The 54855-nt window shown below is 66.8% G+C and carries 55 protein-coding genes and 3 tRNA genes (2 of these 58 only partly in view); 28 read left to right on the forward strand and 30 right to left on the reverse strand.

Annotated features, from left to right (window positions below):
* Nucleotides 1-63 carry the final stretch of a hypothetical protein gene (locus QOL57_RS13310; RefSeq protein WP_244900641.1) on the forward strand. Its footprint begins 306 nt before the window's first position, so only the last 63 of its 369 coding nucleotides appear in the window; its start codon lies off the left edge, out of view; it ends in the stop codon at nt 61-63.
* A gap of 21 nt (nt 64-84) precedes the next feature.
* Here QOL57_RS13310 and QOL57_RS13315 read toward each other — a convergent pair whose 3' ends face one another.
* Nucleotides 85-777, reverse strand: a complete 693-nt coding sequence (locus tag QOL57_RS13315) for an aspartate/glutamate racemase family protein (protein WP_089236275.1) — start codon at nt 775-777, stop codon at nt 85-87.
* 160 nt (nt 778-937) lie between these two features.
* On the opposite strand from QOL57_RS13315, the gene QOL57_RS13320 reads away from it, so the two are divergent.
* The 3 genes from QOL57_RS13320 to QOL57_RS13330 all read left to right on the forward strand — a co-directional run bounded on the left by QOL57_RS13320 (nt 938) and on the right by QOL57_RS13330 (nt 2586).
* On the forward strand, nt 938-1570 hold the full coding sequence (locus QOL57_RS13320) for a cation transporter (RefSeq protein WP_089236274.1): 633 nt from the start codon (nt 938-940) through the stop codon (nt 1568-1570).
* A 99-nt stretch (nt 1571-1669) separates the two neighbouring features.
* The gene (locus QOL57_RS13325; RefSeq protein WP_089238023.1) at nt 1670-2308 is read left to right on the forward strand and encodes a LysE family translocator; all 639 of its coding nucleotides are present in this window, start codon (nt 1670-1672) and stop codon (nt 2306-2308) included.
* Between the two features lie 104 nt (nt 2309-2412).
* Entirely contained in the window at nt 2413-2586 is a 174-nt protein-coding gene (locus tag QOL57_RS13330) for a DUF1328 domain-containing protein (protein ID WP_025876319.1), read from the forward strand.
* Nucleotides 2587-2617: 31 nt separating this feature from the next.
* Here the strand turns inward: QOL57_RS13330 and QOL57_RS13335 are convergent, their stop codons facing one another.
* The 5 genes from QOL57_RS13335 to QOL57_RS13355 form a co-directional block, all read right to left on the reverse strand.
* On the reverse strand, nt 2618-2950 hold the full coding sequence (locus QOL57_RS13335) for an SMR family transporter (RefSeq protein WP_089236273.1): 333 nt from the start codon (nt 2948-2950) through the stop codon (nt 2618-2620).
* A 13-nt stretch (nt 2951-2963) separates the two neighbouring features.
* Entirely contained in the window at nt 2964-3536 is a 573-nt protein-coding gene (locus QOL57_RS13340; protein WP_089236272.1) for a TetR/AcrR family transcriptional regulator, read from the reverse strand.
* Between the two features lie 76 nt (nt 3537-3612).
* Nucleotides 3613-4368: a transporter gene (locus QOL57_RS13345; protein WP_089236271.1), complete on the reverse strand. Its 756-nt coding sequence runs from the start codon at nt 4366-4368 to the stop codon at nt 3613-3615.
* A 70-nt stretch (nt 4369-4438) separates the two neighbouring features.
* Nucleotides 4439-4672 carry a DUF1653 domain-containing protein gene (locus tag QOL57_RS13350; RefSeq protein ID WP_089236270.1) on the reverse strand — a complete coding sequence of 78 codons (234 nt, stop codon included), beginning with the start codon at nt 4670-4672 and terminating at the stop codon, nt 4439-4441.
* A gap of 12 nt (nt 4673-4684) precedes the next feature.
* Nucleotides 4685-4948 carry a hypothetical protein gene (locus QOL57_RS13355; RefSeq protein ID WP_089236269.1) on the reverse strand — a complete coding sequence of 88 codons (264 nt, stop codon included), beginning with the start codon at nt 4946-4948 and terminating at the stop codon, nt 4685-4687.
* A gap of 416 nt (nt 4949-5364) precedes the next feature.
* Between QOL57_RS13355 and QOL57_RS13360 the strand changes: the two genes are divergently transcribed.
* The 3 genes from QOL57_RS13360 (at nt 5365) to QOL57_RS13370 (ending at nt 6649) form a co-directional block, all read left to right on the forward strand.
* Nucleotides 5365-5571: a hypothetical protein gene (locus QOL57_RS13360; protein WP_089236267.1), complete on the forward strand. Its 207-nt coding sequence runs from the start codon at nt 5365-5367 to the stop codon at nt 5569-5571.
* 136 nt (nt 5572-5707) lie between these two features.
* On the forward strand, nt 5708-6271 hold the full coding sequence (locus tag QOL57_RS13365; protein ID WP_089236266.1) for a DUF3011 domain-containing protein: 564 nt from the start codon (nt 5708-5710) through the stop codon (nt 6269-6271).
* 174 nt (nt 6272-6445) lie between these two features.
* Nucleotides 6446-6649, forward strand: a complete 204-nt coding sequence (locus QOL57_RS13370; protein WP_032978640.1) for a hypothetical protein — start codon at nt 6446-6448, stop codon at nt 6647-6649.
* A 230-nt stretch (nt 6650-6879) separates the two neighbouring features.
* On the opposite strand, the gene dxs is transcribed toward QOL57_RS13370, so the two are convergent.
* The 8 genes from dxs to QOL57_RS13410 all read right to left on the reverse strand — a co-directional run bounded on the left by dxs (nt 6880) and on the right by QOL57_RS13410 (nt 14003).
* Nucleotides 6880-8787 (reverse strand): 1-deoxy-D-xylulose-5-phosphate synthase, encoded by a 1908-nt coding sequence (dxs, locus tag QOL57_RS13375; RefSeq protein ID WP_089238021.1) that lies wholly within the window; start codon nt 8785-8787, stop codon nt 6880-6882.
* A gap of 105 nt (nt 8788-8892) precedes the next feature.
* Nucleotides 8893-9558 (reverse strand): HNH endonuclease, encoded by a 666-nt coding sequence (locus QOL57_RS13380; RefSeq protein WP_025876340.1) that lies wholly within the window; start codon nt 9556-9558, stop codon nt 8893-8895.
* 431 nt (nt 9559-9989) lie between these two features.
* Nucleotides 9990-11780: an acyl-CoA dehydrogenase C-terminal domain-containing protein gene (locus QOL57_RS13385; protein WP_089236265.1), complete on the reverse strand. Its 1791-nt coding sequence runs from the start codon at nt 11778-11780 to the stop codon at nt 9990-9992.
* A 65-nt stretch (nt 11781-11845) separates the two neighbouring features.
* Nucleotides 11846-12322 carry an LEA type 2 family protein gene (locus QOL57_RS13390; RefSeq protein ID WP_089236264.1) on the reverse strand — a complete coding sequence of 159 codons (477 nt, stop codon included), beginning with the start codon at nt 12320-12322 and terminating at the stop codon, nt 11846-11848.
* A gap of 163 nt (nt 12323-12485) precedes the next feature.
* The gene (locus QOL57_RS13395; protein ID WP_089236263.1) at nt 12486-13037 is read right to left on the reverse strand and encodes a lipocalin family protein; all 552 of its coding nucleotides are present in this window, start codon (nt 13035-13037) and stop codon (nt 12486-12488) included.
* Nucleotides 13038-13137: 100 nt separating this feature from the next.
* Entirely contained in the window at nt 13138-13710 is a 573-nt protein-coding gene (locus QOL57_RS13400) for a hypothetical protein (RefSeq protein WP_089236262.1), read from the reverse strand.
* 99 nt (nt 13711-13809) lie between these two features.
* Nucleotides 13810-13885 (reverse strand) — tRNA-Phe (locus QOL57_RS13405).
* A 42-nt stretch (nt 13886-13927) separates the two neighbouring features.
* Nucleotides 13928-14003, reverse strand: a tRNA-Phe gene (locus tag QOL57_RS13410).
* A gap of 337 nt (nt 14004-14340) precedes the next feature.
* Between QOL57_RS13410 and QOL57_RS13415 the strand changes: the two genes are divergently transcribed.
* Complete coding sequence (locus QOL57_RS13415; RefSeq protein ID WP_089236261.1) at nt 14341-15360, forward strand: NADP-dependent oxidoreductase; 1020 nt, start codon at nt 14341-14343, stop codon at nt 15358-15360.
* 70 nt (nt 15361-15430) lie between these two features.
* On the opposite strand, the gene QOL57_RS13420 is transcribed toward QOL57_RS13415, so the two are convergent.
* A complete protein-coding gene (locus QOL57_RS13420) occupies nt 15431-15895 on the reverse strand; it encodes a hypothetical protein (RefSeq protein ID WP_089236260.1) in 465 nt (154 codons plus the stop codon).
* A 180-nt stretch (nt 15896-16075) separates the two neighbouring features.
* Here QOL57_RS13420 and QOL57_RS13425 point away from each other — a divergent pair, with 180 nt between their 5' ends.
* Nucleotides 16076-16249: a hypothetical protein gene (locus tag QOL57_RS13425; RefSeq protein ID WP_176429826.1), complete on the forward strand. Its 174-nt coding sequence runs from the start codon at nt 16076-16078 to the stop codon at nt 16247-16249.
* 54 nt (nt 16250-16303) lie between these two features.
* On the opposite strand, the gene QOL57_RS13430 is transcribed toward QOL57_RS13425, so the two are convergent.
* The 4 genes from QOL57_RS13430 to QOL57_RS13445 all read right to left on the reverse strand — a co-directional run bounded on the left by QOL57_RS13430 (nt 16304) and on the right by QOL57_RS13445 (nt 19391).
* Nucleotides 16304-16379: transfer RNA gene (locus QOL57_RS13430), tRNA-Ala, on the reverse strand.
* 138 nt (nt 16380-16517) lie between these two features.
* The gene (locus QOL57_RS13435) at nt 16518-17432 is read right to left on the reverse strand and encodes an alpha/beta hydrolase (RefSeq protein ID WP_089236259.1); all 915 of its coding nucleotides are present in this window, start codon (nt 17430-17432) and stop codon (nt 16518-16520) included.
* The gene (locus QOL57_RS13440) at nt 17422-18315 is read right to left on the reverse strand and encodes an alpha/beta hydrolase (protein ID WP_089236258.1); all 894 of its coding nucleotides are present in this window, start codon (nt 18313-18315) and stop codon (nt 17422-17424) included. Before QOL57_RS13440 ends, QOL57_RS13435 begins: the two co-directional genes overlap by 11 nt.
* A gap of 20 nt (nt 18316-18335) precedes the next feature.
* A complete protein-coding gene (locus QOL57_RS13445; protein WP_059064684.1) occupies nt 18336-19391 on the reverse strand; it encodes a sugar phosphate isomerase/epimerase family protein in 1056 nt (351 codons plus the stop codon).
* Between the two features lie 101 nt (nt 19392-19492).
* Here QOL57_RS13445 and QOL57_RS13450 point away from each other — a divergent pair, with 101 nt between their 5' ends.
* Together QOL57_RS13450 and QOL57_RS13455 are read left to right on the forward strand one after the other, a co-directional pair.
* Nucleotides 19493-20083, forward strand: a complete 591-nt coding sequence (locus QOL57_RS13450; RefSeq protein WP_089236257.1) for a TetR/AcrR family transcriptional regulator — start codon at nt 19493-19495, stop codon at nt 20081-20083.
* Nucleotides 20084-20236: 153 nt separating this feature from the next.
* Complete coding sequence (locus QOL57_RS13455; protein WP_089236256.1) at nt 20237-22567, forward strand: TonB-dependent receptor; 2331 nt, start codon at nt 20237-20239, stop codon at nt 22565-22567.
* Nucleotides 22568-22705: 138 nt separating this feature from the next.
* On the opposite strand, the gene QOL57_RS13460 is transcribed toward QOL57_RS13455, so the two are convergent.
* Together QOL57_RS13460 and rnd are read right to left on the reverse strand one after the other, a co-directional pair.
* Nucleotides 22706-23833 carry a serine hydrolase domain-containing protein gene (locus tag QOL57_RS13460; RefSeq protein ID WP_157803064.1) on the reverse strand — a complete coding sequence of 376 codons (1128 nt, stop codon included), beginning with the start codon at nt 23831-23833 and terminating at the stop codon, nt 22706-22708.
* 400 nt (nt 23834-24233) lie between these two features.
* A complete protein-coding gene (gene rnd, locus QOL57_RS13465) occupies nt 24234-25313 on the reverse strand; it encodes a ribonuclease D (protein ID WP_089236254.1) in 1080 nt (359 codons plus the stop codon).
* Between the two features lie 84 nt (nt 25314-25397).
* Between rnd and QOL57_RS13470 the strand changes: the two genes are divergently transcribed.
* Together QOL57_RS13470 and QOL57_RS13475 are read left to right on the forward strand one after the other, a co-directional pair.
* The gene (locus tag QOL57_RS13470; protein ID WP_089236253.1) at nt 25398-27281 is read left to right on the forward strand and encodes an SUMF1/EgtB/PvdO family nonheme iron enzyme; all 1884 of its coding nucleotides are present in this window, start codon (nt 25398-25400) and stop codon (nt 27279-27281) included.
* Between the two features lie 102 nt (nt 27282-27383).
* A complete protein-coding gene (locus tag QOL57_RS13475; protein WP_089236252.1) occupies nt 27384-28274 on the forward strand; it encodes a M48 family metallopeptidase in 891 nt (296 codons plus the stop codon).
* Nucleotides 28275-28880: 606 nt separating this feature from the next.
* On the opposite strand, the gene xseA is transcribed toward QOL57_RS13475, so the two are convergent.
* Together xseA and queG are read right to left on the reverse strand one after the other, a co-directional pair.
* The gene (xseA, locus tag QOL57_RS13480) at nt 28881-30221 is read right to left on the reverse strand and encodes an exodeoxyribonuclease VII large subunit (protein WP_089236251.1); all 1341 of its coding nucleotides are present in this window, start codon (nt 30219-30221) and stop codon (nt 28881-28883) included.
* 45 nt (nt 30222-30266) lie between these two features.
* The gene (gene queG / locus QOL57_RS13485) at nt 30267-31337 is read right to left on the reverse strand and encodes a tRNA epoxyqueuosine(34) reductase QueG (RefSeq protein ID WP_089236250.1); all 1071 of its coding nucleotides are present in this window, start codon (nt 31335-31337) and stop codon (nt 30267-30269) included.
* 23 nt (nt 31338-31360) lie between these two features.
* Here queG and QOL57_RS13490 point away from each other — a divergent pair, with 23 nt between their 5' ends.
* The 6 genes from QOL57_RS13490 (at nt 31361) to QOL57_RS13515 (ending at nt 38905) form a co-directional block, all read left to right on the forward strand.
* Nucleotides 31361-32845: an NAD(P)H-hydrate dehydratase gene (locus QOL57_RS13490; RefSeq protein WP_089236249.1), complete on the forward strand. Its 1485-nt coding sequence runs from the start codon at nt 31361-31363 to the stop codon at nt 32843-32845.
* The gene (tsaE, locus tag QOL57_RS13495; RefSeq protein ID WP_089236248.1) at nt 32842-33324 is read left to right on the forward strand and encodes a tRNA (adenosine(37)-N6)-threonylcarbamoyltransferase complex ATPase subunit type 1 TsaE; all 483 of its coding nucleotides are present in this window, start codon (nt 32842-32844) and stop codon (nt 33322-33324) included. Before QOL57_RS13490 ends, tsaE begins: the two co-directional genes overlap by 4 nt.
* 82 nt (nt 33325-33406) lie before the next feature.
* Nucleotides 33407-34984 (forward strand): N-acetylmuramoyl-L-alanine amidase, encoded by a 1578-nt coding sequence (locus tag QOL57_RS13500; RefSeq protein ID WP_089236247.1) that lies wholly within the window; start codon nt 33407-33409, stop codon nt 34982-34984.
* Nucleotides 34985-35112: 128 nt separating this feature from the next.
* Nucleotides 35113-37014, forward strand: a complete 1902-nt coding sequence (gene mutL, locus QOL57_RS13505; protein ID WP_089236246.1) for a DNA mismatch repair endonuclease MutL — start codon at nt 35113-35115, stop codon at nt 37012-37014.
* Nucleotides 37015-37025: 11 nt separating this feature from the next.
* The gene (locus QOL57_RS13510) at nt 37026-37955 is read left to right on the forward strand and encodes a DUF1684 domain-containing protein (protein WP_089236245.1); all 930 of its coding nucleotides are present in this window, start codon (nt 37026-37028) and stop codon (nt 37953-37955) included.
* A gap of 2 nt (nt 37956-37957) precedes the next feature.
* Nucleotides 37958-38905: a TraB/GumN family protein gene (locus QOL57_RS13515; protein ID WP_089236244.1), complete on the forward strand. Its 948-nt coding sequence runs from the start codon at nt 37958-37960 to the stop codon at nt 38903-38905.
* Between the two features lie 81 nt (nt 38906-38986).
* On the opposite strand, the gene phaR is transcribed toward QOL57_RS13515, so the two are convergent.
* The 3 genes from phaR to gluQRS form a co-directional block, all read right to left on the reverse strand.
* Entirely contained in the window at nt 38987-39526 is a 540-nt protein-coding gene (gene phaR, locus QOL57_RS13520; protein ID WP_089238019.1) for a polyhydroxyalkanoate synthesis repressor PhaR, read from the reverse strand.
* A gap of 179 nt (nt 39527-39705) precedes the next feature.
* Complete coding sequence (gene phbB / locus QOL57_RS13525) at nt 39706-40446, reverse strand: acetoacetyl-CoA reductase (RefSeq protein WP_089236243.1); 741 nt, start codon at nt 40444-40446, stop codon at nt 39706-39708.
* A gap of 17 nt (nt 40447-40463) precedes the next feature.
* Nucleotides 40464-41384, reverse strand: a complete 921-nt coding sequence (gene gluQRS, locus QOL57_RS13530; RefSeq protein WP_089236242.1) for a tRNA glutamyl-Q(34) synthetase GluQRS — start codon at nt 41382-41384, stop codon at nt 40464-40466.
* 93 nt (nt 41385-41477) lie between these two features.
* On the opposite strand from gluQRS, the gene htpX reads away from it, so the two are divergent.
* The gene (gene htpX, locus QOL57_RS13535; protein WP_089236241.1) at nt 41478-42344 is read left to right on the forward strand and encodes a protease HtpX; all 867 of its coding nucleotides are present in this window, start codon (nt 41478-41480) and stop codon (nt 42342-42344) included.
* A 670-nt stretch (nt 42345-43014) separates the two neighbouring features.
* Here htpX and QOL57_RS13540 read toward each other — a convergent pair.
* Complete coding sequence (locus tag QOL57_RS13540; protein WP_089236240.1) at nt 43015-43842, reverse strand: inositol monophosphatase family protein; 828 nt, start codon at nt 43840-43842, stop codon at nt 43015-43017.
* Between the two features lie 120 nt (nt 43843-43962).
* Here QOL57_RS13540 and QOL57_RS13545 point away from each other — a divergent pair, with 120 nt between their 5' ends.
* The 3 genes from QOL57_RS13545 to QOL57_RS13555 all read left to right on the forward strand — a co-directional run bounded on the left by QOL57_RS13545 (nt 43963) and on the right by QOL57_RS13555 (nt 47273).
* On the forward strand, nt 43963-44733 hold the full coding sequence (locus tag QOL57_RS13545) for an RNA methyltransferase (RefSeq protein ID WP_089236239.1): 771 nt from the start codon (nt 43963-43965) through the stop codon (nt 44731-44733).
* A 147-nt stretch (nt 44734-44880) separates the two neighbouring features.
* Nucleotides 44881-45150, forward strand: a complete 270-nt coding sequence (locus tag QOL57_RS13550; RefSeq protein ID WP_283401534.1) for a hypothetical protein — start codon at nt 44881-44883, stop codon at nt 45148-45150.
* Nucleotides 45147-47273, forward strand: coding sequence for a GGDEF domain-containing protein (locus tag QOL57_RS13555; RefSeq protein WP_089236237.1), 2127 nt, complete (start codon nt 45147-45149; stop codon nt 47271-47273). The genes QOL57_RS13550 and QOL57_RS13555 overlap by 4 nt, the downstream gene beginning before the upstream one ends.
* Before the next feature lie 69 nt (nt 47274-47342).
* Here QOL57_RS13555 and epmB read toward each other — a convergent pair whose 3' ends face one another.
* Entirely contained in the window at nt 47343-48383 is a 1041-nt protein-coding gene (epmB, locus tag QOL57_RS13560) for an EF-P beta-lysylation protein EpmB (protein ID WP_089236236.1), read from the reverse strand.
* Nucleotides 48384-48480: 97 nt separating this feature from the next.
* Here epmB and efp point away from each other — a divergent pair, with 97 nt between their 5' ends.
* The 5 genes from efp to QOL57_RS13585 all read left to right on the forward strand — a co-directional run bounded on the left by efp (nt 48481) and on the right by QOL57_RS13585 (nt 52761).
* Nucleotides 48481-49047: an elongation factor P gene (gene efp / locus QOL57_RS13565; RefSeq protein ID WP_089236235.1), complete on the forward strand. Its 567-nt coding sequence runs from the start codon at nt 48481-48483 to the stop codon at nt 49045-49047.
* 219 nt (nt 49048-49266) lie between these two features.
* Nucleotides 49267-50610: a TRZ/ATZ family hydrolase gene (locus tag QOL57_RS13570; RefSeq protein WP_089236234.1), complete on the forward strand. Its 1344-nt coding sequence runs from the start codon at nt 49267-49269 to the stop codon at nt 50608-50610.
* A 26-nt stretch (nt 50611-50636) separates the two neighbouring features.
* On the forward strand, nt 50637-51353 hold the full coding sequence (ubiG, locus tag QOL57_RS13575; protein ID WP_033831579.1) for a bifunctional 2-polyprenyl-6-hydroxyphenol methylase/3-demethylubiquinol 3-O-methyltransferase UbiG: 717 nt from the start codon (nt 50637-50639) through the stop codon (nt 51351-51353).
* Nucleotides 51350-52045 carry a phosphoglycolate phosphatase gene (locus tag QOL57_RS13580; protein ID WP_089236233.1) on the forward strand — a complete coding sequence of 232 codons (696 nt, stop codon included), beginning with the start codon at nt 51350-51352 and terminating at the stop codon, nt 52043-52045. The genes ubiG and QOL57_RS13580 overlap by 4 nt, the downstream gene beginning before the upstream one ends.
* A gap of 11 nt (nt 52046-52056) precedes the next feature.
* Nucleotides 52057-52761 (forward strand): squalene/phytoene synthase family protein, encoded by a 705-nt coding sequence (locus QOL57_RS13585; protein WP_089236232.1) that lies wholly within the window; start codon nt 52057-52059, stop codon nt 52759-52761.
* Nucleotides 52762-52926: 165 nt separating this feature from the next.
* Here QOL57_RS13585 and QOL57_RS13590 read toward each other — a convergent pair whose 3' ends face one another.
* Nucleotides 52927-53775: a M23 family metallopeptidase gene (locus tag QOL57_RS13590; protein WP_176429825.1), complete on the reverse strand. Its 849-nt coding sequence runs from the start codon at nt 53773-53775 to the stop codon at nt 52927-52929.
* Nucleotides 53775-54855, reverse strand: partial view of a dihydroorotase gene (locus QOL57_RS13595; RefSeq protein ID WP_089236231.1) — the 3' portion only. It continues 266 nt past the right edge of the window; the window shows 1081 of its 1347 coding nt (coding positions 267-1347); the start codon falls outside the window, past its right edge; the stop codon is at nt 53775-53777. Before QOL57_RS13595 ends, QOL57_RS13590 begins: the two co-directional genes overlap by 1 nt.

Below are 54855 nucleotides of genomic sequence, written 5' to 3' on the forward strand. Positions count from 1 at the left end.
TCGCCACCGGTGGTGGAATGGCTGGTCACCTCGCTGGAAGTGCAGCCCGAACCGACCGCGTGACCGGGTGCAGGGCGATGTGCGTCATGCCAACGCCGCGTCTACCGCCGCGCGCGCATGCAGGGTCGTGGTGTCGAACAGCGGCACCGGGCTGTCTTCGGCACGTACCAGCAGCATGATCTCGGTACAACCCAGGATGATCGCTTCTGCACCGCGGGCAACCAGGCGTTCGATCACCTCGACGTACACCTGCCGTGATCGTTCGTTGACCACGCCGGCGATCAACTCCTGGTAGATGATCGCGTGTACATCGCGGCGGTCGTCGGCCTCCGGAACCAATACGTCCAGGCCGAAGCGCTCGCTCAGCCGCCCACGGTAGAAGTCTTCCTCCATGGTGAAGGCCGTGCCGAGCAGGCCCACACGCTGCAGACCGGCCTGCACGATCGCCGTGACGGTCGGGTCGGCGATGTGCAGCAGGGGCAGCGGGCAGGCCGCCTCGATCTCACCAACGAGCTTGTGCATGGTGTTGGTACAGATCAGCAGCAGTTCGGCGCCTCCGGCCTGCAGCCGCTGGGCCGCATCGACCATCTCGTTGCCCAGGGCATCCCAGTCGCCGTCGTGCTGAAGCTGCTTGATGCGGGCGAAATCCAGCGACCACATCAGCAACTGCGCCGAGTGCGCGCCGCCCAGCCGCGCGCGTACCTCTTCGTTGATGAGGCGGTAGTACTGCGCCGAACTTTCCCAGCTCATGCCACCGATCAGGCCAAGCGTCTTCATGTGTGTCTCCATGCCGGGGAGTGCCATTGCAGCACAACCGGGGCCAGGCTGCTGCGCGCGAGCTTGGCCGGGGCGCACAATTGCAGATGGGCCCGTCGCGAACGCTGCCGACACGCCTGATCGGCGCGATAATGGGCCACGACAGGCAGAGGGCAGGGCGATGGGCGAATGCTGTGGCTGCGGCAAGACGCTGGATGTGGCGGCCATGCAGGCGCGCCACCGGCGTGTGCTGTGGATCGTGCTGCTGATCAACCTGGCAACCTTCCTGATGATGGTCGGCGCGTCGTGGTACAGCCACTCGTCCGCGCTGCTGTCCGGTGCGCTGGACAACCTGGGTGACGCCGCCACCTACCTGCTGAGCCTGCTGGTGGTGGGTGCCGGCGTGGCGGCCAAGGCGCGGGTTGCGCTGTTCAAGGGCGTGCTGATCCTGGCGGCGGCGGTGGCAGTGGCGGTACAGATCGGATGGCGGCTGGCGCATCCGCAGGTTCCCCTGTTCGAAAGCATGGGCCTGGCCGCGCTGCTGAATCTTGCCGCGAACGGTTTCTGCCTGTGGCTGCTGACGCCGTATCGCAATGACGACGTGAACCTGGCATCGGCCTGGGAATGCGCGCGCAACGACATCTTCGAGGGCGTTGCGGTGGTGCTGGCCGCGGGTCTGGTGGCGCTGTTTGGTGCCGGTTGGCCGGACCTGCTGGTCGCGGTCGCGCTGCTGGTCGTGTTCCTGCGCTCGGCGCTGCGGGTGCTGCGCATCGCGATGGCCGAACTGCGCGCGTCGCGTGTTGCCAGCGGCTGAGCCGCAGCCGCTGTAACCGTCGAATCGACCCTGGACTGTGCATGGTGGTGACAGCCGCTGCGCACTATCCTTGCAGGGAATATTCCGGTGGACGAAGTGATGGCCCTGCATACCTGGTGGTGGTTCCTGGCGACGGTGTTCGTGCTGTGTGGCACGCCGGGTCCGAACATGCTGCACATCCTGGGACGCAGTGTCGGCCTGGGCTTCCGTCGCAGCGTGCCCGCCATGGCCGGTTGCCTGCTGGCGATGCTGCTGGTGCTTGCGGCGTCCGCGGCCGGCCTGAGCGCGGTGTTGCGCTCGTCGCCGATGCTGTTCGATGTGCTGCGCTATCTGGGTGTGGCCTACCTGGCCTGGTTGGGCATCAAGGCCTGGCGGGACAGCTACCGGCAGGCGCCGGTGGCGACAGACGTCGATGCAGCGCTGGCACCGGTGCATGGTGCCTGGGCAGTGTTCCGTGGTGGTCTGCTGGTGGGGTTGAGCAATCCCAAGCTGCTGCTGTTCGCCGCCGCGTTCCTGCCGCAGTTCGTCGACCCCGCGCGTGGCCAGGCCATGCAGTACACGGTGCTGGTGGCTACCTTCGCCACCTGCGAACTGTTCTGGTACGTGATGTACGCGGCGGGTGGACATGGGCTGCGCCGTTGGCTGGCAAAGCCCTTTGCGCAACGCTGGTTCGAACGCCTGGTCGGCAGCGTGTTTCTCGCCTTCGCAGTGGCGCTGCTGCGCTTCCGGCCGCGTTGAGCCGCATCGTTTCACGCCGCGCCTGCGACCTGTTCACGCGTGTGGCATCGCGGCCTGCCTAACCTGATCGCACCTTCAGTATTCCCGTCAGGGAGAGGATCGACATGATCAAGTGGGCCATCATTTTCGCCATCATCGGCCTGATCGCCGGTGCGCTGGGTTTCGGCGGTATTGCCGGCGCCGCAGTGGGTATCGCCAAGTTCCTGTTCTGGGCCGGCATCATCATTGCGGTTGTACTGTTCGTGCTCGGCATGACCGTCGCGAAGAAGGTCGCTTAGCGCCGCAGTTGCAGTTCGTGCAGTGGCGCGCTCAATGCGCGCTGCTGTGCGAGAACAGGTTGATGACCAGCACGCCGGCACAGATCAGGCCGATGCCGATCAGTGCCGGTGCATCCAGGCGCTGCTTGAACACCAGCAGGCCGATCAGCGAGATCAGCACGATGCCGACGCCGGACCAGATGGCATAGGCAATGCCGGTGGGGATCGACTTCATCGTCAGCGACAGCAGGTAGAAGCACACACCGTAACCGGCGAGCGCGCCCAGCGTCGGGCCGAGGCGGGTCATCCCTTCCGATGCCTTGAGCAGGGAGGTGGCGATCACTTCCAGCACGATTGCGCCGGCCAGGTAGAAATAGGGGTTCATCGCAGTCTCCCGCTCATGCCGGTTCGCACAGCTTCAGTGCCTCCAGGGCCATGGCCTGGGCGTTCTGGCGTTCGTTTTCGTCCAAGGGTCGCCCATAGGCGGTGGCCCAGTAACCATCGGCAACGCAACGCGCGGCGTACAGCCGCGGATCGCAGGCTTCATCCGGAAACTCGGCCAGCATGCCGCGCAGCCACGTTCGCCAGTACACCAGCAATGCCGGCTCCAGCATGTTGCCCATGGTGAGCCCGATGTCGTTGATCTGCTCCTGCTGCAGCAGATGTTCGAAATTCACCTGCACATAGGCACGGCTGAAGCCGCCATGGCGGGGAGGAGACTGTCGCAGCACCTCGCGCACTCTGTCCTCGAAGTCGGCGATGAGCGAGGTCAGCGTCGCCTCGACCAGGTCCTGCTTGCTGCCGAAATGATGGAACAGCGCGCCCTTGCTGACGCCGGCCGCGTCGGCGACGTCCTGCACGGTGAGGGCCGCCAGCCCATTCTGGCCGATGGTATGGGCGGTCGCGTGCAGCAGCGCCTGGCGCACGCTGTCGGGCGCCTTGCGGCGGGAGCGGGGAGGGGATTCTGGCATGGGGGACGAAACCGACTGGACGGTATGATTGTAGCGCGGGGGCGATGCGCCCGACGCGCACGATCAGTTCAGCAGGTCACTGCAGATAGAACGCGATGCCGGTGCCGAGCTGCAGGTCGGGGCTGTTGCGATTGAGGCCGAGATCGAAAGAGGCATCCAGCTGTACGTTCGGCCGCAGCATCCAGGTCAGGCCTGCGCCGGCGATGGCCTGGTCGGGTTGCTGCCTGGCGTGGGTAAAGCCGGCTTCGAGATAGGTGCCCAGCCGCTCGGTCACGTTCAGCGCGAGAGTCGGCGACCAGGTCGTGCTGCGCTGGCCTGCGCCGCGCTGATGGCTGCCATACAGCGCACCGCTCCAGCGGTCGTTGAAGGTGTGTTCGACGCTGGCGCCCAGCGCGTACTGGCGGCCATCGCTGAAGGCGGCATCGCCACGTGCGATCACACCACTTGCCAGCAGCGCCCAGGCCGTGCGCTCGGTACTGCCGGGACCTGCCCATTTCACTCCGACGGTGCTGTCGCCGGCGCCGCGCTGCTGCGTGCGTGGCATGTCAGGGCCACGTTCGCGCTGGCGCTGCCACGGTGTGGACGCCAACTGCAGTTCCCAGCCCGGCGCCAACCCGGTGCGCAGCAGCAGGTCGCTCGACAGCGATGTGGTACGCAGGCCGTCGCGATCACGATCACGTTGATAGCTGGGCAGGCCCACTTCGACGGCAAGGCCGCCACGCGGCACCGTGTCAGTGCCGAAGCCGATGCCGGGACGGTCGAAGCTGGGAGGTTCTGCGGCCAGCACCGGGGTGCTGGCCAGCGACAGGACGATCAACAGGGTGTGGCGCATGCGGGCTCCGTCTCGCAGGGATGCTCCAGCATGCGCGGCGATGCCGTGCGCGCGGTGTGAGCCGCGCCGTTCAGTCGCCGATGCGGGCGAAGCGTGCCTGCGGGCCGTGCTCGCCGGGCACCTGCTCAACGAACATCGGATAGGGCCGCACCCACAGGCCGCCTTCACCGTACAGGGCGCGATAGAGCACCATCGGCTGCAGCGTTTCACTGCTGCGGACGATGTCGATCACCTCATACTCGCCACCTTTGAAGTGGCGGTAGCGGCCAGGCGTCAGCGCGGGCAGTGGGGTCAGGTCGGTCATTGGCAGCATCCGTTACCTGCGCGCCGGCGTTGCCGGGGTGGCGCAGTAGGCGTCGATGGCTTCGGCAGTGTTGGCCAGGCCCTGCGCTTGCGCCAGTTCCCACGGGCGCTCGCAGCGCTGGCTGCGCTCGCACCACTGATAGCCGGCCGAACCGATGCATCCGTGTACATCGCGGTCGCCACCAACCACGGGCGTGGCGGTGTCATGGGTGACCGGTTTTTCCGGGCTGGCGCACGCAGCCAGGGCCAGCAGCGGGATCAGGAACAGGACTTTCATGGGTGCGGCTTCGTGCCGTAAACCGACAGTTTGTTCGGTCCCCGCAGCAGCGGCAAGCATCGCTGGCCAATCCTCAACTCAGCGATGCGCGGACCAGTTCCTCGATCAATACCACGTAGCTGGCGGCAAAATAGAACTTCAGCAGCGTCGAACGCTGCAGTGGAAGCGAGGTGCGCATGTGGAAGGGGCCCCTGTTGATGACGGTAGTGTGAAGCGCGCCTGACTTCGTGACAAGGGTCACGGAATGGATTTCCTAAATGGCCTCAGGGATGTGATGGGCGGCGCTTTCTGAGGTGCCGGTAGGGAGTTTTCGGATAAATCCGATAGGTCTTCCCCGGGGCGCTGGCTAGGCTGGTCGGGCATCGGAGATCGGCTTTGCGCCGGTCCCGGATTTCCCAGAAACGCAGGAGCCCACCATGGTCATCACTGTCCAATGCACCGCCCAGCGCTGGTCCATCCTGGATCCGCAGACACGCGCGACCGAAGAGTTCAGCACCGGTGCGGCCGCCTTCGACGCTGCTGCCTCGCGGGCCAGCGAACATCACTGCCGTACCGGCCAGCACAGCACCGTGCGCGTGGAAGCACTGGGCACGGCGGTCGACGCGCTGCACTTCGGCCGCTGAGCCGCCGCAGCCGCAGCCGCAGTCAGTTGCGGTTGGGTTGGTTGAATGGGGGAAAAACCGCCGTCGCGGCTCCCTCTGTGCGCCACGCCCGGAATCCCCGATGCTTGCCTCCACCGTATTCACCTGGAGACGAGGGATGGGCAAGGGACTCACTTGGCGCACCGTGGCGTGCACCCTGTTGCCGATGATGGCTGCCGCTGGCGGCGTGCAGGCGCAGAACTATGGCTACGACGATCGCTACGATGATCGTGGCGGCAATGGCATCGTGCGCTGCGAATCGATCAAGAACCGCAGCAACGAGTGTCGGCTGGAAGGGCGCGCGCGCATGATCCGCCAGTTGTCCGGCTCCCCCTGTGTGGAAGGTGAGACCTGGGGCCAGTCCCGTTACGGTGTCTGGGTTACCCAAGGCTGCCGTGCCGAATTCGTCGGTGAATACCGGCGACCGGGCGGTGGCGGCGGTGGTTGGGGCGGCGGTGGTGGCAACGGCTGGGGCGGAAGCCAGTGGGGTGGTGGCGGCCAGGTGATTGCCTGCCATTCCAATGACCGGCGCCAGCAGTACTGCGATGCACAGGTTCGTCGCGGTGTGCGTCTGGTACGGCAGGAATCGCGCAGTGCCTGCATCGAAGGCCAGAGCTGGGGCTGGGACCGCCGTGGTATCTGGGTCAGCAACGGCTGCAGGGCCCAGTTCCAGGTGAATTGAGAGGCCGACGCAATCGGCTCAAGATCAGAGAAATCTGATAGCGATCACACTTCTTTCCTCGTATTGTCGACTCCCGGGACGCCTTGCGCGTCCCGGTTCGCACTGGCCATCCCTGTCGCGCCTGGTGCGGTCATTCTCTCGTCGTCGATACGCTGTTCAAGGAGTGAGCAACGCATGTTGATCCGACTGCAATGTGAGCAGCGCCAATGGCGCGTGCTGCACCCGGACAAGCCGGAACCGATCGAGTTCCGCGATGGCGTTCGTGCCTTTGACTTCGCCGAAACCCTGGCCCGCCTGCATTTCACTGATACCGGTCAGCGTGCGTCGGTGCGGGTGGAGTCCAGCGGGGCATTCGTCGAAGCGATCAGCTACGGCTGACAGCGCCGTTCGCCGGCAGGGACTGCGGCATCCACGCATGGCGTGGATCTACTTTTACCCTGGTAGATCCACGCCATGCGTGGATGTGTTTCTACGCCACCAGCACCCTGGTAGATCCACGCCATGCGTGGATGTGTTTCTACGCCACCAGCACCCTGGTAGATCCACGCCATGCGTGGATGAGGGGCCTGAGGAGCCACGCATGACGTGGCCCATACCTCCGCGGTTTCTCAGCCCGCCGCGCTCAGCGGCGGGTTACCAGCGGCCAGTTGCGGCCAGCGCTTGAGCAGGGCCGCACGGATGCCTGCGGCATCGATGCCGGCCTCGGCCAGCAGGTCCTCGCGGCTGGCGTGATGCTGGAAGGCATCGGGCAGGCCCAGGTGCAGGATCGGACGCAGCACGTCCTCTGCATTGAGCAGTTCGGCCACGGCCGAACCGGCGCCGCCCGCCACCACGTTGTCTTCGATCGTCACCAGTGCCTCGTGCTGGCTGGCCATGGCCAGTACCAGTTCGCGATCCAGTGGCTTGATGAAACGCATGTTGACCACGCTCAGGCCCAGTTCGCGGCCGACCTGTTCGGCGGCGGCGACGGCGCTGCCGAAGGCGAGCAGGGCGACGCGGTTGCCCTGCAGGCGCAGCTCGCCCTTGCCGATCGGCAGGGTCGACAGATCGCTGCCGGCATCCACGCCGGTACCGCTGCCGCGCGGGTAACGCACCGCAGCCGGGCCGGGGTGCTGCAGGCCGGTGCTGAGCATCTGCCGGCACTCGGCTTCGTTGGACGGGGCCATCACCACCATGTTCGGCACGCAGCGCAGGAAGCTGAGGTCGAGGTTGCCGGCGTGGGTTGCACCATCGGGGCCGACGACGCCGGCTCGATCGATCGCGAACAGCACATCCAGATCCTGGATGGCCACATCGTGCACCAACTGGTCGTACGCGCGCTGCAGGAAGGTGGAATAGATCGCCACCACCGGCTTGCCGCCCTGGGTGGCCATGCCTGCGGCCAGGGTCACCGCGTGCTGCTCTGCGATGGCCACGTCGAAGTAACGCTGCGGATATTCCCTGCTGAAGCGCACCAGGCCCGAGCCTTCGCGCATCGCCGGGGTGATGCCATACAGGCGCGGCTCGGCCGCGGCGGCGTCACACAGCCAGTCGCCAAACACGTCGGTGTAGGTGGGCTTCTTCGCGCCGGTCTTGGCCACCAGGCCCTTGTCCGGATCGAACGGCCCCACCGCGTGGTAACCGATCTGGTCACCTTCGGCCGGCTCGTAGCCCTTGCCCTTGGTGGTCATGACATGCAGCAGCTTCGGGCCCTTGGAGGCACGCAGCGTCTTCAGCGCGGACAGCAGCGCCGGCAGGTCATGGCCGTCGATCGGGCCGGTGTAATGGAAGCCCATTTCCTCGAACATCGTGGACGGCACGAACATGCCCTTCCAGTGCTCTTCCCAGCGCTTCACGAAACGGGCGGGGTTGTTCTTCTTGTCGCCGAGGATCTTCTTGCCGCCTTCGCGCAGCGCATTGAGCGTGCGGCTGCCGGTGGCGCGGCCGAGCATCTTGGTCAGCCCGCCCACTGCCTCGGAGATCGACATGTTGTTGTCGTTGAGGATCACCAGCAGGTTTGGTTCCGGCTCCATGCCACCGGCGTGCATCAGCGCTTCGAACGCCATGCCGGCGGTCATCGCGCCGTCGCCGATCACGGCCACGACCTTGCGGTCGTCACCTTCGGTCTGGCGCGCGATGGCCATGCCCAGCGCTGCCGAGATCGAGGTCGAGGAGTGGCCAACACCGAAGGTGTCGTATTCGCTCTCTTCGCGCTTGGGGAACGGCGCGACGCCGTCCTTCTGCTTGACGGTGTGGATCTCGTCGCGGCGACCGGTGAGGATCTTGTGCGGATACGTCTGGTGGCCGACGTCCCAGACCAGCTGGTCGATCGGGGTCTGGTACAGGTAGTGCAGGGCCACGGTGAGCTCGATCACGCCCAGGCCGGCGGCGAAATGGCCGCCGCTTTTGCCAACCGATTCGATCAGGTAGGCACGCAGTTCATCGGCAACCGCCGTCAGTTCGGATTCGTCGAACGTGCGCAGGTCATCCGGTGTCTGGATACGCGCGAGGCGGGGGTAGCGGGCAGAGTCGATCATCATGTTCGCACTTGTTCTGAACGCCCATTTTCGCCCTCAAACGGGGGTGGGGCAAGCAAACGCCGCCGTCCGTGACAGGACGGTGAGGGTTGCATTCCCGGCAGTTCAGGTGCAGAGCTTGGAACGCTTGGGCAGCTGGGCCCTCAGGAACGCCATCTGGTCGGCCAGGATGTTGCGGTTGGACAGGATCAGGTGCTCGATCCAGCTCGGCCGGTAGGGCACCGCCAGCAGCGGCATGCCGGCCTGTTGCGGGGTGCGGTCGCTCTTGCGCGAATTGCAGTGGAAGCAGGCGGTGACTACGTTTTCCCAGGTATCCAGGCCGCCTTTGGACAAGGGCATGACGTGGTCGCGGGTGAGGGTCGGGCGTCCGAACTGCTGGCCGCAGTAAAGACAGAGATGGGCATCGCGGGCGAACAGGGCTGGGTTGGTCAGGTTCGGTGTCGGGTCCAGCGCACGTGAGCGGGCATGGCCGCGCGCGGCGATGATCGGGTGCAGGTCCATCCCGCTCTGCATGCCACTGCGACGATTTGTCCCACCGTGGATGTGCAGGCAGGGGTCGCCGAGGGTCCAGGCGACGGCATCGCGGGCGTAGAGGCAGGCTGCGTCCTGCCAGGTGATCCAGTCCAGGACCCGCCCGTGACCATCAAGTGAGAGCAACCGGACCGTGCCGGGGCGATGCAGCGTCGTGGCGTTGGGCGATGCTTCGGCGCCCGGAGCAGAAAACGGAGCTCCGGCTTCGATCAGACCCAAGCGTGTAGTGTCTGTCTCCATCGGGAAAACAGCTTATACCTGAATGTTGACGATTTGTGTATCGCCCAGCGGGCGATACACAAATCGTCAACATTCAGGTCCGCGCATTCCACCTAATCCCCGCACCTGTCGGTGCGCCCCCTTTAACAAAAGGGGGCTTTTCTCCAGATGGATTTCGGGGGTTTCCATCCACGCGTGGCGTGGATCTACGTGTCGACCAAGGTCGACACCTACCAACAGCCGCGGGGAGTTGTCGAAGGCGGGGTGGGTCCGGTTGCGGGGGCGTGAGCGCCATGGATGGCGCGACCGAGGCTACAGGGACGTACTTGCGCCGCCCCCCGCAATTGGACCCACCCCGCCATCCCGCAGGAAACCAGCTGTTGCTGTTGCTCCAGCTGTTGCAGTTGCCGGCCAGCGGCCGGCACTACCGCGGGTGCCGGGCGCGGCCCGGCTCAGGCGCCGAAGCGTTCGTCGTCCATTGCCATCAGCGGTGCGGCACCCGCCTGGATGGCGGCGGCGTGGCTGAGGGTGCGCGGCAGCACGCGGGCAAAGTAGAAGCGCGCGGTCTCGCGCTTGCCTTGGGCGAATGCTGCGCCGTGCGCGCTGGCATCGGCGGCGGCAACGCTGCGCGCCCACCAGTAGGCCAGCACCACATACCCCGAATAGAACAGGTAGTCGTAGCTGGCTGCACCCAGTTCGTCCGGGCTGGCGGCCGAACGCTGCAGCACGTCCATCGTCAGTTTGCCCCACTCGGCGGCCTTGGCACGCAGGGGACTGATGAACTCGGCCAGGCTTTCGTTGCCTTCATTCGCCTTGGCGAACGCTTCGATCTCGGCCAGCATCAGCTTCAGGCCAGCGCCTTGGCTGGACGCGGTCTTGCGGCCGATCAGGTCCAGCGCCTGGATGCCGGTGGTGCCTTCATACAGCGTGGTGATGCGGGCATCGCGGGCCAGCTGTTCCATGCCGTGTTCGCGGATGTAGCCGTGGCCACCGAAACACTGCAGGGCGTTGTAGGTGTTCTCGATGCCCCATTCGGTCTGGCAGGCCTTCGAGATCGGGGTCAGGAAGCTCACCAGGGTGTCAGCGCGCTCGCGTTCGCCGGCATCTTCCGCATGGTGGGCGACGTCGATCAGGGTGGCGGCGTGCAGCGCCAGCAGGCGGCTGCCTTCCACCAGCGACTTGATGGTCAGCAGCATGCGACGCACGTCCGGATGCACCAGAATCGGGTCGGCCGGCTTGTCCGGGAACTTGGCGCCGCTGAGCGAACGCGACTGCAGGCGCTCGCGGCTGTACTTCAGCGCGTTCTGGTACGCGCGTTCGGACAGGCCGATGCCCTGCAGGCCGACACCCAGCCGTGCAGTGTTCATCATGGTGAACATCGCCTGCAGGCCCTTGTGCGGCTGGCCGACCAGGTAGCCCTGCGCGCCATCGAAATTCATCACGCAGGTGACCGAGCCCTTGATGCCCATCTTGTGCTCGATGGAGCCGCAGCGCAGCGCGTTGCGCTCGCCGACGTTGCCGTCGCGGTCGACCTTGAACTTCGGGGTGACGAACAGCGAGATGCCCTTGGCGCCCGGGGGAGCGTCGGGCAGCTTGGCCAGCACCAGGTGCACGATGTTGCCGGTCAGGTCGTGCTCGCCGGCGGTGATGAAGATCTTGGTGCCGGTGATCGAATAGCTGCCATCGGCGTTCGGCTCGGCCTTGGTCTTCAGCAGGCCCAGGTCGGTGCCGCAATGCGGTTCGGTGAGGCACATGGTGCCGGTCCAGCGCCCTTCGATCAGCGGCTTCAGGAAGGCCTCGTGCTGCCAGGCTTCGCCGTGCTGCTTCAGCGCTTCGATGGCGCCGTGCGACAGCAGCGGGAAGTTGCCCCAGGCGAGGTTGGCGGCGTTGATCATTTCATTGAGCGGCACGCCCAAGGTGTGCGGCAGGCCCTGGCCGCCCAGTTCCGGTGACGCGGTCAGGCCGGTCCAGCCGCCGTCGACGAACTGGTCGTAGGCCTGCTTGAAGCCGGGCGGGGTGGTTACTTCGCCGCTGGCCTGGTCGAGCACGCAGCCGATCTCGTCGCCCACGCTGTTGAGCGGGGCCAGTACGCTGGCGCTGAAGCGGCCGGCTTCTTCCAGCACGGCATCGACGACATCGGCGGTGGCGTCGGTGAAGCCAAGACGGGCAAACAGCGGCTCGACCTTCAGCACATCGTGCAGGCCGAAACGAAGGTCGGAAAGCGGGGCGGTGTAGCTGCTCATCGGGGCGTCTCGATTTGATCAGTAACAGGGGGAGCGGCGCGATGCGTCGCGGCGGAAAGCGGAGATCAGCGAAGTACGCCCGGCAGGCCCGGGGCCTGGTTCAGCGTGCTGCGGCTGTTGATGTCGAAGGTGCGCTGCTTCTTTTCCTGCGGCGTGGCCGACACCGTGCCCTTCAGGCTGTAGGCGAGGGTGCGGTTGCTGGCCAGTGCGTCGGCGATCACCAGGCGTGCGGCCGGGCTGGGCTTGAAGTTCACGTTGATGACATCGGCGGAGACGCCGCCGATGGAGATGCCCGGCTTGGCGGACAGGGGGCCGGCCTCGGTGTCGCCGATGGTCAAGGCCAGCGCGACGTCGTCGAAGCTCATCGGCATCGAACTGTAGTTCTGCAGACGCAGGGCGACGGTCCAGTCGCCATTGGCCTGCACCGTCAGCTGCTGCAGGCTCGCGGCCGGTTCCGAAACACGCTTGACGATGCCATCGCCGCAAGCGGCCAGGGCCAGGGTGCACAGGACGATCAAGACGGTACGGAAGCGGTGGAGCATGGGCGCAGGTCCTCTGAAGGCGGTGCGTGGAATAAGCATACTACGGCGTATGGTGGAATGGGTCGCCTGCGGCGACCGGCCACAGAGGGTAGCGCGTGAAGATGCACGCGAGGCGTGCGCGATGCCGGATTGCGGACGTAGCGTGCCCCGCTTGGGCGGCGCCTCAATCGGCGGGCGCGTCGCGCAGGGGCGCCATCATGCGCAGTGGTGCGAGGTCGTAGCCCATCGCTTCGGCCTTTGCCTTCAGCTGGTCGAACAGGGCGCGGTCCATCTCCGGCAGCCGCGCGAGGATCCACAGATACTTGTGGCCGGGTTCACCGACCATCGCCCACTGGTAGTCCGGGTCCAGCGCGATCACCCAGTAGTCGGCCCAGACCAGCGGCACCCAGCTCAGCCAGTCGGGCACGAAGCGCACCTGCAGCTGGCCAGGCTGTCCCGCAACGGGCCGCGCCACGCCTTCGGCGACAACCCGCTCGCCATCGGCCTTGCGGCAGGCATTGGTGACGCTGATGCGACCATCGCGGCGCAGCCCGTAGTTGGCGGTGATCTCGCCGACGCACTGCTTCTGGAACGACACCGGCAGATGTGCGATCTCGTGCCACTGCCCGGCGTAGCGATCGATGTCCAGTTCGTTGACAGCGCGCACGGGCTCGGCAGCGAGTGCCGGTGCGGCGAAAAGCAGCAGGCAGGTCAGTAAGGCAGGGCGCAGGCGCATTGATCGGCTCCGGGCAGGAGGATTGGAGCTTAGGCCAGCGGCGGCATGCCGGTGTAAAAGTTCCATGCGGCGCCGGATCGTGCCTGCCGCCGGCGGTCAGCTACGGGTCGAAGGCGCGTTGGCTGCGCTCGTCGCCATCGTAGGTAAGGGTACGTGTGTGCAACGTACCGTTGGACATGTCCCATCTGAAGGTGTCCATGCCGCCGCCGGTGCCCTTCGAATGCAGGCGCACCACGCCACGGGTGAGGTTGTCGGTCAGCAGCAGCTGGGCCGAGCCATCGGCGTCCACGCGCAGCCCGGCGCGGTCGCGCAAACGGGCATCCCCCATGCCCAGCGGGGCGTCCAGAGCGAGAGCAGTGCTGCCGTCGTCAAAAGTACTCAGGCCGCCGCGTTCGACACCACTGCGGTCGAAGATGAGCAGGCCCGCAGCGGGGCTGCGTCGATCGTCGTCGTCCGCATCCTGGCCGATCTGCACACGGACCACGCCGCGGTCATCGAGCACCTGCAGCCTTTGCGTGCTGATGCTGTCGGCGTGCAGCGGGGCGTTCCGCTGCAGCAGCAGCCAGCCAGTCATGCCCGCGAGCACCAGAAGCAGGGTGGCCAATGCGGCAACCAGGTACTGCAGGCGGCGCAATGACTGCTGCAGGCGGGGCAGGGCCAGGGTGTCGTCCATGTCATCAGTGCTCCATGCAGTGAACCGTGGACGGTACTACAGTGCCAGCGACAATGGATGTGCAAAAAAAAGACCTGCATTTCTGCAGGTCTTTGAACATGGTGGCCGAGGACGGAATCGAACCGCCGACACGGGGATTTTCAATCCCCTGCTCTACCAACTGAGCTACTCGGCCATGTAGAAAAAAAAGACCTGCATTTCTGCAGGTCTTCGAAAGTGGTGGCCGAGGACGGAATCGAACCGCCGACACGGGGATTTTCAATCCCCTGCTCTACCAACTGAGCTACTCGGCCACTTGTTTCGTTGCAGCGATGTCGCTGCCGAGGACGCGCATATTACGGACGTAGGACAGGTTCGGCAAGCGTTTTGGAAAAAAACCTTCACATTGGTGTCTGCGGCCGGCGGAAGGCCCTGCAAGTGGTTGATCCTGCGTTGAGCCGGCCTGACCGGGAATGCCGGAGGCGGAAAACAGCGGCCCGCCGCTGACGCCAAAGCTGACGGGGCAAGCGATACAGCGGCGGAGTGGGGAAGGTGCCAATGGAACGCTGTTTTCATGGCACCCACGAGGGCAGGGCACGGCGTACTGTCGCGGTTCCCTCCCCGACGCTGCCCGCAGCAGAGCCATTGGACATGTCCGATTCAACCACCCGCATCGTGCTTGCCTCGCGTCCGCAAGGTGCGCCGGTCGCCGCCAATTTCCGCCTCGAACAGGCGCCGCTGCCGGCGCTGGGCCCCGGCCAGGTGCTGTTGCGCAACCGCTACCTGTCGCTGGATCCGTACATGCGCGGACGCATGGACGATGGCCCGTCATACGCGCCGCCGGTGGCCGTGGATGCGGTGATGGAGGGCCAGACCGTGGCCGAAGTACTGCAGTCGCAGGCGCCTGGCCTGGCGGTGGGCGACCTGGTGCTGGCCCCTGGTGGTTGGCAGACCCATGCCGTGGTGGCGGGCGATGCGATCAGCCGGCGCCTGGATCCGGCCGGGCTGCCGCTGAGTACGGCATTGGGCGTGTATGGCATGCCGGGGTTCACCGCGTACTCCAGCCTGATCGAAATCGGCAAGCTGCAACCCGGTGAGACCCTGGTGGTCGCGGCTGCCAGTGGCCCGGTCGGTGCCACCGTGGCCCAGCTGGCCAAGCTGCAGGGTGCACGCGTGGTCGCCATCGCCGGTGGCGAGGCCAAGCGTGCGTACCTGGAAACACTGGGTGTGGACGTGGCGCTGGACCATCGCGCCTCCGATTTTGCAGCGCAGCTGCGTGCTGCCGTACCGGATGGCATTGACGTGTATTTCGAGAACGTGGGCGGGCATGTGCTCGACGCCGTATTGCCGCTGCTCAATGATTTCGCGCGCATTCCGGTGTGCGGCACCATCGCCACCTACAACGCCCGCGGCGTCGCGCAGCCTGGGCCGGATCGGCTGCCGGCGCTGTTCAGCCAGATCCTGCGCCAGCGCTTGACCGTGCGTGGCTTCATCGTCCACGACTTCAAGCATCTGTGGCCGGATTTCGAGCGCGACATGCCGCAGTGGCTGCGCGATGGGCGCATCCAGTACCGCGAAGACGTCGTGCAGGGGCTTGAGAATGCGCCGGAAGCCTTCTTTGGCCTGTTGCAGGGGCGCAACTTCGGCAAGCTGGTGGTGAAGCTGGATTGAGCGATTGCTTCATTGAGGGCACCGGAACGGAACCGGTGCCCTCAATCTTCGACGCGCGCCGTTCGTGGGCTTACGGGGCGAAACGCAGCTGTTTGGCGTCGCGGATCTGGATCTGGGTCTGGTAGTAGTACTTGTCGCTCTGCCGGCCGTTCGAATCGATGAAGGCGATGCGTACCCGACCCGCGGTACCGCGTGCCAGCACGCGCCGGTTCTGCAGCTGCTCGAGCTTCATGCCGAACGCCTTCTCCAGTTCCGGGCGCAGCGCGGCATCGATGTTGAGCGTGATGTTGAGTGGGTGGCGGTAATCACGCTCGCTGTTCAGGTAGATGCGCTCGCCTTCGGTACCGGTGGCCTGCACGGTCAGCACGAAAACACCGGAGATGCCGCGAGAGGGATCATCCTGCGCCGCGCGCACTGCTTCGTAGTTGCCGATATAGCCCGGTGGCGGCGCTGGTTGCCGGTCGAGGCGATGCGCGCAGCCAGTGGCGAGCAGCAGTGGGATCAACAGGGCAGACATCAGGGCAGGGCGATACATGGCGCATCCTTGTGCGAGGTGATCCGCGGATTGTGACCACGCGACGATGACGATCACAAGCACTGGAGGAGCGTGATGGCTGCACGCGCTGTTCGCAGGCAGCCGACCGCCGCATCACGCAGGCGCGGCTAGCGTTGTCTGCGTCACGCCGACCTGTTACCGGCGTTGTGGGAGCGATTCATGACCGAACATGACAAGAAGACCTCGAATGCACACGAAGGCGTGCAGGAAAGTCGCCAGGACCGGCAGCAGGAGGAAGTGGCCAAACAGCGTCCCGGCCAGCACGACCAGAAGGTGCGCGATGCACATTCGCGTGCACCCGTGCGCAAGGACGGTGGACAGGACCCGGCCTGAGCGGTTCGCCAAAACAGAAAGCCCCGGCAGTGCCGGGGCTTTCTGTTTTGCATATGGTGGAGCCAAGGAGGATCGAACTCCTGACCTCGTCATTGCGAACGACGCGCTCTCCCAGCTGAGCTATGGCCCCATGGGGTGGTATTGCATCCCGTGGGCAGCGGAGCTGGCGCCACGTGACGGGCCTAGCATAGCGCCGCCAGGCGCCGGCTGCCAAGGGGCACGCAGGGACGCAGCGGAATTGCCGCTACGCCCCTCTGCGGCCTTCGTTTCAGGGCAGCAGGGCCGCCGCCCGCTGGATCGCGATGTCGGTCGCAGCCGATACGCCATGCAGGTGGATGCAGGCGTGGATCATCCCCGGCAGGCGCTCCAGCGTGCAGTCCACGCCCGCCTCCCGCAGGTGCGCGGCGTACTGTTCAGCTTCGTCGCGCAGCGGGTCGAACTCACAGCTCAGTACCGTGGCCGCCGGCAGCCCGCGCAGATCTGGGGCGTGCAGGGGCGAAGCCAGCGCCTGCCGGCGGTCACCGTCGCCCAGGTAGGCCTGCCAGCAGCGCTGCATCAGTTCAGCGCTGAGGTAGTAGCCGTCGGCGAACTCGCAGTAGGTGCTGCTGGCCATGGTGGCATCCAGCGCCGGGTACAGCAGCAGTTGATGCGATGGCAGCGGCAGTCCCTGATCGCGTAGCAGCAGGCAGCACGCGGCAGCGAGATTGCCGCCAGCGCTGTCACCACCGATGACCAGGCGTGCTGGATCAAGACCCAGGTCTGCGGCATTGGCCTGCAGCCACAGCCAGGCGTCGGCGACGTCGTGCAGCGGCGTCGGGAACGGATGCTCCGGGGCCAGTCGATAGCCGACGGCAGCGATGACATGGCCGCTGGCATTGGCCAAGGCCCGGCAGGGGCCGTCATAGACCGCCAACGAACACTGGAACCAGCCACCGCCGTGGGCGAACAATAGGGCAGGGCGCGGTTCGGCGCTGTTGGTAGCGGGCGTGTACAGGCGCACGACCAGCGCATGGCCGTCGCGCGCGCTGACGACGTGCTCCACGACATGCGATACCGCCTCGGTGGCGCCCTGCAATGTGGGCAGCGCCTGCTCGCTGAGTGCGCGCAGTTCCAGCAGATCGTCTGGCAACGGTTGCGCCGCCACCGCATCGACGAACGACTGCAGCGCAGGTTCAAGCGGCATGACCAGCCTCCTGCAGGAACGGCAGCAGCTGGGCGAGGAACGCCTGCGGTGCTTCTTCCATGATGAAGTGGCCACAGCCCGGAACGACGCTGCCGCGCAGGTCATCGGCGTGCGGTTGCAGGGTCAGCATCGGGGCGTTGCCGGTGGCGTGCTCGGCGCCGATGGCCAGCACCGGCATCGTCAACCGGCGTTGTGCGCGGAGCTGGTTCTGGCGGATCGTTTCCGGAATCGCGCGGTACCAGGCAAACCCTGCACGCAACGCGCCGGGGCGGCTGTAGGCGGCGATGTAGGTTTCGCTGGCCACCGCATCGCGCCGGTACGACCAGCGGTCGAACATGAAGTCCAGGTAGGCGCGTTCGCGACCGGTGATGAGGGCCTCGGGCAGGTCGGCCACCTGGTTGAACATGAAGTGCCACAGGAAGATGTTGTCGGCCGGTGCGGCGAAGATGCCCGGCTCAGGCGCCAGCCCGGGAATCACCGCCTCGGTCACGGCCAGGCGCTGTACCGCCTGCGGCTGGTCGCTGGCCAGTGCATAGGCGATCCACATGCCGATGTCATGGCCGACCACGTGGTAGCGCTCGTGGCCGAGGGCCTGCATGGTCTGATGCAGTACCGCGGCGGCACTGCCGGTGTCGTAACCGTGCGCGGGACGATCGGATTCGCCGATGCCGGGCGGGTCGACCGCGATCGCTTCGAAACCGGCCTCGGCCAGCGCATGCAGCACGTGGCGCCAGGCATACCAGGTCTGCGGCCAGCCCGGGATCAACAGCACCGGCTGCCCGCTGCCAGCGGAGACGCAATGCACGCGCTGGCCGTCGATGCGCAGGTAGTGGTGGCGCAGGGTGTCGTCGCCGGGGGTACCAGCGGTGGGGATGTTCGTCATGGGAATGTTCCTGTGGGGGCTCAGGCGATGCCGAGCATGTGCTGCATCTGGGCGCTGCTGATCGGCGCGCCGGCGAAGTCGTCGAAGATCTTGTCGGTGACCGGGATGATGTGGTCGCGGATGAAGGCGGCACCCTCGCGCGCGCCGGCTTCCTGGTCCTTCAGGCAGCACTCCCACTCCAATGTTGCCCAGCCGGCGTAGTCGTACTGCGCCAGCTTGGAGAAGATCGACTTGAAATCGACCTGGCCATCGCCCAGCGAGCGGAAGCGGCCCGCGCGTTCGGTCCAGTCGGCATAGCCACCGTAGATGCCCTGGCGGCCATTGGGGCGGAACTCCGCGTCCTTGACATGGAACATGCGGATCAGCGGATGGTAGATGTCCAGGAACTGCAGGTAATCCAGCTGCTGCAGCACGAAGTGGCTGGGATCGAACAGGATGCGGCAGCGCTCGTGCTGGCCCACACGCTCGAAGAAGCGTTCGAAGCTGGTGCCATCGTGCAGGTCTTCGCTGGGATGGATTTCGTAGCAGAGGTTGATGCCGTTGTCCTCGCAGGTGTCGAGGATCGGCCGCCAGCGGCGTGCCAGCTCATCGAACGCCGCATCGATCAGGCCCGGCGGACGCTGCGGGAACGGGAACAGGTAGGGCCAGGCGAACGAGCCGGAGAAGGTGCCCATGTCCTGCAGGCCGAGCCGGCGCGAGGCGCGGGCGGCCAGATGCAGCTGCTGCTGTGCCCATTCGCTGCGTGCCTGCGGATTGCCGCGCAGCGCCTCCGGGGCGAAGCCATCGCACAGTTCATCGTAGGCCGGATGCACGGCCACCAGCTGGCCCAGGATGTGGGTGGTCAGCTCGCTGACCTGCAGGCCGTGTTCGGCCAGCGTGCCACGCAGGTCGTCGCAGTAGTCCTGGCTGTCGGCAGCGGTGGCCAGGTCGAACAGGCGCGCGTCCCATGCCGGAATCTGCAGGGCCTTGAAGCCATGGCCGGCTGCCCAGGCGGCGATGCCGGACAGGCTGTCGAACGGCGCCTGGTCGCCAGCGAACTGCGCCAGATGCAGGCTGGGGCCTTTGAGGGTTTGCATGTGTTGCTCCAATTATTTGTCGATCGACAAAGAATAGGTGCGTGCATCGGGATGGTCAACACCCGCGTTACACTGCGCGCCTCAGAACGGCAGGCAGGCAGATGGCAGGGCGACCGCGCGAATTCGACAGGGACCAGGCATTGCGCAAGGCGATGCTGCTGTTCTGGCAGTACGGCTATGAGGGCACTTCGATGTCGGCCCTGGTCGAAGCGCTTGGCATTGCCTCGGCGCGCATCTACGCCGCGTTCGGCAGCAAGGAGCAGCTGTTCCGCGAAGCTGTGGCGCTGTACGAGGAAGGCGAGGGCGGCTTCGCGCCGCGCGCGCTGGAACAGGCGTCACTGCGCGATGCGATCGGCAGCATGCTGCGTGATGCCGTGCTGACCTATACCCGTCGTGGTCGTCCGCATGGCTGCCTGGTGGTGTCGTCGGCCAGCAGCGTGTCACCGGAGGGCGAGGGCGTACGTGACTGGCTGGCCAGCCATCGTCGCCAGCGCACGGCGGCGATCATCGCGCGGCTGCAGCAGGCGCAGGCAGCCGGCGAGCTGGCGGCCGATCTGTCCGTGCAGGCCCTGGGCGATCATTTCGCCACGGTGCTGCACGGCATCTCGGTACAGGCGCGTGACGGCGTCAGCCGTGAGCGCCTGCTGGCGATGGTCGAGGTTGCGCTGGCGCCGTTGCCAACGGCCGGCTGAGGGCGGACTGTGCCGAAAACGGCTTGATGCCCCTGTTGCCTGCCGGCGCAACGAAATTGTAACAATTTGGAGGATAATGGCCGCTTGCGCAGTTCTCCTCCTATTTGCCGCCCGGTCAGCGCAGGCCGCACGGACGCCTCCTCAGAGCTTTCGATGCCTTCCCATTCCGATTCCCGCCGTTCGTCGGGCATGTCGTCCTCCCTCGTTTCCTTCCGTCGCCATCCGCTGGCCCTGGCCTGTGCAGGCCTGGCCCTGGCTGCCAGCTTCGGTGCTGCCGCGCAGGACAGTGCGCCGACCCCGACCGGGCTGGACACCATCACCGTGACCGCCGAGCACCGCGAGCAGAACCTGCAGGAAGTGCCGGTGTCGGTAGGCGTGGTGCAGGGCGAGCGCATGCGCGACTTCACCGCCGGCGGCGACGACACCCTGCTGGCGCTGTCCGGCCGCGTGCCGAGCCTGTATGCGGAAACCACCACCGGCCGCATCTTCCCGCGCTTCTACATCCGCGGCCTGGGCAACATCGATTTCTATCTGGGTGCGTCGCAGCCGGTGTCGATCATCCAGGACGACGTCGTGCTGGAACACGTGGTGCTGAAGTCCAACCCGGTCTATGACGTGGACCAGGTGGAAGTGCTGCGCGGTCCGCAGGGCTCGCTGTTCGGCCGCAACACCACCGCCGGCATCGTCAAGTTCGACACCCTCAAGCCGACCCAGGACTACAGCGGCCGCGTCAGCGCCAGCTACGCCTCCTACAACAGCGTGTCGATCGACGGTGGCTTCGGCGGCCCGATCAACGACATCGCTTCGTTCCGTGTGTCGGCCCTGTACCAGCACCGCGACGACTACGTCGACAACACCTACACCGGCCCCAGCGCCGACGGCACGGTCAGCCCGAAGAAGAACGCCATGGGCGGCTTCGACGACCGCAACGTGCGCGCGCAGCTGCTGCTGACCCCGAGCGACCAGTTCTCGATCCTCGCTTCGGCCCACGCCCGCGATTACGAGGGCACCTCGACCCTGTTCCTGCGCAACGCGCTGACCAAGGGCTCGAACAAGACCGACGTGCCGCGTGACCAGGTCGCCTACGACGAGGCCGACAACAACCCGCAGGCGTACAAGACCTACGGCGGTTCGGTGAAGGCGCGTTATGACTTCGGCGCGATCGACTTCACCTCGATCACCGCTTACGAGACCACGTCCGGTTACAGCCGCGGTGACACCGACGGCGGCGCCGCGGTCAACTTCCCGGTCAACGGCGTGCCGAACGGCTATGGCCAGTCGATGGGCCAGATCCGCGATCTTGACCAGTGGACCCAGGAATTCCGTCTGGCCAGCCACGATGACAGCGCCCTGCAGTGGCAGGCCGGCGCGTTCTACTTCAACGGCAGCGACACCACCGACTTCTACCAGCGCGCCTGGTTCCTTAAGGGCGCGGCGCGCAACCCGAACAACTGGGTGCGCCTGCGCAACAAGAACACCTCGTGGGCCGGTTTCGGCCAGCTCAGCTACGCCTTCACCGACAAGTTCACCGTCACCGCCGGCCTGCGCCAGACCCGCGATGAAAAGCACACCCGTCTGTTGAAGACCGCCGACACCGCCGCTGGCGCAGTCACCTACAAGGGCCGCACCGACGTCAAGATGACCGACACGACTCCGAGCTGGGATCTGAGCGCGATGTATCAGATCACCCCGGACGTGAGTGTCTATGCGAAGGTCGCGCGCGGCTTCCGTGGTCCGACCATCCAGGGCCGTTCGGCGGTGTTCAACGCTGACTTCACCACCGCCGATTCGGAGACGATCCTGTCCTGGGAAGCCGGCGTGAAGAGCAGCCTGTGGGACAACCGCCTGCGCTTGAATGCCACCGCGTTCACCTACACCGTCAACGACATCCAGCTCAACGGCAACGATTCGGACGGCAACGGCGTGCTGTTCAACGCCGACAAGGCCAAGGCCTACGGCTTCGAAGCGGACATGGAGCTGCGCCCGATCCAGAACCTGACCCTGAGCGCCGGCCTGAGCCTGCTGCACAGCGAGATCAAGGACAAGCGCGTGTATGCGCAGGTCTGCGCACTGAACGGCAAGGTGGTGTGCACCGTCGATGACCCGACGATCAAGGTCGGTGCCAACACCTTCGCCCAGATCGATGGCAATCCGCTGCCGAACGCGCCGAAGTACAACATCAACCTGGCAGCGCGTTACGACTTCCCGGTCAGCGATGCGGCCACGATGTTCGTGTCCACCGACTGGAACAAGCAGGGCTACACCAGCTTCGTGCTGTATGACAGCAAGGAGTTCAATTCGAAGGGTGATTTCGAGGGTGGCCTGAAGATCGGTTACTCGGGCAACTACGGTGCCTACGAAGTGGCGCTGTTCGCGCGCAACATCACCAACGAGAAGAACCTCAAGGGCGTGATCGAAAACTACATGGCAGCGGTCTACAACGAGCCGCGCACCGTGGGTGTGTCGCTGAACATGAACTGGTAAGCCGCATCGGTCGGTACCGCATACGGTACCGATACCGTCGCACTTCCCTCCAGACGCCCTGCCTGTGCAGGGCGTTTGCCGTTGTGGGAACTGACACGCGGAATCGACGCCCCGCAGGTGCAGGGCGTCGTGACGGGTCTACTTGGCGGCGGGCGTGACAGCAGGGGCCAGTTCGGCGAACAGGCCGCCGAGCACGCCCATGGTGGCCGTGTCAGCGCCCATGTCTTCGGCGGCGTTGGCAATGGCGATCACGCCACTGTTCTGTGCGGGGAACAGCACCACCCACGCCAGCCAGTTGCCATCGGAGCCACCGTGCACCAGTACCGGGCCCTGGCGGCCGGCGATCGACGGCTGCACGCCCCAGTCCAGACCCGAGGGGCTGCCCGGTTGCGCGCTCTGCATCAGCGTGTAGGACGCCGGCGTCAACAGCGTGCCCTTGCCTTGGCTGCCGGCGAGCTGGTCGATGGCGAACAGTGCCAGGTCCTGCAGGCGCATGTGCAGGTTGCCGGCAGCGGTGTAGATCGGTGGTACGCCATCATCGGCTTTCTGCGGTGCGCGGGTGACGGGCTTGCCGCCGCGGTGGCCCAACGGCTGACCGGCAGTGGTCGGCCCGAAGCCGGCCCCTGTCATCTGCAGCGGCTGGAACACCTCACGCTGGATCAGCGTCTCCACGTCCTTGCCGGTGGCGCGCTCGGCGATCACGGCTGCGATCAGGAAGCCGCTGTTGCTGTAGGCGAATTCCGTTCCCGGCGGGTGGACCGGCGCCTCTGACAGCGCGGCCTTGATATAGGCCTCGCGCTGCACCGGCAGGGCACGCGTGTCGGTGAAGAACGCATCCAGTGCGGCGCCATCGCTGAGGTTCTCCGGCAGCCCAGCGCGGTGCGACAGCAGCTGCACCAGCGTGACATTGCGGTAGGCCGGCTGCATCTGTGCCGCGAGGTCGGGCAGCATCGTCGACAGCGGCGCATCCCACTTCAGCACGCCCTGTTCGACCAGGCGCGCGATCATCGCCACGGTGATCGGTTTACCGGTCGAGCCGATCATCCAGGCATCGCCGGTATTGGCGGCCACCTTTTCATCATTGCGGCGTACGCCGCTGACGGCCTGCTCGGCGATCTTGCCATCGCGGATCACCAGCACTCCCATGGCCGGCGTCGTGGTGCCCTGCAATGCCTGAGCGATGCGTGCCTGCAGGTCATCGGCGGCGCTTGCACTGGCAGCGATGCACAGGAGTGAAACGCCCAGCCATCGGCGCAGGTGGCGCATGGTCCGGGAGGAGGAAGCTGCGGTCCGTTCGGAGGTGTTTGTGTGCATGGGAGTCCTTTGCGCAGCAGCGTGGACAGGACCTGCGCCGACGGCATCGGCCCTGCGGGGTGCGTCGTCCCCCGGTGCCTTGAACAGGCGTACAAGGTGACGTGCGATTCACTCTTGCATGCCACCGACGCAGGCGTATGTGTCTGCAGTCATGTACATGAACCGCGCGGCGAGATCCTGTTGGCGGACGTACAGGATCGCGGCAGGTACCGCCGCATGCAGCAATCAAACTCGGGCGGGCTTCGGGGGCCGTGGCGCGAGGGCGCGCGCGCAGCAGGCACGCGCCGCGCGATCTCATGGCAGTGTCAGGGTGTGCCGTCGTCGCGCCGCATGCGCGACGACGGCAGGGGGCTCAAGTGGCGGGCAACAGCGGTGCCAGCACCGGCTCCAGTTCCTGCTGGCGCCATCCGGCCAATGCGGCAGGCCACTGCCGATGCTCCAGATAGCTTTCCAGATGCTTGCGCGAGGCCAGTACGCCGTCGGCCAGACCGAGCTCGCGGCTGCGTTCGGCTACGGCATCCTGCAGTTTCTTCAGCAGCTGCTTGCTGGCATCGCTGGCCTGCATCGCCAATGGTGCATCGGCTTCGTCGGCCAACGGCGTATCCAGCGCCTCCCATACTGCAGCGGCAAGCTTGCGCGGCGCCTTCGGGAACTGTTCGAACAACTTGCTCAATGCGGCGGCATCGGCAGGTGGGGTGCGTGCCAGGGTCGCTGCCAGCTCGTTGTCCAGGATCCAGCTGCGCGGACGGTCGCTGGCGCGCGCCTGCACGTCGCGCCAGCGCAGCAGGCGCAGCAGGCGGCGCTGCGCGGGCGCGTCCAGGAACTGCGCCGAGCGCATGCCAAGGTGTGGCCAGCGGTCCTCGTCATTGGCGACGCTGGCCAGCAGGCGCTCGCCGTCGTCGTGCAGCCATTGCTGGCGCCCCAGCGATTCCAGCTTGGCGGAAATCGCATCATGCATCGCGAACAGATGCTCGACGTCGTCGGCGGCGTACTTCAGCTGTGAGTCCGACAGCGGCCTGCGCATCCAGTCAGAGCGGGTTTCGCCCTTTTCCAGCGCCACGCCGGTGATCTCCTGCACCAGCTTCTGGTAGCCCATGCCCGCACCAATGCCAGCCAGAGCGGCGCCGATCTGGGTGTCGAACAACGGGCGCGGCAGCACGCCGCAGGTCCACTTGAACGCCACCAGGTCTTCGCTGGCGCTGTGCATCACCTTGGTGATGGATTCATCGGCCAGCCACGGCGCCAACGCCTCGGGCATGCCGGGAATCAACGGGTCGATCAGCAGGATGTCCTCGCCGACGGCCATCTGCACCAGCGCCAGCTGCGGCCAGAAGGTGCGTTCACGGATGAATTCGGTATCCAGGCCGATGCGGGTCGGCCGTTGCTGGCGGTATGTGTCCAGCTCGGCGGGGGTGGTGATCCAGGTTGCCACAGGTCAGGGCCTACTACTCGTGTTTGCTCAGGCAGGGGAGAATAGCCTAACGTCGGTCCGCATCCGTGCCGAAGGAGGCCCTGCTTGCGTTTTCTGCTGTCGCCCGTGCTGTGTACCGCCTTGGCCGTGGGCCTGGCCGGTTGCACGCCGTCGCCCCCTGCGCAGACCTCCGGTGGTACCGCAGGCCAGCCGGCCGATCCCGCACCAGAGGCCGGTCCGGCACCTGGTACCGGGCAGGGCACGGTGACCATTGCCGGTGACGATGCGGCCGAGGACATTCAGCAGTGGACGCCGCCGCGGGTCGATCGCCAGGGACGTACGCTGGCACAGCTGCGCCGGGCTGCCGATCAGGCATTCGCGCGGGGGCATCTGTACGAAGATGGCGATGCGGCAGTGCCGCTGTGGCTGGCGGTGCAGGAAGAGGAACCCGACGACCGCCAGGCGCGCCTGGGCCTGCAACGTGCGAAGCAGCGCCTGCTGCAGCAGGCCGATGCGTTGCTGCAGCAGCCATTGCGGCAGCGTGAAGCGCTGGCCGAAGCCGGGCGCCAGGCGCTGGTATTGCTGACCCTGGCGCCGAAGGACGAGAAGGTGCGCGCGCTGCAGGGCCGGGTGGAGACGGCGCAGCGCGTGGTCGCCTACAACCGCGCGGGCGAAGACGATCTGCGTGCCGACCGGATAGGTGAAGAGGGTGATGGCGCCATCGGCAACTTCCGCGAGGCACTGGCGTTGGACCCGCATAACCGGCGGGCGCGGCAGGGTCTGGCAGCGGCGGAAAGCGGGCTGATCCGGCGTGCCGAGGATGCTGCGCGCATCCGCGATTTCGCCAGTGCCGGCGCTTGGTTGGCAGAAGCCAGCAAGGTGCGGGACTCGTCACCGACCATCGCCGATGCGTTCGAGCGCATCGAGCAGATCCGCGCAGCAGCGCTGGTCCAGCTGCGCGATGGCGGCCTGCATGATCTGACCACCCCGCAGGGACTGAAGCCTGCGCGCGAGAAGCTGGCCGAAGCGCTGCGCATCGCCTTGCCGGGCGACGCGGTGGTGGCGCAGCTGCGCGAGCGCATCGAACTGGCCACCCATTACGGCAGCTTCCGGCCGGGGCAGGTGTTCAGCGACGCGCTGCGTGATGGCGGCCGTGGACCACAGATGATCGTGGTGCCGCACGGTGGATTCCAGATGGGTGCCAGTGATACCGAGCCGGGCGCAACCGATGCGGAGCGACCGTCGCACTATGTGCGGTTCGAGCGCGGTTACGCAATGGCGATCACCGAGATCACCGTGGGTGATTTCGAGCGCTATGTAAAGGCGACCAACGCCCGCCCACGCGCAACCCGGCGTGGACATTCGGTGGTCTATGACGAGCGCAGCGGCAATTTCATCCGTCGCAGCGGCGTGGACTGGCGATCCGACTATGACGGTGGGCGCGCACTGGGCAATTCGCCGGTGATGCACGTCAGCGTGCGTGACGCGGAGAACTACGCCACCTGGCTGTCCGAGCAGACCGGCCGCAGCTACCGCCTGCCCAGCGAGGCCGAATTCGAGTACGCGATGCGTGCCGGCAGCAGTGGCCGCTACCCGTGGGGCGATGCCGGGCTGCCACCGGAAGGCAGTGGCAATTACACCGGCAGCAAGGACGTTTCACCGTCCGGAAGGCATTGGCACAACGCCTTCGTCGGCTATGGCGATGGTTGGTGGGGGCCGGCCCCGGTCGCCAGTTTCCAGGCGAACGGCTTCGGGCTGCACGACATGGGCGGCAACCTGAGCGAGTGGGTGGCCGACTGCTGGCATGCCAGCTATCGGCGCGCTCCGGCCGATGGTGTGGCCTGGTTCAACCCGGGCTGCCGTTCACGGGTGATCCGGGGTGGCAACTGGGCCAATGCGCCGGAGCAGACCCGGGCGGCCTGGCGGCAATCGCAGGATTCGGATACCACCAACGCGCGCATCGGCTTCCGGCTGGTCCGCGGGATCTGACGGCCACGCCTGGATCGGCGCCGGCTTCACCCGCCGCAGGCAGTGTCGCACTAAGATTGCGCCGTGCCCGCCGGCCGGCGGGGTCAGCCGGAAGACCTGCCGATGCGCAATGATCCTTTTTCCCGCTCGCCGCAGCAGCGGCGTGGCCTGTTTGGCAACATCCGCTGGTGGGTGCTGCTGCTGGCCGCCGGCTATGCGGCGTTCTACTGGTTCTCCAACCGTGCGGTCGACCCCTATACCGGCGAGAAGGTGCTGATCGACAGCAGCCTGGACGCCAGCCAGGAGAAGGCACTGGGCCTGCAGGCCTACCAGCAGATCCTGTCGCAGGAGCGCCCGCTGGGCCCGAACGAACAGGTCTCGCGGGATGTCCGGGCGATTGCCGAGCGATTGATTGCCAAGGTGGACGTGGTGGAAACCGCGCTGGCGCAGGAACACGGGTTGCAGCCGGCGCACTTCGCACGCGACTTCGAGTGGGAAGTGAATGTGATTCCGTCCGAACAGGCCAATGCGTTCTGCCTGCCCGGCGGCAAGATGGCCGTGTACACGGGGTTGATCCCGGTTGCGCGCACGCGCGATGCAATGGCGGTGGTGATGGGGCATGAAATCGCCCATGCGTTGCTGCGCCACGGTGCACAGCGCATGGCCCAGCAGAAGCTGACCCAGATCGGCCAGGTGGCGGGCGCCGCCAGTGGCATGGATGCGCAGCAGCAGCAGATGATGATGTCGGCGATGGGCTACGGCTATCTGTTGCCGTATGCGCGCAGCCACGAGACGCAGGCTGACGAAGTGGGCCTGATGCTGGCGGCGGCGGCGTGTTTCGACCCGCGCGAGGCGGTGCCGCTGTGGCAGCGGATGGGCCAGGCGGGTGGCGGCCAATCGCCGCCGGAATTCTCTTCGACCCACCCCAATCCGGGTACCCGCATCCAGAATCTGCAGGCGCTGATGCCGAAGGCACTGGAGTACCGGCAGAAGTTCTGCGAGCAGGCCAGGTAAAGGGTAGTTCGGCAGGGCTGCGCCCTGCACCCGCCGAGGCTGGAGCAACAGCCGAAGCAACAGCAACAGCAACAGCAACAGCAACAGCAACAGCAACAGCGGGCTATCCGTGGGATGGCGGGGTGGGCCCGATTGCGGGAGACGCCGTAAACCCATCCATGGGGGCTTGGCCGCGGCATCCATGCCGCGGACACTCCCGCAACCGGACCCACCCCGCCTTCGACAGATCTCCGCGATCTGTTGGAATGGCATTGCCTGCTCTTGGTGGGTGTCGACCTTGGTCGACACGTAGATCCACGCCATGCGTGGATGCTTTTCGATTTCAATTCGAAATATTCGATCTCGATGGAGATTCATCCACGCATGTCGTGGATGTGCCAACCGTCTCCGGGAAACTGTCGGAGGTGGGGCGGTGTCGGATTGCGGGGTGTCAGCCGCATGGATGCGGCTGCCAAGCCCCCATGGATGGGTTCACGGCGTCCCCGCAATCCGACACCACCCCGCCAAACCCACAGACAACCCAGTGCCGGCTGTTGCATTTGCCGTTGCTGTTGCCCTGGCTTGAAGGCCTCTGCAGGTGCAGGGCGCAGCCCTGCCGAACACCCCTTATTTGACTGCCGTCACCTGGACATCGATCACGCCGTCGCCGACGCGGGCCTGCAGTGCGTCACCCGGTTGCACCTGCTCGACCCGACGCACCAGCGCGCCATCGTCTGCACGGGTCACGATGCTGTAGCCACGCGCGACGGTAGCCAATGGACTGACTGCTTCCAGCGAACGTGCAAGGCCGCGCAGGCGCAGCGCATCACGCTGCAGCAGGCGCTGCAGTGCCGCCTGTGGGCGCCCGCCCAGCGCGGCAAGGCGGCGTCGCAGTGCATCCATCTGCCGTTGCGGATGATGACCACGCAACACCGCAGCGGCGTGGCGCAGGCGGGCCGCGCGACGCTCCTGCTGCTGGTTGTGCGCCGCATGCAGTCGACGCCCGAGGTCCAGCTGGCGTCGGCGCAGCAGATCCAGCCGTGCCTGCGGGCTTTGTGCATTCAAACGCAGCAGGGCACGATCGGCGCGCTGCATGGCCTGCTGCAGGGTGTGGCGTTGCAGCTGCACCATGCGTGCCGCGTTGCGGCGCAGGCGCAGGGCCAGGTCGCGCTGATCGGGTACCAGCAGTTCTGCGGCCACCGATGGCGTCGGCGCGCGCAGGTCAGCGGCAAAATCGCTGAGACTGAAGTCGGTTTCGTGACCCACCGCCGAAACTACCGGCGTGCGGCTGGCGGCGATTGCACGGGCCAGGGCTTCATCGTTGAACGCCCACAGGTCTTCCAGTGAGCCACCGCCGCGGGTCAGCAGAATCACGTCGTAGCGGCCGCTGGCATCGGCGGCCTGCAGCAGGCGGGTGATCTGCGCGGCAGCGGTCGCGCCCTGCACCAGGGTCGGCAGCAGATCCACTTCCAGCAACGGGAAGCGGCGGCCAAGCACGCTCAGCACATCGCGCACGGCGGCACCGGTGGGCGAGGTGATCACCGCCAGGCGCTGTACATGGGCCGGCATCGGCCGCTTGCGTCCAGGGTCGAACAGACCCCCGGCCTCCAGCCGCGCCTTCAGTTCCTCGAATGCGCGGCGCAGTGCGCCTTCGCCGGCTTCCTCCATGTGGTCCAGCACCATCTGGTACTCGCCACGGGCGTCGTACAGGGTCACCTTGCCGCGCACCAGCACGCGCATGCCCTCGCGCGGCACGAACTTCAGGTACTGCGCCTTCATCCTGAACATCGCAGCGCGCAACTGTGCACGCGCGTCCTTCAGGGTGAAGTACAGGTGGCCGGACGCCGGGCGCGCCACGCTGCCCAGTTCGGCTTCCACCCAGATCGCCGGGAAGCTGCCTTCCAGCAGGTCGCGGGCGAGGGTGTTGAGCTGGCTGGGGGTGAAGACGTCGTTGTTGCGTGGCTGCATGGTTACGGCGTGGGGCAGATGGAGCAGGGGCCTCAGGATCGCACGTCAGCGCAGGCCGTGCTGGCCCAGTGCCCACTGCACGTGTTCGCGGACCACGGGTGAAGCATCTTCGGCGCGTGTCTGCAGTGCCGACAGCGTCTCTGCCGTGGTCGACGCATTGCCCAGCGCCACGGCGATGTTGCGCAGCCAGCGCTCGTGGCCGCTGCGGCGGATCGGGCTGCCTTCGGTACGGCGCAGGAATTCAGCTTCGTCCCACGCGAACAACTGGTCCAGGCGTGCAGTGTCCAGGTTGTTGCGGGCGCGGAAGTCGGCCTCGTCGGTGCGCTTGGCGAACTTGTTCCAGGGGCAGACCAGCTGGCAGTCGTCGCAGCCATAGATGCGGTTGCCGATCAGGGGCCGCATCTCCACGGGAATCGCACCGTCATGCTCGATGGTCAGGTAGGAAATGCAGCGGCGCGCATCCAGGCGCTGCGGGCCGGTGATGGCCTGGGTCGGGCAGACGTCGATGCAACGCGTGCAGGTGCCGCAGTGGGCACTGGCCGGCGTATCAATCGGCAGCGGCAGATCGATGTAGATCTCGCCGATGAAGAACCACGAGCCGCCGTGGCGGTCGATCAGGCAGGTGTGCTTGCCGATCCAGCCCAGCCCCGCGTTGCGGGCCAGTGCGCGCTCCAGCACCGGCGCCGAGTCGACGAAGACGCGGTAGCCCAGCGGCGCCACCTCATCGTTGATCTGCGTGGCCAGCTTCTGCAGGCGGTTGCGCATCAGCTTGTGGTAGTCGCGGCCGAGCGCGTAGCGCGCCACATAGGCGCGACCCGGATCGGCCAACGTGGCCCAGGCTTCGGTGTCATCCTTGTGGCTGTAGTCCATGCCCACCGAGATCACCCGCACGGTGCCGGGCAGCAGCTCTGCCGGGCGCGCACGCAGGGTGCCGTGGCGGGCCATCCAGTCCATCGTGCCGTACAGGCCCTGGCCCAGCCAGTCGGCCAGGTGCGCCTCATCCTCGCCGAGTTCGATGCCGGCGATACCGCAGCGCTGGAAGCCATGCGCACGCGCGAGGTCGCGGATGCGCTGTACGGCCAGGGCCGGATCGAGGGGGGCAGGGACGGGGGACATGTGCACCAGTATAAAATCCCCGCATGGCCAACCTCGCCGATCTGTTCGATTCCCGTGCCGCACGCTCAATCGATGCCCAGGCCTCCGCGCTGGCGGGCGAGGGTGGGTGGGGCCTGATGGCCGAGGCGGGGCAGGCAGCCTGGCAGTGCCTGCTGCAGCACTGGCCACAGGCGCGGCGGATCGGCGTGGTTGTTGGCAGCGGCAACAATGGCGGCGATGGTTACGTGCTGGCCTGCCAAGCGCTGCAGGCAGGGCGGCAGGTGCAGGTGGTCGCGCTGCCGGGCTCGCCGTCTTCCACGCCATTGGCGCAGCGCGCCGCGACGGATTTCAGGTCCGCCGGGGGAACCGTCGCTGATTTCAACGGCGAACTGGCCCAGGCCGATGTATGGGTCGATGCCCTGTTCGGCCTCGGCTTCGCCCGCGCACCGGGCGGTGCGGCGCAGGACTTGATCGAGGCGCTGAATGCGCAGCGGGCACCGGTGTTGGCGCTGGATGTACCCAGCGGCGTCGATGCCGACCGTGGTTGCGTGCCGGGCGTAGCCGTACGCGCCGCCCTGACCTTGCAGTTCATCGTCGCCCATCGTGGCCTGTACACCGGCGACGCGCTGGAATACACCGGGCGCAGACAGCTGGCACCGCTGACGCTGCCCGACGAGGCCTGGCAGGGTGTCATTGCCGCTGCAGAGTGCTGGACGCAGTCGCGCCTGCCGGATCTGCTGCCGCCGCGCCGTGCCAACAGCCACAAGGGTGATTCCGGCCATGTGCTGTGCGTGGGCGGCAACCATGGCAGCGGCGGTGCCATCGCCATGGCCGCCGAAGCCGCGCTGCGTGCTGGCGCAGGTCTGTTGAGCATCGGTACGCGTCAGGATCATGTCGGCCCGCTGCTGGCGAGGTTGCCTGAGGCGATGACGCATGCGCTGGAAGATGGCGCTGCGCTGCCCGCGTTGCTGGCAAAGGCCAAGGTCGTGGCGATCGGCCCGGGCCTGGGCCAGGACGAATGGGCGCGTGCGCTGTATGCGCGTGTCCTGCAGTCCGGCCTGCCGCTGGTGATCGACGCCGATGCGCTGAACCTGCTGGCGCAGGATGCGCATGCGCTGGCTGATGCGATCCTGACCCCGCACCCCGGCGAAGCCGCGCGCTTGCTGGAAACCACCACGGCGGCAATCCAGGCTGATCGCTACGGCAGCGCGCAGGCGCTGGCCGTGCGCTACCACGCGGTGGTGGTGCTGAAGGGCGCTGGCAGCATCGTCGCCGCGCCCGGCCGCGCACCTCGACTGATTGCTGCCGGCAACCCGGGAATGGCGGTAGGTGGCATGGGTGACCTGTTGACCGGCATCATCGCCAGCCTGCGCGCGCAGGGCCTGTCTGCATTCGATGCGGCGGCAGGCGGTGCGCTGCTGCATGCCCTGGCCGGTGACGTCGCCGCTGCCGACGGTGCGCGCGGCCTGCTTCCCACTGATCTGCTGGCGCCCCTGCGGCGGCTGGCCAACCCGGAATGTTCCCGATGACCGAATTCTTCCTTGCTGACAGCGACGCCACCGAACTGCTGGGGCAATGGCTGGCAGCCACACGTCCGCCACAGGCGCTGGTCGAACTGCGCGGCGATCTTGGCGCCGGCAAATCGACCACGGCGCGCGCGCTGCTGCGTGCGCTGGGCGTGCAGGGTGCGATCCGCAGCCCCACCTATACCCTGGTCGAGCGCTATCCGTTGTCCAGCGGCGGTGAAGCGTGGCACCTGGACCTGTATCGCATCGGCCAGGCGGGCGAGCTGGATTTCCTTGGGCTGGACGAGGGCAGTGCCGTGCTGTGGCTGGTCGAATGGCCCGAGCGCGGTGCCGGTGCACTGCCGCCCACCGATCTGGTGGTCGCACTGGAGATTGAAGGGCAGGGGCGCCGCGTGCGTCTCACTGGCATCAGCGACGCGGGGCGTGAATGGCTGTTGCGGCTTCCCGAAGGTGGCGACTTGCAGGCCCTTTCTGTCGGCTGACGAGAACAAACACCGGCAGGTTACGGATTATTAAGGAAAAAGGTATTGCATTCCGTTCAGTGCGGTGATTGAATCCTGAGTCATGCGCCCGGGGAATCGACTCATTGCCATCTGTGCCGCCGTCGGACTTGGTCTGGCGAGCGTCAGTGCGTGGGCCGGTGAGGTCCGTCAGGTACTGCTGAACACCGGTTCCACCGGAACCCGTGCGGAAATCGCGCTGGTCGGCAGTGGCGGCTACAAGACCTTGTCCTTGGCCGGCCCGAACCGGCTGGTGGTCGATTTCCCCGATTCCAGCGCGGTGCGCAACCTGAAGATGCCCTCGCCGCAGGGCGTGGTCACGGCCGTGCGCACCGGGCAGCCGGTGCCGGGCACCTTCCGTGTCGTATTCGACCTGGCTGAGACGGTCGCACCCTTCCGCCCGCAGATGCAGCGTGAAGGCAATGAATCCAAGCTGGTGATCGAGTGGCCGGGCGATGGTCCGGCCGTTGCTGCCAGCCGGCCAGCGGTGATCCCTGCGTCGACGCAGCCGCCCGCAGCATCTTCGGTGAGCCCGGCTCCGACCTCTGGCCCGACCCCAGCACAGACCGCACAGTCCCGTGGCGATGCCGCGCGGGCCACCGCGCTGTTGACCGCGCAGGTCCAGCAGCAGGCCAGCGCCAGCGCCGCGGCACCCGCAGCACCAACACCGGCGCCGAGCACCGCGCCGGTGCAGATGGCGGCCGCGGGCACCACCGCCAGCAGCACGCCGACGTCATCGCCGGCAGCGATCCTGGCCGGTCAGGCCACCGCTGCGGTGGTGGCCGCCCAGCCGAAGCCGGTGCCGACGCCCGTTGCGCCGACCGAGTCGCCGCGTCCGACCATGCCCAGCGATGCCTCGCGCATCCGCATGCAGCCGGGCATGCGTCATCTGGTGGTAGCGATCGATCCGGGCCATGGCGGCCAGGACCCCGGTGCCATCGGCCCGACCGGCAAGCGTGAGAAGGACGTCACCCTGGCGGTGGCGCGTGAACTGGCCCGACAGGTCAATGCCACGCCCGGCCTGAAAGCGTTCCTGACCCGCGACAGCGATGTGTTCATTCCGCTGCCGATGCGTGCGCAGAAGGCACGCGCGAACAAGGCCGACATCTTCATTTCGATCCACGCCGATGCCGCCGAGAACCGCTCGGCCACCGGTTCGTCGGTGTACGTGCTGTCGACCAAGGGCGCGTCTTCGCAGCGTGCGCGCTGGTTGGCGGACAAGGAAAATGCCGCCGATCTGGTCGGTGGCGTGCGCCTGCAGCAGACCGAAGGCACGTTGGCCAACGTCCTGCTGGACCTGGCCCAGAGCGGGTACATGAAATCCTCCGAGGATGCTGCCGGGCACGTGCTGGGCGGGCTGAAGCGGATCGGCAACAACCACAAGCCGAATATCGAGCGCGCCAACTTCGCCGTGCTGCGCACCTCGGACATGCCGGCGATGCTGGTGGAAACCGCGTTCATCTCCAACCCGGATGAAGAGCGCCGTTTGATCGACCCCGCCTACCAGCGCAAGGTCGCCGGTGCGGTACTCGATGGCGTGCACACGTTCTTCAGCCGCCAACCGCCGCCGGGGACCTTGTACGCCGCACGCGCGCAGGCCGAGATCGACGCCGCAAGCACCGTGGCTGGCGGCAGCAAGTAAGCCGCTGGATCGCCCGCTTCTGCTAGACCCGGGCCCTGCCTGGCTGGCGCTGCACACGGCGGATCTCGACTCTACCTGTCGCCGCTCCGCTATCATCGTGGCATGACGTCTGCCTGCCCCATCTGCCCATGAACGCGCCCGATCCGCGTCCGATCCGGCCGTTGCCGGAAATCCTGATCAACCAGATTGCCGCCGGTGAGGTGGTCGAACGGCCCGCATCGGTGGTCAAGGAGCTGGTTGAAAACGCGATCGATGCCGGCGCCAGCCGCGTCGACATCGAACTGGAAGAAGGCGGTGTGCGCTTGATCCGCATCCGTGACAACGGCAGCGGCATTGCCGCAGAACAGTTGCCGCTGGCCGTCTCTCGGCACGCCACCAGCAAGATCGCCAACCTGGACGAGCTGGAAGCGGTGGCGACGCTGGGTTTCCGTGGCGAAGCGCTGCCGTCGATCGCCTCGGTCAGCCGTTTCACCCTGTCCTCGCGCCGTGCCCATGATGAGCACGGTTCGGCACTGCAGATCGAAGGCGGCAAGATCGGCGAGGTGACCCCGCGCGCGCATGCGCCGGGCACCACGGTGGAAGTGCGCGAGTTGTTCTACAACGTGCCGGCGCGGCGCAAGTTCCTGCGTGCCGAGCGTACCGAACTTGGGCATATCGAAGAGTGGCTGCGCTCGCTGGCGCTGGCCCGTCCCGATGTCGAGCTGCGTGTCTCGCACAACGGCAAGGCCTCGCGTCGCTACAAGCCGGGCGACCTGTATTCGGACGTGCGCCTGGCCGAGACCCTGGGCGAGGACTTCGCCAGCCAGGCCGTGCGCGTGGACCACAGCAGTGCCGGCCTGCGCCTGCATGGCTGGATCGCGCAGCCGCATTATTCGCGTGCCAGCACCGACCAGCAGTACCTGTACGTCAACGGTCGTTCGGTACGTGACCGCAGTGTTGCCCACGCGGTGAAGATGGCCTACGGCGACGTGCTGTATCACGGTCGGCAGCCAGCCTATGTGCTGTTCCTGGAGCTGGACCCGACGCGCGTCGATGTGAACGTGCACCCGGCCAAGCATGAGGTGCGCTTCCGTGACTCGCGGCTGGTGCATGACTTCGTCTACCGCACCTTGAAGGATGCGCTGGCCGACACCCGCGCCGGCATGAGCGTGCAGGAGATCGGTGCAGGCGCGGTGCATCCGGCCGAGGGCGGCAGCGCGTCTGCGATGCCGGGGGCCACGGCCGCCAGCTTCGGCTACGTGCGCGGTCCGGCACCCGGTGCGGGGCAGGGCGGCAGCGGAGGATTTTCCGGATGGCGACCGCAGCAGCCGCTGGGCCTGCAGGTAGCCGATGCACCCGCTGCCTATGCTGCGCTGTATGCATCGCCAGCCGGTGCCGAGCGCGGTGCTGCACTGCCGCCGATGCCGATGGAGAACGGACTGCCGGTCACCAGTGCCGACGCCGGGGTGCCGCCGCTGGGGTACGCCGTTGCCCAGCTGCACGGCATCTACATCCTGGCCGAGAACGCCGAAGGCCTGATCGTGGTCGACATGCACGCGGCGCACGAACGCATCGGCTACGAGCGGTTGAAGAATGCGCACGATGGCATCGGCCTGCAGTCGCAGCCGTTGCTGGTGCCGATCACCCTGGCGGTGGGCGAGCGCGAAGCCGACACCGCTGAAGCGGAGGCCGATACGCTGGCCGCCCTCGGGTTCGAGATCACCCGCGCCGGACCGGGCGCACTGCACGTGCGCAGCATCCCGGCGCTGCTGGCCCATGCCGAGCCCGAAGGCCTGCTGCGCGACGTACTGACCGACCTGCGCGAGCATGGCCAGAGCCGTCGCATCGCCACGGCGCGCGACGAGCTGCTGTCGACCATGGCCTGCCATGGCGCAGTGCGCGCCAACCGGCGCCTGACCGTGCCGGAAATGAACGCGCTGCTGCGCGACATGGAAATCACCGAGAGGTCCGGCCAGTGCAACCACGGCCGGCCGACCTGGGCCCGTTTTTCGCTGGCGGAGATCGACCGCTGGTTCCTGCGCGGACGTTGAGGGGAGCACCGATGCGACTTTGGGGAATGGGCGGCCTGCTGGCGGCCCTGTTGCTGGCGGCCTGCAGCCCGGCATCGACGCCGGCGCCAGCCGTCGTTGAGGATCCGGCATTCGCCGCGCAGCAACAGCAATGGCGGGTGCTGCGTTACCAGGACCTGACCCGGCCCGATGGGTGGACCGCGCTGGTCGGCCTGCACTGGTTGCAGAACCGGTCGCACTTCGTCGGCAGTGGTGCAACCAGCGGCATCCGCCTGGCGGTGGGGCCGGCCAAGCTGGGGCTGTTGCGCCGTGAAGGCGACCAGTGGTGGTTCACGCCGGAGTCCGGCACGGATGTCAGCCTCGACGGACAGCCTGTGCGCGGGCGTGTCCGCATGGATACCGACAAGGATCCGCAGCCGACCCTGCTGGCCTTCGATGGGGGCAAGGGCCAGCTCAGCCTGATTCGTCGCGGCACGCGCGATGCGCTGCGGGTCAAGCACGCCGATGCGCCCGCGCGCCGCGATTTCGCCGGCCTGCAGTACTGGCCCGGTGGACCGCAATGGCAGGTGCAGGCGCGTTTCATCGCGCATCCGCCAGGCAAGACCCTGCCGATCGTGGACATCACCGGCCTGACCACCGAGATGCCCAACGCCGGAGCGGTGGAATTCGATCGCGACGGCCGCAGCTGGCGGCTGGAAGCGATCGGTGAGCCGGGGCAGCCGCTGTTCCTGATCTTCGCCGACCGTACCAGTGGCCACGGCAGCTATCCTGCTGGCCGCTATCTGGATACCGATGCGCCCACCGCCGACGGCCATGTGACGATCGACTTCAACCACGCGCACAACCCACCGTGCGCGTTCACCGCTTATGCGACCTGCCCGTTGGCGCCGCCGGAAAACCGCTTGGATCTGCGCGTGGAAGCGGGTGAGAAGGCGTATCACCTGCCTGAAGGAGCGGGCTGAACATGTTGATGAAACTGTTGTTGCGCAGTGCCGTTTTTCTCGTTGCCTGCGCCGCCGGCCCGTTGGCCCTCGCGCGCGATGCGCCAGCCGAAACGTCGGCTGGCAAGCCGCCGGTGCCGCTGCTGTGGAAGGTCACCGGACAGGGAGATGCACGCCTGTACCTGCTGGGTTCCTTCCATCTGTTGAAGCCGCAGGACTATCCGCTGTCGACCGACGTTGAGCAGGCATTCGAAGCCTCGCAGCGCGTGCTGTTCGAAGTGACGCCAGAGGAACTGCAGTCGCCGCAGATGGCCAGCCAGATGGTGCAGGTCGCTACCCGCAAGGATGGCAGCGAGCTCAAGCGTGACCTGGATGCACCGACCTGGCAGAAGCTGCAGGCCTATGCGGCGCAGAACAAACTGCCATTGGCGCAGTTGCAGGGCATGAAAGCGTGGTTCGTCGGCTTGACCATCACCGTGGCGCAGATGCAGAAGCTGGATCTGGACCCGGAGCTGGGGCTGGACCGTCATTTCATGCAGCGGGCACAGAAGGCGGGCAAGAAGACCGCAGGCCTGGAAGACATGTCCAGCCAGATCAACCTGCTCGACGGCATGAGCGTGCCGGAGCAGCGGCAGATGCTGTCCGAGGCGCTGGACGAAGCAGGCAAGGGCGATGCCCAGGCGCAGATGCTGCATGAGGCCTGGCGCCGCGGCGACGATCGCCTGTTGTGGAGCCGGATGGGCGTGGAGATGCGCCAGAAGTATCCGCAGCTTTACCAGCGCATCAATACCGACCGCAACGATGCGTGGGTGCCCAAGCTGCTGCAGTACCTGCAGGCCGGGCAGGGCGGTACGCTGGTGGTGGTGGGCGGCCTGCACCTGCTGGGCAACGATGGCGTGGTGGAGAAGCTGCGCGCGAAGGGCTACAAGGTCGAGCGGGTGTGCTCGGCCTGCAAGGCCAAACGTCCGTAGATCCACGCCACGCATGGTGGCGTTGAAAACAAAACGGCGCGCCCATGGCGCGCCGTTTTCGTATCAGCCGGGGCGGTTGCCTCAGCGGCGGGTCTTGCCGCCGGTACCCGTACCGCCGGTCGGCTCGCTCGGCTTGCCGGCCGTGCCGGTGCCGGTTCCGGTGCCACCGGGACGCGGGCCACCGAAACCGCTGCCCATGTTGCGCTGGAATTCCTGCCACAGCTCCAGGTTGCGCTCGGTCAGCTGGTTCATCATCGCCCACGGCGTCTGCCCCAGCAGGTTGCCCATCTGCTGGCGGAACTGCTGCTGCTGGTCGAGGAAGACCTGCATGCTGCGCTCCAGGTAGTTGCCCATGAAGCCCTGCAGGGAATCGCCGTAGAAGCGGATCAGCTGGCTCAGCAGCTGGGTGGAGAGCATCGGTTCACCGTCCTGCTCCTGGTCGGCGATGATCTGCAGCAGGACCGATCGGGTCAGGTCGTCGCCGCTCTTGGCGTCGCGGACTTCGAAGTCTTCGCCGTCGAGGATCAGCTGGCGCACGTCCTCGATGGTGATGTAGCTGGAGATCTCGGTGTCGTACAGACGGCGGTTCGGATACTTCTTGATGATGCGGGTCGCAGCCATGAAGCGGTACTCGTCACAGTAGACGCGCAGCATGGCGCAGTGCAGCAGCGGTTGCAACCGCCCCAGCCCCCGCCAGGCTTGGTTTTCCGTCGCCGGAATGTTGCGCAACAAGGCTTTGCGTGCTGCGCAGCATGACCAACGGCAGGGTGCAGCACAGGGGCCTTCGATCCTGGCGCCGTCTACCAGCCCATGTGGTGGCCGCCGTTGATGTCCAGGTTGCTGCCGGTGATCCACGAGGCCTCTTCGGCCACCAGGAAGGACACGCCATAGGCGATTTCTTCCGGTTTGCCCAGGCGCCCCGTCGGGATGTCGGCGATGATCTTGGCGCGCACTTCCTCGGGCACCGCCATCACCATGTCGGTGGCCACATAGCCGGGCGAGATGGTGTTCACGGTGATGCCGAAGCCTGCATTCTCGCGCGCCAGCGAGATGGTGAAGCCGTGCATGCCGGCCTTGGCGGCGGCGTAGTTGGCCTGGCCGTACTGGCCCTTCAGGCCGTTGATCGAGCTGATCTGGATGACCCGGCCCCAGCCGCGTCGACGCATGCCTTCGATGACCGGGCGGGTGACGTTGAACACCGAATTGAGGTTGGTGTTGATCACATCGTGCCACTGCTCCGCGCGCATGCGGTGGAAGGTGGTGTCGCGGGTGATGCCGGCGTTGTTGACCAGGATCTCGACCGGGCCCAGTTCGGCTTCGACCGCACGGATCAGGGCTTCGGCGCTGGCCGAGTCGGAGACATCGCCCGGGAAGATCGACACCTGGTAGCCGCGTTCGGTCATCGCCTGCTGCCAGGCGCGGGCCTTGGCCTCGTCACGGTAGTTGGTGGCGACGCGGTGGCCCTGGTCGGCCAGGCGTTGGCAGATGGCGGTACCGATGCCGCCGGTTCCGCCGGTGACCAGTGCGACGCGAGATGTCATGGAAAGCTGTCCGGATATCAGGTGGGGGAAGGGGGATTCTGCAACATCGGCGCGGAAAGTGCGCCCGCCGGCAGCAGGATGTCCGCGCGCGGCAGCAGGCCGGGGTCGAAGCTGCGCTGCGCGGCGGCCAACAGCGCATCCCGGTCGTCGATGCCTTCCAGTGCGGTGCTCGGCTGGCCCAGCAGTTCCCACAACCGGCGCAGCACCGGTACCGGCTCGCGGGCTTCCACCGGCAGCGCGGCCAGTGACTTGGACAGTTTGTGGCCCGGTGCATCCAGCAGCAGCGGCAGGTGCCAGTAGCGCGGCGTCGGCAGGTCCAGCGCCTGCTGCAGCAGGATCTGCCGGGCGGTGGAATCGAGCAGGTCGGCGCCGCGCACGACCTCGTTCACGCCCTGCGCGGCATCGTCGACGACCACCGCCAACTGGTAAGCCCAGCAGCCGTCGGCGCGGCGCAGTACGAAGTCGCCGACCTCGGCATGGACATCCTGTTGTTGCCGGCCGCGCAGGCCATCCTCGAAATGCACCACGCTGCCCGCAGGTACCCGGAAGCGGACGGCGGGGTCCGGTCTTGTCTGCCGCGCGACGCAGTGGTGGTGCAGGCCACCGTTGGCGGCCAGATCGCTGCGGCTGCAGTGGCAGATAAACGCGTGGCCATCGGCCAGCAGGCGGTCCAGCGCAGCCTGGTAGGCGTCGCCGCGCGCGCTTTGCCAGATCACCGGCCCGTCATGGACCAGGCCGAACGCGGCCAGGGTCTGCAGTTGCGCGTGTGCCGCACCGGCAACCGTGCGGGGGGGATCGACATCCTCGATGCGCAACCGCCACAGGCCCCCATGGTGGCGCGCGAGCAGCCAGCTGCCGAAGGCGGCAAGCAGAGAGCCGGGATGCAGCAGGCCGGTGGGCGAGGGCGCAAAACGGCCGCAGGGAAGGGAGAAAGTCATGCAGGCTGAATCGTCGGTCAGGTTGGCGCTTGAATTCAAGCTGACCGCACCGCAAATTGACGGATATCGACCCCTTCCAAGCCGGAATTTCCCATGTTTACCCGCATTGCCCTGTTCCTGGCGACCAATCTCGCGGTCCTGATCCTCGCCAGCATCGTGATGTCGTTGCTGGGGGTCAATTCGAACCAGATGAGCGGCCTGCTGGTCATGGCCGCGATCTTTGGTTTCGGTGGCTCCCTCATCTCGCTGCTGCTGTCCAAGTGGATGGCCAAGCGCTCCACCGGTGCGGTGGTGATCACCGAGCCGCGCAACCAGACCGAGCGCTGGCTGCTGGCCACTGTCGAGCGCCAGGCCAAGGCGGCCGGTATCGGCATGCCGGAAGTCGCGGTGTATGACGGCCCGGAGATCAATGCGTTCGCCACCGGTGCGAACCGCAACAACGCGCTGGTGGCGGTGTCCACCGGCCTGCTGCAGAACATGAGCGAGGACGAAGCCGAAGCCGTGCTCGGCCACGAGATCGCCCACGTCGCCAACGGTGACATGATCACCATGGCATTGCTGCAGGGCGTGCTGAACACCTTCGTGATCGTGCTTGCCCGCGTGGTCGGTGGCGTGATCGACAGTGCGCTGTCCGGCAACCGCGAAGGCGGCGGCCGTGGCTTTGCCTACTACATCATCGTGTTCGTGCTGGAGATGGTGTTCGGCCTGTTCGCCACGATGATCTCGATGTGGTTCTCGCGCCACCGCGAGTTCCGTGCCGATGCCGGCGGTGCATCGCTGGCGGGCCGTCAGAAGATGATCTCGGCGCTGGAGCGACTGCAGCTCAACCACGGCCAGAGCACCTTGCCGACGCAGATCGCCGCGTTCGGTATTGCCGGTTCGACGGCGAAGAAGCTGTTCATGAGCCATCCGCCGCTGGAAGAGCGCATTGCCGCGCTGCGGGCGTCGACTGCGGCGTAAGCTTCGGCCCCCGATGGAGATGCAGGAACGCCTGGCCTCGCGCCGGGCGTTTTTGTTTGCGGGGAGGCATTGCTGGCGCCGGGCTCGCCCGGCGGCTCGTTTCCGCGCCTGCGGAGAGGTGTCACTTTCTTTGCTCGTGCAAAGAAAGTAACCAAAGAAACACGCCGCCAGTCCGCGAGCCGATGCTGCGCATCGGTGCCCTGCGCTTCTCGGGGAATCAGGGGACGGCGCCGAACTCGCTGCGCTCAGACACCGGCGCCTCTGCGCCCCTGATTCCCCTGCGATGCTCGGCTCGCTACAAGGCGGACCCAACGTCAAAGGCCACAGCTGCACGCAGTAGATCCACGCCATGCGTGGATGCTCTTGCCGTTGATCTTGATCTTCCAGTCCGCCTTATAGCGAGCCGAGCACCGCAGGTCCGGCGAGGGCGAAGAGGTGCGGGTGTCTGAGCGTAGCGAGTTCCCGCACCGTCCCTCGACGGACCGAGGAGCGCAGGGAACCGACGTGCGAAGCACGACGGCTCGCGGCCGGCGGAGCATTTCTTTGGTTACTTTCTTTGCGCGCAAAGAAAGTGACACCTCTCCGCGGTCGCGGAAACGAATCTCCGTGCGCACAAACGAAAACGGCACCCTCGCAGGTGCCGTTTCAGTGAACCGCGTCGCGTGGGTGCTTAGAACTTCGCGTCGAACTCGGCAGCGTAGCCGGTGTTGACCAGCACCTTCTGCAGCGACTCGGCCACCTTCAGGTTGCCGGCCACGATCTGCTGGGTGTCCGGGCCGCGGTTGTCCATGCGTGCCGGGGTCGCGCCCTTGAAGTCGCAGACCTTGCCACCGGCTTCGCGCACCAGCAGCACGCCGGCGGCGATGTCCCAGGCCTTCACGCCAGCCTCGAAGTAGGCATCGGCGCGGCCACAGGCCACGTAGGCCAGGTCCAGCGCGGCCGAACCCGAGCGGCGGATGTCCTCGGCGTGCACCAGCAGGGCGTCCACCGACTTCAGCTGCGCACTGGCGCGCGCACGCTCGCGCGGGGCGAAACCGGTGTGGATCATGGTGCCTTCCAGATCCTTGCGGTCGGCCACGCGGATGCGGCGGTCGTTGAGCACGGCGCCGGCGCCGCGGCTGGCAGTGAACAGCTCGTTGCGCAGCGGGTCGAAGATCACCGCGTCGGTCGGCTCGCCGTTCTCGACCAGGGCGATCGACACGCAGTAGTGCGGTACGCCGCGCAGGTAGTTGCTGGTGCCGTCCAGCGGGTCGATGACCCACATGTGGCGACGCTCGCTCTGCACGCCACCTTCTTCACCGAAGATGCCGTACTCGGGGTAAGCGCGCTTGAGTTCCTTGACGATCACCTTTTCCGCGTCCGCATCGACTTCGCTGGCGTAGTCCATGCGGCCCTTCTGGACTACATTCAGTGCCTCGAGCTTGTTGATGTTGCGCAAGAGGACGTTGCCGGCGAGGCGGGCGGCCTTGACCATGACGGTTACGGCGGGTTTCTGCATGGCATGGGCTCCCGGAAGGGCAGAAGAGAAGGGCTGGCGGGGGAAAAGAGCGGGTCCGGCGCAGTGGCCGGCCGCACAGTTTACCATTGGTCTTCGTCCAGCTCGACATTTTCCCTGTTCATGTCCCAGTTTCCTGCCGCCACCCGCCTCCGATTCGTCCTGGTCGGGACCCAACACCCCGGCAACATGGGCGCCGCCGCCCGTGCCCTGAAGACCATGGGCCTGGCCCGCCTGGTGCTGGTAGCACCGGAGAAGCCGCTTGATGAAGAGGCCTTCCGGCGCTCGGCCGGTGCCGAGGACGTGCTCGGCGACGCACCCGTTGTGGCCACCCTGGCCGAAGCCGTGGCCGACTGCCGGTTCGTGCTGGGGTGCACCGCACGTGCGCGCCGGGTCCAGCTGGAGGAGTTCCTGCCTGCAGATGCCGCCGCCCGCGCAGTGGCCAAGGCCAGCGAAGGCGCCGAGGTGGCGCTGGTGTTCGGCCGTGAGCGTACCGGTCTGACCAACGAGGAGCTGCAGCTGTGCCATGCCGCAGTGCATATTCCGTCCGACCCCGAGTTCAGCTCGCTCAACCTGGCCGCCGCGGTGCAGGTGCTGGCCTATGAAGTGCGCATGCAGCTGCTGGGCGCACAGCCCGTGGCCGCGACCGAGCCGGACAGCCGCGAGCAGGCTGCCAGCCACGACCAGATGGAGAGCTTCTTCGCCCAGCTCGGCGAGACGCTGGACGAGATCGATTTCCACAAGGGGCGCGCACCCGAGTCGGCGATGCGCAAGCTGCGCCGTCTGTTCCTGCGCAGCGAGCCAAGCGAGCAGGAAGTGCGCCTGCTGCGCGGCATCCTGGCCGATACCCAGCGCATGGCGCGCCTGGCCCAGAAGAACGGCAAGGACAGCTGACGACGGCCCCGTTTTTTCGGGTAGTCTGTCTGGATACCCTTGGGGGATGATGCTTGTGTCGGGTCTGCGTAGGGCAATGCAGGGGGAACTGCTGAGCCTGGCCTTTGCCCTGCTGGCCGGGACGACGCGTGTTGCGCCGGGTCGGCGATGGGGGCGTTGGGCAGCGGAGAGGGGCGACTCGCGATGACGCAGGATCATGCGTTCGGCAGTGTGGACCGTGCGGTTGCCGGACCGGCACCGCCGGCGTTCGGCTGCGCGTCCGACGTGCTGCCGCGTGTCGTCTGTTATCGGCGGGTGCAGAGTGCGTTTGAGAAGGTATTGGGGGCTTCCGGTTTCCGCCGCGTCGATGCGAATGCGCAGCCGTGGCTGGATGGATTGAAACAAGGGTCGATGCGCGTGCGGATGGAAGTGGAATGAAGTTGCTCGGCTCGGGGATGCAGGCCCGGTTCCTGCTTGCGATGGGCGGGGCGATGCTGGTGGTGGTGGCGATCCTGGCCGTGCTGCTGGGGCGGCAGGCGGCGATGCAGGGCGAGGTGAGGTCGCTCAGCAACGGCGTCATCCACGAACTGTTCGACCGCAGCGTGCGCAGCCGTGGCGAGGCCATGGTGCGCGAGCTGTCCGATGCGCTTGCCGGTCCGCTCCGCAACAACGACCTGGACCAGGTCGGGGCACTCGTGCGCAGTATTTCGCGGCAGCCGGTGGTGCGCTACGTACTGGTGTTCGACGACCGCGGGCGGCTGGTCCACGACGGCTCGGCCGGGGTGCCCGGATCCGGACAGCCGATGACCGATCCGCTGGCTGCCGGGGCGGTTGCCGCCCAGTCGCTGGTGGTGCAGCAATCGCCCACGGTGCTCGACAACGCGATGCCGATCACGATGGGCAATCAGCGCATCGGTGGTGTCCGCGTCGGCATGGCGCTGGATGAAGTGCTGCAGCGAGAGCAGGCGGCCAATGCGACCCTGGGTGAGCGGCTGCAGCAGATGGGAAGCCGGCATCTGGGCTGGCTGCTGCTGATGCTGGGCCTGCTGGTGGTGATCGGCGTGGTGGTGATCCTGTACGTGCAGCGCACGCTGGTGGCGCCGATCCGCGACCTGGCCGCGGCTGCCCGACGCATCGAAGCCGGCGACTACCAGGCGCCGCTGCGGGAAAACACCCGCGATGACGAGGTGGGTGAACTGGTGCGCGGCTTTGCCCGCATGCGTGATGCGATTGCCCGCCACGACCGCGAAGTGCGGCGCATGGCCTACACCGACGCGTTGACCGGCCTCACCAACCGGTTAGCGTTCCGCGAGGCGCTGGACCACCGGTTGATGGCCGCACGTGCGTCCAATCACCGGTTGGGCCTGCTGTTCGCCGATATCGATGATTTCAAGCGGGTCAACGACACGCTGGGCCATGAGGCTGGTGACGAGGCGCTGCTGCAGTTCGCCCAGCGCATCGGCCGTGCAGTGACCGAGGCTGGCGGCGATGACGCCTTGCTGGCGCGGTTCGGCGGCGACGAATTCGTGATCCTGGTCGGTGATGGCGATGTCGCGGCCAATGCGCGGTTGCTGGCCGAAGTGCTGGTACGCGAACTGGGCAAGCCGCTGGTGGTGCAGGGCAGGGAACTGTTCCTGGGCACCTCGATCGGCGTGACACTGTTCCCTGACGATGCTGCGGATGCGACGACGCTGCTGAAGAACGGCGACATCGCGATGTACCAGGCGAAGATGGCCGGCAAGAACTGCTATCGCTACTACAGCCGGGCCATGGATCACGCTGTCGAACGCCGCGTACACATGGAGCAGGAGCTGCGCGGCGCCTGGGAGCGCGGCGAGCTGCGGCTGGCCTACCAGCCGATCTTCCGCATGCGTGACCGCCGCATGGTCGGTGTGGAAGTGCTGCTGCGCTGGCAGCACCCGACGCTGGGCACGATCCCACCATCAGTGTTCATCGAGGTGGCCGAGCAGAGTGGCCTGATCGAGATCATCGGCCCGAAGGTGCTGCGTGCCGCCTGCATGGAAGCAGTGCAGTGGCCCAGCGGCGTGGCCGGCGACGAGCTGTTCGTCTCGGTCAATGTGTCGCCACGGCAGTTGCGCGGCGGTGAGCTGCCGGCGTTGGTCGCGCAGTGCCTGCAGGAGTCGGGCCTGCCGGCGTCGCGCCTGCACCTGGAGCTGACCGAGACGGCGGTGATCGGCGATGAGATGCTGGCCGCGCAGCTGCTGGACCGCCTGCACCGGGCAGGGGTGAAGGTGTGGCTGGACGACTTCGGGACCGGTTTCTCCGGTCTCAGCCACCTGCGGCAGGTGCCGGTGGACGGGGTCAAGATCGACAAAAGCTTCGTCGCCGACATGCAGCGCGATCCGGACGATCTGGCCCTGACCACGGCGATCATCGCCATGGCCCATGCACTGGGCATCACGGTGGTGGCCGAAGGTATCGAGCAGGAGGCGCAGTTCGAGCTGCTCGCCCAGCGTGGCTGCGATCTGGGCCAGGGCTATCGGTTGAGCCACCCGGTCACTGCCACCGAGGTGGTGCGGATGATCGAGGCGGGCGTGTGACAGTAGATCCACGCCATGCGTGGATGCTTCTGCCAGGAATGCCCATCCACGCATGGCGTGGATCTACTGTTACACCGGGCGCTTGCTCGGGTCGCCGGGAAGTTCGCGGACCAGCTTGGGTACCAGATAGCCGGACAGCCGAGCAGTGAGGCCGGCAATCAGGGCCTTGGCCTGGACGTCGTCCACTTCGAAGTGGGCCACGCCCTCGACCCTATCCAACTGGTGCAGGTAATAGGGCAGCACGCCGGCGGCGAAGCTGCGCTCGCTCAGGTCCTGCAGCGCCTGCACGCTGTCGTTGACCCCGCGCAGCAGCACCGCCTGGTTCAGCAGCTGGGCGCCGATGCCGCGCAGGCGGGCCATCGCGGTATCGACGCTGGCGTCGAATTCATTGGCGTGGTTGGCGTGGACCACGATCGCCAGCGGCCAGGGCAGGTCGCCCAGCCAAGCCAGCAGCTCGTCATCCACCCGCTCGGGCAGCACGATCGGCAGGCGCGTGTGGATGCGCAGCCTGCGGATATGCGCGATGCCGCGCAGTGCATCGGTCAGCTCGGCCAGCTTGTGGGTGGCCAGCGATAGCGGGTCGCCGCCGGACAGGATCACCTCATCGATGTCCGGGTCTGCAGCGATGGCCTCCACCGCCTCCTGCCACCCAGCCTTGGCGGCGTTTTCGGCGCCATAGTCGAAATGCCGGCGGAAACAGTAGCGGCAGTTGATCGCGCAGCTGCCGGTGGCCACCAGCAGGGCGCGGCCACGGTACTTCTGGATGACCCCGGTGGCCTTCTTTGCGGCGCCATCGCCCACCGCGTCGAAGCTGAACCCGGGGGCCGGGCGCATCTCCGCGTCGATCGGCAGCACCTGCCGCAGCAGCGGATCGTGGGCATCGCCACGGCGCATGCGCGCGACGAAACCCTCCGGCACGCGCAGCGCGAACTGGGCGATGGCCGCCTCCGATACGCCCAGTGCCGCGGCATCCAGATCCAGCCGGGCCAGCAGCGCCTGCGGGTCGCGCAGGGCCTGTCGCCACAGCTGCTGCCAGCGCGCGGACGCGCCTGGCGACTGGGTCCGGGGGAAGGCGGAAAGCTGCATGGAGAGGGGGCCTGCGGTTATCATGGACACATAAACAGTTGCCCGCCGGGGTTCCGGTGGGCTTTCCATTCTATCCGGCTCGCCGCACGCGCGGCGGTTTCGCCATTTGAGGAGCTTGAGCATGGCCACTGCGGGCATGAACGATGTCAAGAACGGGATGAAGATCCTGGTCAACAATGAACCGGCCGTCATCTCCGAGACCGAGTTCATCAAGCCGGGCAAGGGCCAGGCCTTCACCCGCGTGCGCTATCGCTTCATCAAGTCGGGCCGCACGGTCGAAATGACCATGAAGGCGACCGACGACGTGGAAGTGGCCGATGTGGTCGATACCAACATGGACTACATGTACAGCGACGGCGAGTACTGGCATTTCATGGACCCGGAGTCCTTCGAGCAGGTGCAGGCCGACAAGGCCGGCATGGGCGGCGCCGAGAAGTGGCTGAAGGGCGAAGAGTCCTGCATCGTGACCCTGTTCAATGGCTCCCCGATCTTCGTGCAGCCGCCGAACTTCGTCGAACTGAAGATCACCGAGACCGACCCGGGCGTCCGTGGCGATACCTCGGGCGGTGGCGGCAAGCCGGCCACCCTGGAAACCGGTGCCGTGGTGCGCGTGCCGCTGTTCGTCAACCAGGATGAAATCATCAAGGTTGACACCCGTTCGGGCGAGTACTCCTCGCGCGTCAAGTAATCCGGGTACGCGCCGGCGCATTCGCGCTGGCGCTCCCACGATCCGCCATGCGGATCGTGGGCCCCCGCTCACCAGCACCCACACCCCGCCGCTTCGCGGCCGCCCCTGACTCAGGGGCTTGCCTTCCAGAAGCTCAGCGGTAGCCGTTTGACCGGTGATCAGTCGCCAGGTCGGAGCCAAGGCTACGTACGGTCCTTCCCCCATAGCCAGTGAGCCCGCATGAGCGATAGCCCGCACCTCCCCGAAGCCTGCGATCTGCTGATCGAAGCCGGTTATGTCGTTCCGATCGAGCCGCATGCGGTGGTGCTGGAAGACCATGCCGTCGCCGTGCGTGGCAGCGAGATCGTGGCCATCCTGCCGCGTGCCGAGGCGCGTGCGCGCTTCCGCGCCACCCAGGTAGTCAGCCGCCCCGAGGCCGCGCTGATGCCGGGCCTGGTCAACGCACATACGCACAACCCGATGACCCTGCTGCGCGGCGTCGCCGACGACCTGCCGCTGATGACCTGGCTGCAGCAGCACATCTGGCCGGTGGAAGCGGCGGTGATCGGTCCCGAGTTCGTGGCAGATGGCACCACCCTTGCCATCGCCGAGATGCTGCGTGGTGGCACCACCTGCGCCAACGAGAACTATTTCTTCGGTGACGTGCAGGCCGCTGTCTACAAGAAGCACGGCTTCCGCGCGCTGGTCGGCGCGGTGATCATCGATTTCCCCACCGCCTGGGCCAAGACCGATGACGAGTACTTCGCCAAGGCCGGTGAACTGCATGACCAGTGGCGCACCGATCCGCTGATCGGCACCGCGTTCGCGCCGCATGCGCCGTACACGGTGAACGATGCCAATTTCGAGCGGGTGCGGATGTTGTCCGACCAGCTGGACATGCAGGTGCATCTGCATACCCATGAAACCGCGCAGGAAATCACCGATTCGATCAAGCTGCACGGCCAGCGTCCGCTGGCGCGGCTGGATCGTCTCGGCCTGGTCAACGACCGCCTGATCGCGGTGCACATGACCCAGCTGACCGAAGCCGAGATCCACCTGTGCGCCGAGCGTGGCGTCAGCGTGGTGCATTGCCCGGAATCGAACCTGAAACTGGCCTCCGGTTTCTGCCCGGCCTGCGCCCTGCAGCGCGCCGGTGTGAACCTGGCCATCGGTACCGATGGCTGCGCCAGCAACAACGACCTGGACATGTTCAGCGAGAACCGCACCGCGGCGATCCTGGCCAAGGCCGTGGCCGACGATGCCACCGCGCTGGACGCGGCGACCACGTTGCGCGCGTCCACGCTGGGTGGCGCCCGCGCACTGGGCTTCGGCGAACGCATCGGCTCGATCGAGGTCGGCAAACAGGCCGATCTGGTCTGCGTCGACCTGTCCGCGCTGGAGACCCAGCCATTGCACAACGTGCTGTCGCAGCTGGTGTACGCCACCGGTCGCCAGCAGGTCAGCGATGTCTGGATCGCCGGCAAGCCCAAGCTGGTGCAGCGTGAGCTGGTCGGCATGGACCTGCCGGGCATCATCGCCAACGCGCGCCAGTGGCGCGAGCGCATCCGTCATATCCGCGCCTGAGCAAAGGCGCCGCAAGGACAACCGTCATGACTGCCCCCCACGCTTCTTCCAATTTCGATCAGGCCGAGCTGGACAAGTTCGCTGCGCTGGCCAACCGCTGGTGGGACGCTGATGGCCCGCAGAAGCCGCTGCACGCACTGAATCCGGTGCGCCTGCAGTACGTTGCCGACCGCGCGCCGCTGCGAGGTGCGCGCGTGCTCGACATCGGTTGCGGTGGCGGGCTGCTGAGTGAAGCGCTGGCCCAGGCCGGTGCCGAGGTGACCGCCATCGACCTGGCGCCGGAGCTGGTCAAGGTCGCGCGTCTGCATGCACTGGAAAGTGGTGTCAGCGTCGACTACCGGGTACAGGCCGCCGAAGACCTCGCCGCCGAACAGCCGGGCAGCTTCGACGTGGTGACCTGCATGGAAATGCTCGAGCACGTGCCCGATCCGGGCGCGATCATCGAGGCGTGCAAGCGCCTGCTGAAGCCGGGCGGCCACCTGTTCCTGTCCACCATCAACCGCACGGCTGCAGCCTTTGCAGTGGCCATCGTCGGGGCCGAGTACGTGGCGCGGCTGCTGCCCAAGGGCACCCACCACTACCAGGAATTCATCAAGCCGGCCGAGCTGGCGCGCTGGCTGCGCGAGGCCGACCTGCAGCTGGCCGATGTCAGTGGCATGGCCTACGAACCGTGGCGCAACCGCGCCCGCCTGAGCAGCCGCACCGACATCAACTACCTGGCCCACGCGGTCAAGGCGCCGTGACCGCCGCAGCGTTCCCGCGTGCGGTGCTGTTCGACCTGGACGGCACGTTGCTGGACAGCGCGCCGGACTTCGTCGCCACCCTCGATGTGATGCTGGCCGAGCGCGGTCGTGCACCGATCGATCCGGCGCAGTTGCGGCCGGTGGTGTCCAAGGGTTCACGGGCGATGGTGTCGGCAGCGTTTCCAGAGCTGGAAGCGGCCGAGCGCGATGCGCTGATTCCCGAGTTCCTGCAGCGCTACGAAGCTTCGATCGGCCAGCATGCCGTGTTGTTCGACGGGGTTGTCGGCATGCTCGATGCGCTGGACGCGGCCGGTACCGTGTGGGGCATTGTCACCAACAAGCCTGAGTACCTCGCACGGCTGATCGTCCCGCAGCAGCAGTGGCAGCAGCGCTGCGCGGTGCTGGTTGGCGGTGACACCCTGGCCGAGCGCAAGCCGCATCCGTTGCCGCTGCTGCACGCCGCGCAGGCCATCGGCATTGCAGCGGAAGATTGCGTGTATGTCGGCGACGATGAGCGCGACATCATCGCCGCGCGTGCCGCCGGCATGCCGTCGGTGGCGGCGCTGTGGGGCTACCGCCTGCACAGCGACGATCCGCTGGCCTGGCAGGCCGACGTGCTGGTCGAGAACGCCGAACTCCTGCAACTGGCCAGCCTCTGGCCGACCCGGCCGGCGACCCCGGCCCAGCCGTAAGGAACAACGTAGTGAGCAGTACCGCGCTGGATAGTTTCCTCGACAAGTGGCGCAGCCGTTGGCCGGAATGGTCGGTGGCTGAGCCGTTCGTGGCCGAACCGCAGCGCCCTGTCGCGCTGGCGTGGTTCGCGCTGCTGCAGGAATTCGACGACATGCTCAACACCGGGGGCGACCCGCTGCCGGCAGACGCCAAGCTGGCCTGGTGGGGCGAGGAACTGCGCAGCTGGGCCGCGCAACGTTCGCGGCATCCGCTGGGACGTGTGCTGGAGCCGGTGCGGGCACCGTGGGCGCAGCTGGCCGAGGCGCTGCCGGATCTGGTCGAAGCGCGCACCGTAGCGCTGGACGCTGCCGGTGCCGAGCGTGCGCTGGGCAACTATGCCGAAGCGGTGGCGGCGGTCGAGGCGGTGGTGTTTGCCGACACGCCGCGCAAGGGCGCGGGTCGTGCGGTGCTGCTGCAGACCTTGGCCCAGCGCCTGCAGGACGCCGGCGTGGCCGGCGTGCCTCGCAGCCTGCTGGACGAAGATGCCGGCAACGCTGCGCAGCGTTGGGCGCAGCAGCTGCTGAAAGGCTGGGGCACGCGTGTGCCCGGCCCGCGCGCGCGCCGCGTGTGGTCGAGCCTGGCGCGTGCGCGCCTGGCGGCGCGGGCCGCCGGCAAGCCGGTCGAGGCGACGCCCGTGCGCACGCTGCTGCGTGTATGGTGGGCCGCGCGCGGCTGAACGATTGGCCGCTGCGCTCGCCGGGCATGGCCCGGCGCTACCGCGCATGGTTGATTGCATGCTGTCTGTAGAGCCGAGCCTATGCTCGGCTATTCATGGCCAACAGCAGCCGAGCGTGGGCTCGGCTCTACGGCAGCGGCCCACCACCGCAACGGGCGATGGGCGTTATTTGCGTTCCAGCACCAGCAGCGGGTCGATGCGGGTGTCGAACCAGTTCATGCCCCAGTGCAGATGCGGGCCGGTGGCACGGCCGGTGGCGCCGACGGCGGCAATCACCTGGCCCTGTTCAACGCGATCACCGACCTTCACATCGATGCGCGACAAGTGCAGGAAGTTCGAACTGACGCCGAAGCCATGGTCGAGCAGCAAGGTGCCGCCGGTCAGGTACAGGTCGGGGCCTGCGAAGGTGACGATGCCGGCTGCCGGTGCCTTCACTGGAGTGCCCGTCGGTACTGCGATGTCCATGCCTGAGTGGCCGGCACCGGGCTGGCCGTTGTACACGCGCGCATTGCCGAAGCGGCCGCTGATGCGACCCTGCACCGGCCAGATGAAGGTCTGGGTGAAATCGGTGCGGTTGTCGTCGCGCGCGCGCGCCGCGGTGACCTGCGCCTGTTCGCGCTTGATCCGCTCGGCGATGGCCGGCGGCGGATTGACCGTCTTCGGCGGCACGCCGTTGACCCGCTCGGTGGGCCAGTCGCGCGGGGTCACCGTGATGGTGGTCGTCTCGCTGCCGCCATCCGGTCGGCGGATCTGCACCTGCAGCGGTCCCTTCTCATCGCGACCGATGCCGAACACCACGCTACCGTAGCTGCTCACGCGCAGGTCGCGGCCTGCAAAGCGCACGCTGCTGCCGGCGGGAACCTTGCCGATCACCAGCGCGCCCTGCGACGCGCTGGCCGGGAACACCACGCGGCTGTCGATCAGGTCGCCGATGCCGTCCTGCGCCTGTGCCGCCGGTGCGGAGAACAGAGGGGCTGCCAGCAGCAGCGCCCCGAACATGAGTGCCGAACGCATCAGCGGTCGTAGGTCATGCGCTGGCCGGCGGGTTCGCCCACCAGCGAACTGCCGTCCCACACCAACTGGCCGTTGACCCAGGTGGAGGCGATGCGCGATTGGAACGTAGTGCCTTCGAACGGCGACCAGCCGCACTTGGACAGCACGTCCTCGCGCTTGACCGTGAACGGCACGTCTTCCACCAGTACCAGGTCGGCGAAGTAGCCTTCGCGCAGGAAGCCACGCTCTTCCACGTCGAACAGTTGGGCGGGAGCATGGGCGAATTTCTGCACCACCTGCTCGCGGGTCAGCTTGCCTTCGTGCACGCGTTCCAGTGCGGCGACCAGCGCGTACTGCACCAGCGGCAGGCCGGACGGCGCCTGCGCATAGGGCTTCTGCTTCTCTTCCCAGGTATGCGGGGCGTGGTCGGTGGCCAGGACATCCAGCACGTCGTCAGCCAACGCGGCGGTGATCGCCTCGCGATCGGCCACGTCCTTGATCGCCGGGTTGCACTTGATCAGGTTGCCCTTGGTGGCGTAGTCCGGGCGGGCAAAGTGCAGGAAGTGCACGCAGGTCTCGGCGGTGATCTGCTTGCGGCTGCCGTCGGCACGGATCAGCGGGCCCTTCTCGAACAGCGCCAGTTCGTCGGCGGTGGAGATGTGCAGCACGTGCAGGCGGGTGCCGTGCTTGCGCGCCAGCGACATCGCCAGCCGCGTCGACTTGATGCAGGCTTCGCGCGAACGGATGTCCGGGTGCATCTCCGGGGTCAGCGCGTCGCCGTACTTTTCCTGGAAGGCCTTCAGGTTGGCATCGATCATCGGCGTGTCTTCGCAGTGCGTGATGATCGGGGTCGGGCACTCGCGGAAGATCGCGTCCAGGGTTTCCGGGTTGTCGACCAGCATGTTGCCGGTGGACGCACCCATGAACACCTTCACGCCCGGCGCCTTCTTCGGGTCGAGCGCGCGGATGGCGTCCAGGTTGTCGTTGCTGGCACCGTGGTAGAAACCGTAGTTGGCCCAGGCACGGCCGCGCGCCAGCTCGTACTTGGCTTCAAGAATGGTCGAGTCGAGCGTCGGCGGGTTGGTGTTGGGCATGTCCATG

Source organism: Stenotrophomonas sp. yr243, from assembly GCF_900184195.1.
In the GTDB taxonomy this organism is placed as follows: Bacteria; Pseudomonadota; Gammaproteobacteria; order Xanthomonadales; family Xanthomonadaceae; genus Stenotrophomonas; species Stenotrophomonas lactitubi.

Coding starts and splice junctions, on each gene's coding strand:
- QOL57_RS13425 (WP_176429826.1), top strand. CDS start 16,076: ATGACCGAACATGACAAGAAGACCTCGAATGCACACGAAGGCGTGCAG.
- QOL57_RS13335 (WP_089236273.1), bottom strand. CDS start 2,950: ATGAACCCCTATTTCTACCTGGCCGGCGCAATCGTGCTGGAAGTGATC.
- QOL57_RS13370 (WP_032978640.1), top strand. CDS start 6,446: ATGTTGATCCGACTGCAATGTGAGCAGCGCCAATGGCGCGTGCTGCAC.
- QOL57_RS13475 (WP_089236252.1), top strand. CDS start 27,384: ATGCGCAATGATCCTTTTTCCCGCTCGCCGCAGCAGCGGCGTGGCCTG.
- QOL57_RS13435 (WP_089236259.1), bottom strand. CDS start 17,432: ATGCCGCTTGAACCTGCGCTGCAGTCGTTCGTCGATGCGGTGGCGGCG.
- QOL57_RS13515 (WP_089236244.1), top strand. CDS start 37,958: ATGTTGATGAAACTGTTGTTGCGCAGTGCCGTTTTTCTCGTTGCCTGC.
- gluQRS (WP_089236242.1), bottom strand. CDS start 41,384: ATGACTTTCTCCCTTCCCTGCGGCCGTTTTGCGCCCTCGCCCACCGGC.
- QOL57_RS13440 (WP_089236258.1), bottom strand. CDS start 18,315: ATGACGAACATCCCCACCGCTGGTACCCCCGGCGACGACACCCTGCGC.
- QOL57_RS13540 (WP_089236240.1), bottom strand. CDS start 43,842: ATGCAGAAACCCGCCGTAACCGTCATGGTCAAGGCCGCCCGCCTCGCC.
- xseA (WP_089236251.1), bottom strand. CDS start 30,221: ATGCAGCCACGCAACAACGACGTCTTCACCCCCAGCCAGCTCAACACC.
- QOL57_RS13345 (WP_089236271.1), bottom strand. CDS start 4,368: ATGCGCCACACCCTGTTGATCGTCCTGTCGCTGGCCAGCACCCCGGTG.
- QOL57_RS13380 (WP_025876340.1), bottom strand. CDS start 9,558: ATGGAGACAGACACTACACGCTTGGGTCTGATCGAAGCCGGAGCTCCG.
- QOL57_RS13510 (WP_089236245.1), top strand. CDS start 37,026: ATGCGACTTTGGGGAATGGGCGGCCTGCTGGCGGCCCTGTTGCTGGCG.
- QOL57_RS13385 (WP_089236265.1), bottom strand. CDS start 11,780: ATGAGCAGCTACACCGCCCCGCTTTCCGACCTTCGTTTCGGCCTGCAC.
- QOL57_RS13365 (WP_089236266.1), top strand. CDS start 5,708: ATGGGCAAGGGACTCACTTGGCGCACCGTGGCGTGCACCCTGTTGCCG.
- QOL57_RS13325 (WP_089238023.1), top strand. CDS start 1,670: ATGGCCCTGCATACCTGGTGGTGGTTCCTGGCGACGGTGTTCGTGCTG.
- QOL57_RS13340 (WP_089236272.1), bottom strand. CDS start 3,536: ATGCCAGAATCCCCTCCCCGCTCCCGCCGCAAGGCGCCCGACAGCGTG.
- tsaE (WP_089236248.1), top strand. CDS start 32,842: ATGACCGAATTCTTCCTTGCTGACAGCGACGCCACCGAACTGCTGGGG.
- mutL (WP_089236246.1), top strand. CDS start 35,113: ATGAACGCGCCCGATCCGCGTCCGATCCGGCCGTTGCCGGAAATCCTG.
- phbB (WP_089236243.1), bottom strand. CDS start 40,446: ATGACATCTCGCGTCGCACTGGTCACCGGCGGAACCGGCGGCATCGGT.
- QOL57_RS13415 (WP_089236261.1), top strand. CDS start 14,341: ATGTCCGATTCAACCACCCGCATCGTGCTTGCCTCGCGTCCGCAAGGT.
- QOL57_RS13395 (WP_089236263.1), bottom strand. CDS start 13,037: ATGCGCCTGCGCCCTGCCTTACTGACCTGCCTGCTGCTTTTCGCCGCA.
- QOL57_RS13490 (WP_089236249.1), top strand. CDS start 31,361: ATGGCCAACCTCGCCGATCTGTTCGATTCCCGTGCCGCACGCTCAATC.
- epmB (WP_089236236.1), bottom strand. CDS start 48,383: ATGATAACCGCAGGCCCCCTCTCCATGCAGCTTTCCGCCTTCCCCCGG.
- QOL57_RS13450 (WP_089236257.1), top strand. CDS start 19,493: ATGGCAGGGCGACCGCGCGAATTCGACAGGGACCAGGCATTGCGCAAG.
- QOL57_RS13570 (WP_089236234.1), top strand. CDS start 49,267: ATGAGCGATAGCCCGCACCTCCCCGAAGCCTGCGATCTGCTGATCGAA.
- QOL57_RS13445 (WP_059064684.1), bottom strand. CDS start 19,391: ATGCAAACCCTCAAAGGCCCCAGCCTGCATCTGGCGCAGTTCGCTGGC.
- QOL57_RS13500 (WP_089236247.1), top strand. CDS start 33,407: ATGCGCCCGGGGAATCGACTCATTGCCATCTGTGCCGCCGTCGGACTT.
- QOL57_RS13355 (WP_089236269.1), bottom strand. CDS start 4,948: ATGAAAGTCCTGTTCCTGATCCCGCTGCTGGCCCTGGCTGCGTGCGCC.
- queG (WP_089236250.1), bottom strand. CDS start 31,337: ATGTCCCCCGTCCCTGCCCCCCTCGATCCGGCCCTGGCCGTACAGCGC.
- phaR (WP_089238019.1), bottom strand. CDS start 39,526: ATGGCTGCGACCCGCATCATCAAGAAGTATCCGAACCGCCGTCTGTAC.
- QOL57_RS13400 (WP_089236262.1), bottom strand. CDS start 13,710: ATGGACGACACCCTGGCCCTGCCCCGCCTGCAGCAGTCATTGCGCCGC.
- QOL57_RS13590 (WP_176429825.1), bottom strand. CDS start 53,775: ATGCGTTCGGCACTCATGTTCGGGGCGCTGCTGCTGGCAGCCCCTCTG.
- QOL57_RS13330 (WP_025876319.1), top strand. CDS start 2,413: ATGATCAAGTGGGCCATCATTTTCGCCATCATCGGCCTGATCGCCGGT.
- QOL57_RS13315 (WP_089236275.1), bottom strand. CDS start 777: ATGAAGACGCTTGGCCTGATCGGTGGCATGAGCTGGGAAAGTTCGGCG.
- dxs (WP_089238021.1), bottom strand. CDS start 8,787: ATGATCGACTCTGCCCGCTACCCCCGCCTCGCGCGTATCCAGACACCG.
- QOL57_RS13545 (WP_089236239.1), top strand. CDS start 43,963: ATGTCCCAGTTTCCTGCCGCCACCCGCCTCCGATTCGTCCTGGTCGGG.
- QOL57_RS13455 (WP_089236256.1), top strand. CDS start 20,237: ATGCCTTCCCATTCCGATTCCCGCCGTTCGTCGGGCATGTCGTCCTCC.
- QOL57_RS13360 (WP_089236267.1), top strand. CDS start 5,365: ATGGTCATCACTGTCCAATGCACCGCCCAGCGCTGGTCCATCCTGGAT.
- htpX (WP_089236241.1), top strand. CDS start 41,478: ATGTTTACCCGCATTGCCCTGTTCCTGGCGACCAATCTCGCGGTCCTG.
- QOL57_RS13555 (WP_089236237.1), top strand. CDS start 45,147: ATGAAGTTGCTCGGCTCGGGGATGCAGGCCCGGTTCCTGCTTGCGATG.
- QOL57_RS13320 (WP_089236274.1), top strand. CDS start 938: ATGGGCGAATGCTGTGGCTGCGGCAAGACGCTGGATGTGGCGGCCATG.
- QOL57_RS13420 (WP_089236260.1), bottom strand. CDS start 15,895: ATGTATCGCCCTGCCCTGATGTCTGCCCTGTTGATCCCACTGCTGCTC.
- efp (WP_089236235.1), top strand. CDS start 48,481: ATGGCCACTGCGGGCATGAACGATGTCAAGAACGGGATGAAGATCCTG.
- QOL57_RS13550 (WP_283401534.1), top strand. CDS start 44,881: ATGGGGGCGTTGGGCAGCGGAGAGGGGCGACTCGCGATGACGCAGGAT.
- ubiG (WP_033831579.1), top strand. CDS start 50,637: ATGACTGCCCCCCACGCTTCTTCCAATTTCGATCAGGCCGAGCTGGAC.
- QOL57_RS13390 (WP_089236264.1), bottom strand. CDS start 12,322: ATGCTCCACCGCTTCCGTACCGTCTTGATCGTCCTGTGCACCCTGGCC.
- QOL57_RS13460 (WP_157803064.1), bottom strand. CDS start 23,833: ATGCGCCACCTGCGCCGATGGCTGGGCGTTTCACTCCTGTGCATCGCT.
- QOL57_RS13350 (WP_089236270.1), bottom strand. CDS start 4,672: ATGACCGACCTGACCCCACTGCCCGCGCTGACGCCTGGCCGCTACCGC.